Below are 47,023 nucleotides of genomic sequence, written 5' to 3'. Positions count from 1 at the left end.
GTTGCGGGGGACGCCGTAAACCCGTCCCTGGGGGCTTGGCCGCGGCATCCATGCCGCGGACACCCCCGCAACCGGACCCACCCCGCCTTCGACAGTTTCCCGCGATCTGTCGGACGGGCATGGATGCCCTTGGTGGGTGTCGACCTTGGTCGACACGTTCGGCACGGAGTCGGATCCCGTTGCGACGCAACGGGCTCTGACCCCAATGGCGACGCCATTTAACCGGCGTCGGTTTTCTGGCCTAGGGCTGCAGGGTCCAACGGCCGGAATTCTGACGCTGGCGCGGTGCGATGGGGCCGTCGTGCTGGGTGTAGATGAAACGGCCCTGGTGGTCGCTCAGGCAGGTCAGCAGCAGGGTGTAGTGGGTGGGGCCGGCCGGGTGGGCTTCGGTCATCTGTATTTCCGCGGTGTGCAGGGCCAGGCGCTGGTAGTGGTAGCTGCCGCCGATGCGGAGGTCGGTGCCGAGGATGTCCAGCACGTACTGGCTGCCGGCAAAGCTGACCTGCACCATGCGTCCGGCATTGGGGTTGTCCGGTGCGTAAAGCGGGTCGCTGAGGTTGGTGAACTGGCGCTGGTCCAGCGTGGTGGGCAGGCTGCAGTTGGCGGCGGTGGCCAAGGCCGGGCAGAGCAGGGCGGCGAGCAGGGTGAGGCGATGCATGGCAGGACCTCCTTGGGATGTCCTTGCAATGCACCGCACTGCGGCCCTGCTGTCTTTAGGAAAACGTGCAAATGCAGTGGGGTGGGATCCCTTTCCTGTGGAAAGGGATCCGACCCCGAGTACTGGAAACACGAACGCCCGGGCAAGCCCAGGCGTTCGTGCCCCCTTCATGCTGGTGACGCGCTTCAGCTGGCCAGTTCGGCCTGTTCACGCTCGATGCCGTACTTGCGCAGCTTTTCCACCAGGGTGGTGCGGCGCAGGCCGAGCAGCTGGGCGGCGTGGGCGACCACGCCCTGGGTGCGTTCCAGTGCTTCGTTGATCAGGCCCAGTTCGATGTTGGCCATGTGGTTGCGCAGGTCCATGCCCTCGTCGGGCAGTGCGACCGGTGCAGCCGGGCGATTGACGGCGATGCCGTGCTCCAGCGCCGGTTGGTTGCCACTGCCCGGGGTGTGGAACGAGAAGCTGCGCAGGTCCAGGCGTTCTTCGCTGGCGATGGGCTGCGCCGGTGCCGGTGCGGCCGCTGCTGCCAGGACGGCATCGCCACGGTAGCGCGCCGGCAGATCCTGCACGCGTACCGAGCCACCCGGATGCAGCACGGCGAGGCGCTCGACCAGGTTGGTCAGCTCACGCACGTTGCCCGGCCACTCGTAGCCGGCCAGTGCCTGCAGCGCTTCGGCGGTAAAGCGCACTTCGCCGCGGCCGGTGCGGGCCAGCTGCGTGGCGATGGTCTCCACCAGCGCCGGCAGGTCTTCGCGGCGTTCGCGCAGGGCTGGCACATCGATCGGGAACACGTTGAGGCGGTAGAACAGATCCTCGCGGAACTTGCCTTCGGCGATACGGGTTTCCAGGTCGCGGTGGGTCGCAGCGATCACCCGCACATTGCAGCGGATGGTCTGGTTGCCACCCACGCGCTCGAAGCTGCGCTCCTGCAGCACGCGCAGCAGCTTGACCTGCATCGGCAGGCTCATGTCGCCGATTTCGTCGAGCAGCAGAGTGCCGCCCTCGGCCATTTCAAAACGGCCCTTGCGTGCGGTCAGTGCACCGGTGAAGGCGCCCTTTTCGTGACCGAACAGCTCGCTTTCCAGCAGGTCCGGTGGAATGGCACCGCAGTTGATCGCCACGAACGGGCCATCGCGGCGCGGCGAGCGCTGGTGGATCGAGCGCGATACAACTTCCTTGCCGGTACCCGACTCGCCCAGCACCAGCACGGTGGTGTCGAAGGCGGCTACCTGTTCGATCATGGTGCGCAGTTCGGTAACCGCCGGGCCATGGCCGGTCGGGCCCTGTTCCTGCACGGCACCGGCCTGGTGCTCGGCATCCAGGCGCTTGAGGCTGGCGCGACGCAGCAGGGCTTCCATCTGCGTATGCCGCAGCGGGGTTTCCAGCGGCCAGATGTTGGCTTCATGCAAGCCGTGCTGCTGCGCGAACGCGGTGGCTTCGCCATCTGCCAGCAGCACCGGCGGTGGCAGGCTGCTGCCGCCGAGCCAGTTGTACAGCGCGGTGCTGGCGGCGCTGTCGTCCAGGCTGCCGACGATCACTGCCATCCAGTCGTTCTGGCGCTGGCGGCCCAGGTCGAAGTCGGCCGCGTCGGAGACCCAGCGCGGGTTGAAGTCCATGAATTCGAGCAGGGCAACGGTGCGCTCTGCGCGCACGGCGTCGTTGTCCAGCACCAGGATGCGCGATTCGCTCACGACTGATCCTCCCTGAGGCCTTCCAGGATCGGCATGACTTCCTGGATGTAGGACAGCTTGCTGACGAAGTTGTCGGCGCCGGCGCGCAGCGCGTGTTCGCGGTGCTCGACGTCGTCGAAGTGGCTGGCGATCACGATGTACGGGGCATCGTCCTGCGACTTGATCAGGCGGGTGGCCTGCAGGCCGCCCATCTCCGGCATTGCCAGATCCATCAACACCACCTGCGGGCGCAGTGTTTCCGAACGCTCGATCGCTTCCAGGCCGTTGCCGGCACTGCCGACGATCTGCAGCCAGTCGATCTTGCGGAAATGACGCATCGCCGCGTTGATGAAGCCCTCGTGGTCATCGACCAGCAGGACCGTGAGCTTGTTCATGTCCAACATCCTTTTCAGCCCACCCGGGCCAGCTGCGGTTGCCTGGCGCTGAGCCGGCGCCGTTCACGGGCCGGGGCGATATCCAGTTGTTCTCGGTATTTTGCGACGGTTCGGCGGGCAATGTTGACCCCCTGGCGTGACAGCAGGCCGGCAATGGCCTCGTCGGCCAGCGGCCGGCCGGCCGGTTCGGCGTCGATCAGACGGCGGACCATGGCCTTCACTGCCTGGCCGGAGACGCTGGCGCCCTCAAGGCGCACGGCGAAGAAGTGCTTCAGTTCGAAGGTACCGCGCGGGGTCTGCAGGAACTTGCCGGTGGTGATGCGCGAGACCGTGGACTCGTGCATGCCGATCTCTTCGGCCACTTCCTTCAGGGTCAGCGGTGCCATGGCTTCGTCGCCACGCACCAGGAATGCGGCCTGGCGTTCGACGATCACCCGTGCGGTGCGCAGCAGGGTGTCATAGCGCATCGACAGGCCGCGGCTGAACCAGCGCGCCTCCTGCAGCATTTCGCGCAGCGCCGGGGCGGCATCGCTGGTCTCGGCCAGGGCCTGCTCGTACTGGCTGTTGATCGAGACGCGGCGGCTGGTGGCCGGGTTCAGCGCGACTTTCCACTGGCCATCGGCGTGCCAGGCGACGACGTCCGGCACCACCACGGCGTTGCGCTCCGGCAGCAGGCTGTCGCCTGGGCGCGGCTGCAGCGACAGGATCAGGCGCACCGCTTCGCGCACGTCTTCGATTTCTGCGTCGTGCTGGCGGGCGAGGGCGGGGTAGTCGTGCGCAGCCAGTGCATCAAGCGCGCCCTCGAGAATGCGTGCTGCCAGGTGGCGTGCAGGTACCACGCCGTGCAGGCTGCGCAGCTGTGCCTGCAGGCCTTCGCGCAGGTCCTGTGCGGCCATGCCGGCGGGCTCGCCGTGCAGCAGCTGCTGGCGAATGGTTTCCACGCCGTTGGCGGCGATGTCGAACTGGGCGCTGGCCAGCAGCTGCAGCTGGGCCAGCGGCGCCTGCAGGTAGCCGGCCTCGTCGCAATGGTCCAACCAGAACGCAGCTACCGCGAGCTCACGGTCGTCCATGTCCAGCGACAGCCTCTGCAGCACCCGCAGCTGCGGGTCGCTGGATTCGCCTGCAGCGATGCGTGCCATGCGGTCATCGTCGCCATCCTGCCAGCTGCTGCCGGCCACATCCCACATCGAGGATTCGGGCAGCTCGTCGAAGGCAGCCGTTTCCAGGGTGGTGGCGCCGGCATCGGTGGATTCGGCAGTGGGGGCTTCAGCTTCTTCGATTTCCAGCAGCGGGTTGGAATCCAGAAGCCGCTGGATTTCCTGCTCCAGGTGCAGGCCGTCGAGCTGCAGCAGCCGGATCGACTGCAGCAACTGCGGGGTGAGGTGAAGTTGTTGGCCCAGCTGGGTCGAGAGTGCAGCCTTCATCGTGGTTCCCCGGCACCGCTCCCCGGCGCCTTGTGGAACGCATCTTGCTTTTGATCCGGCGGGGGCGGAATCAGGGGGTTCCTGAGGGCCTTCGTGAATGTCCTGACAGGATGTAGGGGTATTCCCTACATTGGCGCGGAATGTTGACGATGAATGCCGCCAAGTTGTTGATTCGTCGTGGGTGACGAAGAGTGGCAGCTGACCTGCGTGTACGAAATCCTGTCAGGGCGTGTCGGGGTGACGGGAATTCGTCGTTGGTGCGGGGTCCGGCGGGAGTCGAATCCCTTTCCCGCGGAAAGGAATCTGACCCCATTCGCGGGCGATCATTCCAGCTCGTGCTGGTGGCGCGCGGCGAGCAGCAGCAGGTCGTTGGCGCGGCGGCAGCCCAGCGACTCCATCATGCGTGCGCGGTGGGTTTCCACCGTTTTGACGCTGATGCCGAGGTCAGCGGCGATTTCCTTGTTGCTCTCGCCCTTGCCGATGCGGCGCAGGATCTCGCGTTGGCGCGGTGACAATGCGGCAATGCCGGTGGGCTTCTCGCGGCCGAGCATCGGCGCCAGCATCTTGGCCGAGATCTGCGGGCTCAGGAATACCTGGCCGGCGTGCGCGGCACGCAGCGCCAACTCAAGCTCCTGTGGCGCCGCATCCTTGACCACGAAACCGACCGCGCCGCGATCGAGCGCATCGCGTACGTGTGCCGCATCGTCGTGCATGGTCATCATCACCACCCGGGTGCCGGGGGCGCGCAGGCGGATGTCACTGAGGGCTTCCAGGCCGGTGCGGCCGGGTAGCGAAAGGTCCATCAGGACCACGTCAGGGGAGTGCTGCAGGGCCAGCTGCAACGCCTGCTCGGCATTGCTGGCCTCAGCAACCAGCTGCACGTCGGCAAACCCCTGCAACAGCCGCGCCAGGCCGGCGCGGACAAGGGTGTGATCGTCGACGATGAGAACTCGCACAGGCACGTTGGAGGTCCGTGAGGGGAGTCCACCTTAACTTAGCTGAACGGGCACGCCAAGGGCCGCCCGTACTGCTTCATGGTGACAGCTTTCAGCGTGCGCGACGCGCTTCGGCCACCTGGCGACGATGCAGGCGGAACAGATGCCGTTCCATCGCCATTTCCAGGCCGTCACCGAGGCGCTGGAAGCGCAGCCAGAGGTAGTGACCACCGCCACCATCGGCGGCTTCGGCAATCACTTCCACCGGCAGATCGATGTGGTCGGGCAGCCAGTCGCTGGGCTGCAGGCGTACCACCCCGGCCTGGCCGGGACTGGCGCCGCTGCGCGGACCCAGTTGCAGTCGGATGCCGCGGCGTGACCAGCGCACCGGACGCAGGGTCAATTCCTGCCCCTGCTGGCGTACCAGGCGGCCAAGCAGCACCATCGCCAGGTCCAGCTTGGCCTCCAGCCGCTGCAGCTGCAGGCTGGCTTCACTGCGTTCTTCGTGTTCGTCGACCCGGCTGTCCTCAACCAGCGCCAGGCTGCGCAGCAGTCCTTCGGCACTGCTGGTACGGCCGGCGGCGCTGCCGGCCTGGAACTCGGCTGGCAAGGCCAGCTCGCAGCTGAGCGTTTCGTCGAACAGCTCGCTTTCGGCGGGGTGGTGCAGCGACGTGGTCGGCAGTTGGGTCATGCCAGCGATTCTGCCTGCAGGTAGGCATGCGCGGCGCGAAGGGAGCGCTGGCCGTCGTTCATCAGTGCGGCTACTGCGTCGCGGCGTTGGCGCAGCAGGCCGAGCAGGCTCTGCTGGCGTTCGAACAATGCGGTCAGCGGTGCGTGGTCGGCGGCGGTCAGCGGCTGGCTGAGCAGCGCATGCAACGTGCTGTCGTGACCGTCGAGCAGGCTGTCGGCCTGGTCGAGAGACTCTTCGCCCAGGGCCTTCTCGAAGGCGTCCAGCTGGGCGTGCAGTTCGTGCAGGCTCATGGTGCCACCGCTGCGGAGCGGCGCTGTTCCTGCGGGATCGCATTCCAGGCGCTGTCGATCTCGCCCAGCAGCTGCAGGGATTCGTCCAGTGCGGCACGGTCATTGTGCAGATTGGCCTCGGTCAGGCGCTGCAGCACATAGTCATACAGCGCCGACAGATTTCCGGCGATCTCGCCGCCGGCCTCATGGTCCAGCGAGCCGTTGAGGTGGCCGACGATCGCGCAGACCTCGCCGATCGCCTTGCCCTTGCCGGCCTGGTCGCCACGCTCGAGACTGGCGATGGCACGTCGCACGCGCTCCAGTGCACCTGCCAGCAGCATCGCCACGAGTTTGTGCGGATCGGCGTCGGCAACCGCACTGGTCACTCCCACCTGGCGGTACTGTTCGGCATATTGACGGCTGGAACCGTACATTCGTGATTCTCCTTGCGCGGGATGCCGCCGGGTGATCGTGGGGATCGGTACCGGCGGTGCGGCGATGATGACTGTTGCGTCCGTTATCGGTGCGTTGCGCGCCAAACTTGAGCGTTGCGCGCAGTGCCTCAGCGATTGAGCTGTGACAACTGCTGCGACAGGGCGCTGCTGCTCTGCTGCAATTTGCCCATAAGGCTATCGAGTGCCAGGAACTGCTTCTTGTAACGTTCCTCGACGTTCTTCATCCGCGTGTCCAGGTCCTTGCGGCGCTTGTCGATGTTGTCCAGCGTATTGTTCAGGCCCTTGGTGCGGGCAACGAAAGCGCCTTCCTTGCCAGTGGTCGTGCTGACGTAGCCGTCAACCATGGTGTAGAGCTTGCCGGCGCCGCCTGTATCCCCAGTGATCGCCGAGCGGATCTTCTCCGGTTGGCTGGCAAGCGCCGCGGCGAACTTCGTTGCATCCAGCACCAGGCTGCCGTCGGCGTTGGGATAACCACGGGTCTGCAGGCCCAGCGTTTTCGGGTCCAATCCATCGGCGGAAAGCTCCTTCAGCACACCCGACATCATGGAGCGCAGCTGGCTGGTGGCACCACGCATCTGCGCGTCGCCGGTCAGCGTGGCGGCTTCCTTGGTCTTGGCGTCGTACTTGGTTTCCGTGTTGATCGCCGCGATCGCCGCGTTGTAGGCGGTCACGAACTCCTGCATCACCTTGGTCGCGGCGGTAGTGTCGGTACTGATCACGACAGTACTCTTTCCGGTCACCTTCAGGTTCAGGGTCAGGCCCGGTACCGCATCGGCCACCGTATTGCTGGCGCTGACGACCGTCACGCCATCGATGGTGAGTTCGGCGTCGGCGGCTGCGGTGTTCTGCTTCAGGCTGCCGACCAGCGCGCCCAGTTTCGGGTCGCTGCCGCCGTACTCCAGTTTGATTGCGCTGGCCGCACCGGTCTTTTCCTGTGCGATCGACAGGTACTGGTTGTCGCCGGAGCTGATCAGCGTGGCCTGCACGCCTTCCTTGCGGCCAGCAGCGTCGATCTTGTTGCGGACAGTGGTCAGGGTGTCACCGGCCTCCACTTCGACCTTCATGGTCTTGGCCTTCTCGCCGACGCCAACGGTCAGCGTCAAGGTTCCGGCACCAAAGGTATCGGTCTTGGGTACCGAGGTGTCGGCAATCAGCTTGTGGGCCGTGGCGAGGGATTTGACCTCCACCTGGTGTGTGCCGTTGGAAGCTGCTGCCTTGGTCGTGCCCAGGTCGTACAGCGCCACCGATGCCGTCAACACATCGTCGGTGTTGCCTGGCTGTGCCTTGCCGGTGGCGCTCACAGTACGGGTGTCGAAGGCCGTGGTGGCTTTCAGTGCAGTCAGGGCAGTCTTCAGCTTGTCGAAGGCCGAGGTGACGGTGCCGATAGACGACAACTGCATCTTGGTCTTGGACTGCTGCAGGTTCAGCGCATTGTCGGAGGGCTTGCGGTCGGCCGCGACCAGCTTGTTGACGATGTCCGAGATGTTCAGTCCCGAGCCAATGCCACCGTATCCAAAGTCTGCCACGTCGTTTCTCCTGGTATTCGGGCCTGCCCGTTTTGCGGTGGCCCGTCGTCAACGAAAATAGCGGCCTGCGCCGCTGGGTCTTGAGGACTTCGTTGATGCATGCGCTGTGCCAGAGCGCAGGGTGCGGTTTTGGCACGCCGGTTGCAGGAGGGTTGGGGCAGGGGGCGGGGAAGTTCACCGCGGGCTGCCGGGAGTCTGCAAAAAGCCCTCCCCCAATGCAGGGGAGGGATCAGGCTACTGACAATCGGGGGGAGACGAAGCCGCCCGGTACGTACAGTCAAGGGTACAGCGCTGAAAGAGAGGTCCGCAGGAGCGGGCGATGCCAAGCCGGTTCGGGAGTGTTCCCGGGCCGGGCATGGCCCGCGCCTTCGTGCATCGTGGCTTCCGGGTTGCCGCTACCGTCGGTTCGACCCGACGGTAGCGGCGCCTTCTTGGCGTGGATCAGCGCAGCAGGCTGAGCACGCCCTGCGGCACCTGGTTGGCCTGGGCCAGCATGGCCGTACCGGCCTGCTGCAGGATCTGGGTGCGGGTCAGTTCGGCGGTTTCCTTGGCGAAGTCGGTGTCCTTGATGCGGCTACGCGACGCGGACATGTTCTCCGAGGACGACTGCAGGTTGGCCACGACCGAGGTGAAGCGGTTCTGGATCGCACCGAGGTCGGCGCGGGTGCTGTTGATCGAGCCCAGTGCCTTGTCGACGATTTCCAGTGCCTGCTGGGCACCCTTGAACGAGGTGACATCCAGGCCCTTGACGACGCTGGTGGCACCATCGGCCGCGTTGGTGGTGGCAGCAGTGAGGCCGCTGCCGGCCACGGTGCCACCGACGACCAGGTCCTTCTCGGCCTTGACCGAGCTGAGCACGACCTTGCTCTTGTCGGTCGCGTCGACGGAGGCGGTCACCCCGGATTCGCCCAGCTTGGCGTTGATCGCGGTGACCAGCGACTGGGCGATGTCACCGCCCTTGGCGGTAGCCTCGTAGGAAACCTTGTCGATGGCGATGCCGTTGATGGTCAGGCCGTCGATGGCACCGGCAGCAGTAGCATCTGCGATGGCACCACCGGTAACGTCGGCAGCGAACTTCACGTTGCCCAGCGAACCGGACTTGGCGTCGATGACCTTGTCGATGGCAATCGCCTGACCGGCATTGGCGCCGACCTGGAACAGCTGGCTGGTGAACGAGCCGTCCAGCAGCTTGGTGCCGTTGAAGTCCGACTGCTTGGCAACTCGGTCGATTTCGCCGACCAGCTGGGTCACTTCGGCCTGCAGCGCCTTGCGGTCGCTGGAGGAGTTGGTGGCGTTGGACGACTGCACCGACAGCTCACGGATGCGCTGCAGGTTGTTGCCGATTTCGGTCAGAGAACCTTCGGCGACCTGGGCCAGCGAGATGCCGTCGTTGGCATTGCGGATGGCGACGTCGGTACCGCGGATCTGGGTGCCGAAGCGCTCGGAGATCGCCAGGCCGGCGGCGTCGTCCTTGGCGCTGTTGATGCGCGAACCGGAAGACAGGCGCTGGATGGTGGTGGCCAGCGAGTTGCCACTGGTGCTCAGGTTGCGCTGAGCATTCAGGGACATGGTGTTGGTGTTGATGACTTGTGCCATGGTGCTTTCCTTTGGCGAAGGTGGAACGTATTTCAGGAGCCGGGCGGCAGCTCAGCCGCCGCCCGGTGGTCGATCAGGTGGCGGATCAGCGCAGCAGGCTGAGCACGCCCTGCGGCACCTGGTTTGCCTGGGCCAGCATGGCCGTACCGGCCTGCTGCAGGATCTGGGTGCGGGTCAGTTCGGCGGTTTCCTTGGCGAAGTCGGTGTCCTTGATGCGGCTACGCGACGCGGACATGTTCTCCGAGGACGACTGCAGGTTGGCCACGACCGAGGTGAAGCGGTTCTGGATCGCACCGAGGTCGGCGCGGGTGCTGTTGATCGAGCCCAGTGCCTTGTCGACGATTTCCAGTGCCTGCTGGGCACCCTTGAAGCTGCTGACGTCCAGGTTCTTGGCGAAGCTGGCGTTGGCCGTTGCCGCAGCGGTGGTGCTGGCGATGCCGGTCATGCCGATTTCGGTGGCCGGAGCCGGGGTGCCTGGGGTGCCGCCGCCGCCGGTGATGGTGCCGGCCGCATCCAGGGTGAAGTCCTTGTCGGCCTTCAGCGATGCCAGGGTGATCTTGCCGGTGGCATCGACGCTGGCGCTCAGGCCGGTTTCACCGATCTGCTTGTTGATGCCATTGGCGACCGCGGTGGCGACGTCCGAAGCGGTCGCGCCGGCCTTCCAGCTGATGTCGTCAATGGTCACGCCATTGAGCTTCATGCCCGAAACCTTGCCATCGCTGGTCGCGGCGGCGGCGGCGGTGGTTGCAGCGACGTCGGCAGTGAACTTGACGTTGCCCAGCGAGCCGGACTTGGCGTCGATGACCTTGTCGATGGCAATCGCCTGACCGGCGTTGGCGCCGACCTGGAACAGCTGGCTGGTGAACGAGCCGTCCAGCAGCTTGGTGCCGTTGAAGTCCGACTGCTTGGCAACGCGGTCGATTTCGCCGACCAGCTGGGTTACTTCGGCCTGCAGTGCCTTGCGGTCGCTGGTCGAGTTGGTGGCGTTGGACGACTGCACCGCCAGTTCACGGATACGCTGCAGGTTGTTGCCGATTTCGGTCAGTGAACCTTCAGCGACCTGGGCCAGCGAGATGCCGTCGTTGGCATTGCGGATGGCGACGTCGGTACCGCGGATCTGCGTGCCGAAGCGCTCGGAGATCGCCAGGCCGGCGGCGTCGTCCTTGGCGCTGTTGATGCGCGAACCGGAGGACAGGCGCTGGATGGTGGTGGCCAGCGAGCTGCCGCTGGTGCTCAGGTTACGCTGAGCATTCAACGACATCGTGTTGGTGTTGATGACTTGTGCCATGAGGAGAGGTCCTTGAGCGGTTGCACGTGAGTTGGGTTAGACGCCCCCGACGTGCTTCGGGGACGACTCATGTCAGCGCTGCAACAGGCTGAGCACGTTCTGCGGTACCTGGTTTGCCTGGGCCAGCATGGCCGTACCGGCCTGCTGCAGGATCTGGGTGCGGGTCAGTTCGGCGGTTTCCTTGGCGAAGTCGGTATCGCGGATGCGGCTGCGCGAGGCCGACAGGTTCTCCGAGGAGGTCTGCAGGTTGGCTACCACCGAGGTGAAGCGGTTCTGGATCGCACCGAGGTCGGCGCGGACGCTGTTGACTGATTCCAGGGCCTTGTCGACGATCGACAGCGCCTTCTGCGCGCCTTCAGCCGTGGTGACGTTCAGGTCCTTGACGAAGCTGGCCGACGCACCGGTCAGGGCGCCACCATTGGTGCTGGTCTCGGTCAGGCCCAGGCCGGCGATGGTCGCTGCAGTGGCGCCGGCCGGCGGGGTTGCGGCGCTGACACCCAGGCTGAAGGTCTGGCCTTCCTTGACCGAAGCCAGGCTGATCACACCGGCATTGACCGAAGCCATGACGCCGGTCTCGCCCAGCTTGTTGTTGATCGCAGCGGAGGTGGCCGAGGTGATCGATTCCCCCGCCTTCACAGTGAAGTCGCTGACGGTGACCGTGGTGGCGGTGCCACCCGGCGGGGTCACCGAGATCTGCAGACCCGAGTAGGTGGTGTCGGCGGTGGCCTTGTCGGCGGCTGCCAGGCTGGTGCCGGCATAGCCGTTGGCGAAGGTGGCTGCGCCCAGCGAATCGGCCTTGGCGTTGACCACGCTGTTGATGGCGATGGCCTGGCCGGCATTGGCGCCCACCTGGAACAGCTGGCTGGTGAAGCTGCCGTCCAGCAGCTTGGTGCCGTTGAAGTCGGCCTGCTTGGCGACGCGGTCGATCTCGCCGACCAGCTGGGTCACTTCGGCCTGCAGGGCCTTGCGGTCACTGGCCGAGTTGGTGGCATTGGAGGCCTGCACGCCCAGTTCGCGGATGCGCTGCAGGTTGTTGCCGACTTCGTTCAGCGAGCCTTCGGCGACCTGGGCGAGCGAGATGCCGTCGTTGGCGTTACGGATGGCCACGTCCAGACCACGGATCTGGGTGGTGAAGCGCTCGCTGATGGCCAGGCCGGCCGCGTCGTCCTTCGCGCTGTTGATGCGCAGGCCGGACGAGAGGCGCTGGATGCTGGTAGCGAGCGAGCTGCCGCTGGTGCTCAGGTTGCGCTGAGCGTTGAGCGACATCGTATTGGTGTTGATTACCTGTGCCATGGGGTCGTCTCCTCTTATATGGAACCCGTTGGTGAATGAAACGAAGCGCCGCCTGTTTTTTTGTGTGGCTGTGTGCTTCGCTGTTGCCAAATGAATAACGGCGCTTTGTCAACAACCTTTAGCCGTGAATTCCGATGAGGCTGGATTTCGTTGCCGGAGGCCGTTTTCCCGGGTTTTTCGAGCCCCGGAGGAGGCGGCTGGGCAAGCCCAGCCAGCGCTGATGAAGGTATCGGCGGGGCAGCGGCGGGCTTGATGGGCAATCACGGAAAATCCGCCGGGCCACGCCCGGCGAGCGCAGCGGGCCATGGCCGCAGAAACGAAAAAGGCCGCGATGCAGGGCATCGCGGCCTTTCAGGACTGAGGTGGGAGAGCTGTCAGCCGATCTTGTTGAACAACGACATCGACTGCATCTGCGAGAAGATCGTCTGTGCCGCCTGCAGGGCAGTGCTCTGCAGCTGGTACTGGCTCAGCGCATCGGCATAGTCCAGGTCGCGCATCTGCGACAGCGTGGTCTTCAGGGTCACACTGTTGGCTTCACGCATGTCGGCGGCATTGTCCAGCGCCTTCAGCTGGGCACCACCGGCCGCACGCGAGTCGATCATCCGTTCCGACGCGCGTGCCACGTCGCGCAGCGCATTCTGCAGCGCGTTCTGCTGTGCGCTCATCTTCGCAGTGGTACCGGTATCGGCATCCAGCGCGGCGATCAGCTTGTCCATGGTGTCGAAGATGTCGCGGCTGCTCGCGGGATTCACGTTGAAGCTGTCGCCGGCAGCGGGGGCGCCGGTGATCTGCAGGCGCACGCCGTTCACTTCGAGATTGTCACCGGCCTTGTAGGTGCCGGTACCGGTCACATTGCCGGCGCCATCCAGCACTTCGTACTGGTTGGCGGCGGTGAAGCGGACACTGAAGGACTGCCCGTTCCAGTTGTCGCTGCCGTCGCGGGTGATGTTGGTCAATACCCCGTTGCCGGTATTGCCCGCCGCTGCACCGCCATCGACCTGGCCATCACCGGTTGGGATGCGCATGAAGATCTCGCTGCCGGGCAGGGAATCACGCACATAGGTATCCGGGCCGACTTCGACCTGGCGCTGGGTCTGGTCACCACGGTAGACCACCTTGCCATTGATCTTGGCGAATGGCGGGTCGCCGTCATTGGTGCCGCCGAACACGTAGCGACCGGTACCGTCGTCGGCGTTGGCCAGTGACAGCAGGCCGTCGCGGATCTGGTTCAGTTCGGTGATCAGCGTCTTTTTGTCGGCCGCGCTCAAGGCGGGGTTGCTGGCCTGGATGGTCAGGTCATTGACCCGGCCCATCAGATCGTTGACCTGTGCCAGGGTGTTTTCCTGGACGCCCAGACGGTTCTGCACGTTGCCGGCATTGAGCTTCATCCGGTCCAGTGCGGCCAGGCTGCGGTCCAGGCCGACCGCAGTGCCGGCGCCGACCGGATCGTCCTTGGCGCTGACGATCTTGCTGCCGGTGGCGATCTGCTGCTCCAGGTGGCTGAGCTTGGCCTGCTTGGCCATCATCAGCGACACGGACTGGTTGAACATCATGCTGGTGGAGATGCGGCTGCTCATCGGCGGACGGCTCCCAGGATGGTCTGGAACATGCTGTCGGCGGTGGAGATCAACTGCGAGGCGGCCTGGTAGGCCTGCTGCAGGCGCAACATGTCGGCCGCTTCTTCATCCAGATTGACGCCGGATACCTCGTCGCGCGCTTCCTGCGCCTTGTCATTGATCACCAGCTGGGCATCCAGCGAGTACTCCGCCGAACGGGCCGCGGCGCCCACCTGGGTGGTCAGGCCACCCAGCGCGCCGTTCAGCGTCACCGTGCCGGCGTTGAACGCCTTGGCGCTCTCCACCTTGGCCAGCTTGGAGGCGTTGCTGTTGTCCGACGATCCGGCAGGGGTCGGGGTGATGTTGAAGGTGTCGCCGACCTTGGGTGCGCCGTCCAGTACGAAGCTCCAGCCGTTGGCACTGATGGTCTGGCCTGGGGTGTAGGTCTGTGGCGGGCCGCCATCGATGGTGTAGGTGGTGGCCGAGGTGAACACGATCGCCGCCGGATTGCGCAGGTTGGCGTTGCTCGAATCGGTGACGGTGACGCCGCTCAGCTTGCCGGTGCCGTTGTTGGCGGTGGCTGCTGCGCCCTTGACTGCCGCAGCGGCAGCGATGCGCGAAGGATCGGTGATGGCGATTTCCATGCTGCCGGCCACGCCGGCGGTCGGCTGCAGCAGGAAGCGGTCATTGGCGGCCGGAGTGCCGCCGACAACCATTTTGACGCCGTTGATCACCAGCGGATCGGCGGCGGTGCCGGTGCCGGTCAGCGGAACATTGGCGCCGGTGTCGGCACGGCTGGCCTTCCAGTTGCTGCCATCGAACTGCAGCACCACGTTCTGCGCGTCCAGCTTGCCCAGGTCGCCATAGGTGGCGGTGAGGCTGCCGGTGCCGGTGTTGCCGTTGTTGGCGGTGACGCGCGGGTTGCCGATGTTGAAGAAATCACCGCCGAGCTTGCCGTACAGGTCCACGCCCTGGTGGTGGGCCTGGTTGAAGCTCTCGGCCAGGCCCACGGCCAGCTTGCCCAGTTCGGCCTGGGCCGGGGTCAGCACGGTGTCGCGGAACTCCAGCAGGCCGCCGATCTGGCCACCGACCGCCTTCGGGTCGAGCCGGATCGTATTGCCCTGGGTTTCCAGCGCCAGCTGCAGCCGTTCCGGCTGGTACGGGTCGGCCACGGTAGTGACCTTCGTCGCCGTGGTGCCCACCACCAGCGCGTTGCCGCCGGCGGTGTAGACATTCATGATGCCGCCGTCCTGGATCACCGCCGTGCCGCCGGTGTAACCAATCAGTTGGGTGATCAGCTGGTCGCGGCGGTCGAGCAGGTCGGGGGCGGCGTTGGCGATGTTGGTGCCGATGGCACCATTGATCTGTGCGATCTCCTGCGCCAGGCGATTGACCTCGGTGGCACCGGCCAGCAGGCCGTTGTTGACCTCGCCGTTGAGGTTGTTGAGGTGCGTGTTGAGCTGCACGAAACGGTTCGCCAGGGCCTTGCCGCCATCAAGCATGTTCTGGCGGTCTGCGGTACCGGCGGCATTGGAGGACAGGCCGCTGACCGAGTCGAAGAAGTTCGACCACACACCGGAGACGTTGGTGGCCGGATCGGAGAACAGCGCATTGACCCGGTCGGCCATGCCCGAGAGCTGCTTCAGGCGCGCCAGTTCGCCACTGCTGTCGAGCAGGCGCGCTATCGCCAGCTGGTCGGCCGTGCGGCGGATGTCGGTGATGCGGGTGCCGTTGCCGACCGTGCCGTAACCGTAGTTCTGCGGATCGGCGGTGGCGAAGTTGACCTTCTGCCGGCTGTAGCCGGGCGTGTTGAGGTTGGCCACGTTGTGGCTGGTGGTCGCCAACGCACGCTGGAAGGCGAGCAGGGCACCGGTACCGGTGGAAAGTACGCTGGACATGGGGTTCCTCAACGACGAGTGATACCCAGCGCCGCGGTTGCGGTGCTGGCGAAGGTCTGGCCAAGGCGCGTGCCGGCATCAGCCACGGCGCTTACCGCGCGCTCGATGGTCGGGCCGCCGGCGATCGCGGCGATCTTGGCCGCGTAACGCGGATCGGTGGCATAGCCGGCGCGCTGCAGCCCGCGGGCGAAGCCCTGCACATCGGTGCCGGCCTGCAGGGCCTGCTGGTAGCGCGGGCTGGTTTTCAGGAGGTGCACATAGTCGGCGAAGCTCTCGGCCGGCGAGCTGTAGGCACGGAAGCTGGCGGTCTCGTTGCGGCGCACGCCATCGACATATTCGTGGGTGCCGGCCACGGCGCGCTGGCCGTTCCAGCCGTTGGCCTTGATGCCGAACAGATTGTGCGAGGTGCTGCCGTCGGCATGCTTGATGTGGCGCTTGCCCCAGCCGGTTTCCAGTGCGGCCTGGGCCACCAGGGCGCGGGCATCCACGCCCAGTTCCTTGGCCGCGCTCTGCGCGTGCTGCCAGATGCTGGCGACGAAGCCCTCCGGCGTGTGCTCGCCGAGCTGGGCCACGGCGGTACGTGTGGCCATCGCATCGGCTGGGCTGATCGCGGTGCCGCGGTTGCTGGCGGTGGCCGCCCACTGGTCGCTGCTGGCCGCCCAGTCATCGCCCTGCAGGCTGCCGATATACGGATCATCGGTGCCCAACGAGCGGTGCATGCTGCTGCTTTCACGGCCAGCGATCAGGTCCAGCGCCTGTTCCATCGGCGCAACCGCGGCCTGGGCGCCGTGCTGGGCACCGGCAGCCATCTGCTGCAGCAGGCGTACGGCCTGCCCGCCGTCTTCCAGCGGCAGCGACGGTGCTGGCTTGGCCGGTGCATTGAGCTGGTAGGCACGACTGGCCTTGGCCGCATCCACGCGAGTATCCAGTGCCGGGCCGTCGGCGGCCTGCCCGGACAGCTGCCGGCTGATCATGCCCGACAGGCCCAGGCCCTTGCCGCGGGTCATCGCCTCGGCGATCTTCTGGTCATACATGTCGCGGAACATCTTGTTTTCGCCGGGGAACAGCGAATCGCCAAAGCTGGCGTCACGCATGCTCTTGACCAGCATCTGCGCGAACTGGCCTTCCAGCTGGCGCGCGACCTTGTCGATCTTGGCCGGATCGTTCTGTTGCGCCGGGTGCAGATCGAATGCGGGAGTGATGCGCATATCAGATCACCTCGAGCTCGGCACTCAATGCGCCGGCCTGCTTCAGGGCTTCCAGGATCGCGATGAGATCGCCCGGTGCCGCACCGACCGCGTTCACCGCATGCACGATCTCGTCCAGGGTGGTGCCGCCGCTGAACTTGAACATGCGGCTGCCGTCGTTGGTGGCGGTGATGGTCGACTGCGGGCTGGCCACGGTGCGGCCGCCGGACAACGCATTGGGCTGGCTGACGTTGGTGTTCTCCTGGATCGTCACCGTCAGCGAACCGTGCGAGATCGCTGCCGGGCCGACCTTCACCTGCTGGCCGATGACCACGGTGCCGGTACGCGAATTGACCACCACCTTGGCGGGGGCGCTGCCCGGCGTCAGTTCCAGGTTCTCGATGCGGGCCAGCAGGCCGATGCGCGCGCCCGGGTCAGTAGGTGCGGTGACCGCGACGGTCACGCCATCGACTGCGCGTGCCGCGCCTTCGCCGAACGCGTTGTTGAGCGCGGCGACCATGCGCGAGACCGTAGTGAAATCGTTGTTGTGCAGGTTCAGGGTGATGTCGCCGCCATTGGCCAGCGGATCGGGCAGGGCGCGTTCAACGGTGGCGCCATTGGGAATGCGGCCGACGCTCGGCACGTTCACCGAGACGCGGGAGCCGTCCTTGCCCTGTGCGCCGAAGCCGCCGACGATCAGGTTGCCCTGGGCGATGGCGTAGATCTGGCCATCGGCGCCGCGCAACGGCGCCATCAGCAGCGAGCCGCCGCGCAGCGACACCGCGTTGCCGATCGAGGACACGGTGATGTCGATCGGCTGGCCCGGCTTGGCGAACGGCGGCAGTTCGGCATGGATCGCCACGGCGGCCACGTTCTTCAGCTGCGGGTTGACATTGGCCGGCACGTTGACACCCAGCTCGCCGAGCAGGTTCTTCAGGCTCTGCACGGTGAAGGGCGCCTGGCTGGTGCGGTCGCCGCTGCCATCCAGGCCGACCACCAGGCCGTAGCCGACCAGCGCATTGCCGCGCACGCCGCCGACCTGGGCCAGGTCCTTGATGCGCTCGGCACTGGCGGGGGCTGCCACGATCAGCAGCATCAGCGCGACGATCGACGCCGCGCGGCGTTGCCAGGAAGAAGAGAAGAAGGAATTCATGGCCATACTCAGAACGGCGTCAGGCCGGAGTTGAAGAAGCGGCTCAGCCAGCCCATCGCGTTGGACTGCGCAACCGGGCCGCGACCGCCGTAGACGATGCGGGCTTCGGCCACGCGGCTGGAAGGAATGGTGTTGTCCTGGCTGATGTCGCCGGGACGGACGATGCCCTGCACCTGCACCAGTTCATCGCCCTGGTTCAGGCGCAGGTTCTTCTGTCCCTGCACCACCAGGTTGCCGTTGGGCAGGCGCTGGATCACGGTGACCGTGACGTTGCCCTGCAGGCGGTTGCTCTGCGCGCTGTTGCCCTTGCCGGTGAAGTCACGTGCACCCTTGGCCGAGGCGCTCAGAATGTCCTTGCCGCCCAGGGTGACCGGTGCGCCGAAGATGGACGGCGTGCCCAGGCTCAGGTTCGATTCCTTGTTGGTGGCGGTGTTGGCACTGGTCTGCGCGGTGGTGTTTTCCAGCAGGCTGATCGTCAGCAGGTCACCTACGTCGCGTGCGCGACGGTCCGAGTACAGCTGCAGGGTCGGGCCAGCGGCGTAGATCGCGCCAGCGGTCGGCTGGGCCTGCGGCGGCATGATCGGCTGGATCGGCGCCATCGTCGGGTAGGGGCGCACGTCACCCGCGATCACGCAGCCACCGAGCAGGGCGGCCACGGCGCAGGCGAGGGCGGTACGGGCGAAGTTGGAAAGGGGCGACATGGCGGTTTCCCGGTTGGGCCGGTCAGAGCTTGTTGTTGAGATAGCCGAGCATCGAATCGGTGGTGGAGATCGCCTTGGCGTTCATTTCGTAGGCGCGCTGGGTTTCGATCATCGACACCAGCTCTTCCACCACATTGACGTTGCTGCCTTCCAGCGCACCCTGCACCACGGTGCCCAGGCCATTGAGGCCGGGATTGCCGTTCTGTGCCGGGCCGGACGCGGTGGTCTCCAGGAACAGGTTCTCGCCGCGGGCCTGCAGGCCGGCCGGATTGACGAAGTCGGTCAGGGTCAGCGCGCCCACTTCCACCGAAGCGGCACCGTCGGCCATCTTCACGCTGATGGTGCCGTCGGTACCGATGGTGACCGACTGCGCGCCTTCGGGAATCTGGATGCCCGGCTGCACCGGATAGCCGCTGTTGGTGACCAGCTCGCTGTCCTGGTTGATCTTGAACGAGCCATCACGGGTGTAGGCCGAGCTGCCATCGGGCATCTGTACTTCGAAGAATCCGCGGCCGTTGACCATCACGTCCAGGGCGCGGCCGGTCTGCTGTTGGCCACCCTGTTCGAAGTTCTTGGCGGTGGCGACCACGCGCACGCCGGTGCCGAGCTGCAGGCCGGTCGGCAGCTGGGTCTGCGCCGAGGAGGAACCGCCGGGCTGGCGCACCTGCTGGTACAGCAGATCTTCGAAGCTGGCACGGTCCTGCTTGAAGCCGGTGGTGTTGGTGTTGGCGAGGTTGTTGGAAACCACCGACATGCGCATCTGCTGCGCATCCAGTCCGGTTTTTGCGATCCACAATGCCTGGTTCATCTTCGCTGTCCTGTCTGGTGAAGCCGGCCGCGTGGTGCGGCCCTTGGTATCGGGTGTGCAAGCGGTGTGCCAGCGCCGGCATCAACCGGCGCCGGAATCCCGTCAGCTGCCCAGGCGCAGCAGGCTGTTGGCGCTGCGTGCGTTTTCGTCGCCGTGCTTGATCACCTGCACCTGCATTTCGTACTGGCGCTGCAGCTGGATCATCTGCACCAGTGCACCGGCAGCATCGACGTTGCTGCCTTCCAGCTGGCCGCTGTGCACCGCCGTGCCCTGTGCCGGGGCGAACGGCTGCAGCGGGTCGGTGTTGCGGAACAGGCCATCCAGGCCGCGTTCGAGGCGCTCATCCGGAGCCTGCACCACTTTGATGCGACCGATCTGCGCCATGGTCTGCGGGCCTTCGCCCTGCGGAATGATCGAGATCGTGCCGTCGGCACCGATCTCCATCGCCTGGTAGGGCGGTATGGCGATCGGATTGTTGTTGTCGTCCAGCACCGGGCGGCCGCTGGAGGTCACCAGCTGCCCGTTGGGTGTCACCGACAGCGCCGCGCCGCGCGTGTACGCTTCGCTGCCATCGCTGGACTGCACGGCCAGCCAGGTGCCGGTCTGCAGGGACAGATCCAGCGGCTTGCCGGTGATGTGCTGCGAGCCGGGCGTACGGTTGAACCCGGCGTCGACATGCAGCGCATCCACCCGCGAGGCAAAGCCCGGGCCACGGATCGGGAAGGCTTCGGTATTGGCCAGCGCTTCCTTGAAGCCAGGGGTATCCGAGTTGGCGAGATTGTGGCTGAGCGTACCCTGCGCCTGCAGGGAGGCGCGGGCACCGGTCATCGCCACGTAAAGGGCTTTATCCATGCGGGGAGTTCCGTGGCAGGGTCAGCGCGTCATCAACGGATGTTGATGACGGTCTGGGTGATCTGGTCCTGGGTGGTGATCATCTGCGCGTTGGCCTGGAAGTTGCGCTGCGCGGTGATCATGTTGACCAGCTGCTCGGTGAGGTCGACGGTGGACGCTTCCAGCGAGCCGGCCTGGATCTTGCCGAGGTTGGAGGTGTCCGGCATGCCGGTGCGCGGCGTGCCCGAGCTGAAGGTATCCACCCACAGGTTGTTGCCCTTCGATTCCAGGCCCTGCGGATTGTTGAAGGTGGTCAGTGCAACCTGGCCCAGCGGCTTGTCGGCACCGTTGGAGTAGCGGGCGTAGACCACGCCGGTTTCCGATACGGTGATCTCGTTGAGCTTGCCGGCGGCGTAGCCGTCCTGCTGGGTGTTGCGCAGCGCGAACTTCTCGCCGTACTGGGTCGAACCACTGACATCGAGCGTCATGTTCAGCACACCGGCGCCGGTGGTCGGGGTGAAGGTGCCGAGGCTGACCTTGCCGTTGGCAGGTGCAGTCAGCTTGCCGCTGTTGTCAAAGGTGACCGGGGTCGGCGCGCCGGCCGGTTGGCCATCGACGTAGTTGCGCACCGTCCATTCGTTGGGGTTGGCGCCCTTCACGAAGTAGGACACCTGGATGTGGCTCACGCCCAGCGAGTCGTACACGGTGATGCCACCGCTGGAGTGGTTGTAGCTGTTGGAATCGGTCGGGTCGAAGGTGGTGACCGTCGGCTGCTTGGCGTTGGCCGGCAGGGTGAAGCCGACCTTGACCTCGCTGGTCTGCTTCGGCGCGCTGTCGGTGGTCAGCAGCTGCAGGTCGACCATGCGGCCGGCGTCGAAGTTGGTGCCGTCGGCGTTCGGCGCAAACACCTGCAGGCGTGCGCCCTGCGGGTTGATCACATAGCCGGACGGATCGGTCTGGAAGTTGCCGGCGCGCGAGTACACGCGGGTGCCGTTCATGTTCATGGTGAAGAAGCCCTCACCGGAAATGGCCATGTCCAGGCTGCGCCCGGTCTGTTCGTTGTGGCCCTGCTTGAACTGCTGGGCGACGTTGGAGACGCGCACACCGGAGCCGACCGCGTTCTTCGACAGGCCGTAGCCGGTGGCCGAGAACAGGTCGGCGAATTCCGCGCGCGATTCCTTGAAGCCGGTGGTGTTGACGTTGGCGACGTTGTTGGCGGTGACGCTCAGGTCGGAGTTGGCGGCATTGATGCCGGACAGCGAGACATTGAAGCCCATGGGATGCTCCTGGTAAGTACGGGGTGTGTGGCTCAGCTGACGCGGAGCACGTAGTCGATCGGGGCCGTGCCCAGGCCCTTGAGGTTCAGGTACAGGCCGTCGGAACCGACGGTCACGCTCTCCACCGGCGCCTGCACGAAGGTGGACAGCTTGGTGCTCTTGCCGGCGGTGTCGACGTGGTTGGCGACGATGGAATATTTGCCCGGCTCCATGCGCTTGCCGTTGGCATCCTTGCCATCCCACTTGAAGGCGGTTTCGCCGGCGGCCTTGGCTTCCACGCTCAGCGAAGTGACCTTGGCGCCATTGGCGTCGGTGATGTCCACGGTGACGATGCCGGCCGCCGGTGCTGCAACGGTGCCTTCCACCGTGCCTTCCTTTTCCAGCACCAGTTTTTCCGAAGGCACCAGCACCTGGTGGCCGACCAGCGCGGCGCCACGCAGCACCTGGTCGCTGGCCATCGATTCCTGGAAGCCCTTGACCGTCTTGTTCAGATCGGTGATGCCCTGTACGGTCGACATCTGCGCCATCTGCGCGACCATCTGCGTGTTGTCCATCGGCTTCAGCGGATCCTGGTGCTGCAGCTGCTCGGTCATCAGGCGCAGGAAATCGGCCTGGTCCAGCGTGTTCTTCTTTTTCGTGGCGTTGCTGTTGGGGGCATTCAGGCCGAGCGCGGAGTAGACGTCCTGGTTGGTCTGGTTGTTGACGGCGGTGGTCATGGCGGTATCCGGTGCTGCGGGCCTCAGCGGCCCATGGTCAGGGTGGCCAGGGCCAGTTCCTTGGCGGTGGTCAACATCTCCACGCCGGCCTGGTAATTGCGCGAGGTCGAGATCAGGTTGACCATCTGTGCCACCGGATCGACGTCGGGCTGGTAGATGTAGCCATCGCCGTCGGCCAGCGGATGGCCCGGCTCATAGCGCTTGATCGGCGCCGCCTCGCTCTGGGTGATTTCCTTGACCTTCACCGACGTGATGTTCGGATCGTTCTTGCTGGTCACGGCCTGGAAGATCGGCTCCAGCGGCTTGTACACGGCGTCGGCGGAACCGGCCACGGTGTCGGCGTTGGAGAGGTTGGAGGCGATGGTGCTCATGCGCACCGACTGCGCCTGCAGCGCGGAGCCGGCGATGTCGAAGATCGGCAGGTTGCTCATCGCTTATTGCCCCGTGATCGCGGTCAGCATGGAACGCACCTTGCTCTCGACGAAGCTGAGCGAAGCGCGGTACTCGAGTGCGGCACGGCCATAGGCGGCACGCTCGGCATCGGGATCGACGGTGTTGCCGTCCAGGCTGGGCTGCACGCCTTCGCGCGCGATCTGGAACGGGTTCAGGCCACTACTGATCTCGTAGTGCTGCTCGTTGGTGGTGGTCATCAGGCCGTTGGCATCCTGCCCCTGGGCATGACGCAGGGCGGCATCGAAGTTCAGGTCCTGGGCCTTGTAGCCGGGAGTGTCGGCATTGCCGAGGTTGCTGGCGATCAGCTTCATCCGCTGTTCGCGCAACGGCATGGCCTGGGCGTGGACGCCCAGGTAGTCGGTAATCAGGTTGCGCACGGTGCACTCCCACGGGAACGTTGCCCGGGAAGCTGCAAGCGGTGTGCCAAAACCTGAGGGGTAGTGCCGGGCGCTGGCCGGCAACCTCAGGCACAACGGGTTGCCGGCCAGCGGCCGGCACTACCGTATCGAGGCGGCCCTACGCCGCCATCGCCACCTTGCGCAGGCGATCCAGCACGAAGTCGGCGAGCTCGTGCGGGGAGTACTTGGCGACGAAGGCATTGGCGCCGACGCGCTCGACCATCGCATTGTTGAATACGCCCGACAGCGAGGTGTGCAGCAGCACGTACAGGCCGGCCAGGCCCGGGTGGCGCCGGATTTCCGTCGTCAGCGTGTAGCCGTCCATGGCCGGCATCTCGATGTCCGAGATGACCATGGCGTAGCGCTCGGCAGGGTTCTCGCCCGAGGCGTGGATCTGAAGCAGGTGGTCGAGCGCCTGCTTGCCATCGGAGAGCAGGGTGGCGCCCACCCCCAGCTGGTCCAGTACGCTGCGGATCTGCTGGCGGGCCACGCGCGAGTCGTCCACCACCAGTACCTGCAGCTGCGGGCCATCGGACGGCATCGCCATCGCCGGGTCGAGCACGGCTTCACCACGCACCTGGGCGATGTCGGCCAGCACGCTTTCGACGTCGATCACCTGGATCAGCTCGCCCTGGAAGCGGGTCACCGCGGTCAGGTAGCTGGATTCGGCGCCCAGTTCCGGCGGCGGGTGGATGTCTTCCACCGCGATGTTGACGATGCGCTCCACGCCGCTGACCAGGAAGCCCTGGATCGAGCGGTTGAATTCGGTGACGACCAGGTAGCCGGGCGCGGTATCGGCATCCGGCTCGCGCTCGGGGTGGCCGATCGCCAGGCCCAGGTCCAGCACCGGCACCGAGCGGCCGCGCACGTCAGCCACGCCAGCGAACTGGCCGGGCAGGCCTGGCACCTGGAACAGTTCCGGACGGCGCAGGACTTCCTGCACCTTGAAGACATTGACGCCAAAAAGCTGACGTCCGCCGAGGCGGAACAGCAGCAGCGCCAGGCGATTGTGGCCGGCCAGTCGGGTCCGCTGGTCGATCCGGTTGAGCAGGTCATGGGACATGGCTGCTGTATCGGCGTGGTGGCTGCAGAACTTGAGGGCGCTCTGCCGACCGCGCGCTCCGCACCGTTCTTGTAGAGTCGACTGTTGGTCGACTGCTCTTTGAGCCGATCGCGGGAAACCCCGCGCTTCGCGCGAAAGTCGACCAACAGTCGACTCTACCCATCCGGCCCCATTCCCATCCAGGTCCCGATCAACACGCCCCGCCGCTCTGGCACACCCCTTGCACGCACCTGGGCCAGGTCTTACCGATAAGGAGGCGCCATGCGCCGGCTCACATCTCTATTGGCCATCGCGCTGGCGCTGGCCCCGCCGTTGGCGGCCGCTGCCGACTGGCAGCCGGTGGCCAGTATCCGTGCGGCAGCGTTGTCGACGCTGGCGGCCGGCAGCGAGGGTGAGGCCCAGGTGGCCGATGCGCTGCGCTTGCCCAGGTGTGGTGGCGCGCTGCAGGTGCAGCCGACCGCCAACACCACGGTCGAGGTCAGCTGCCCCGACGCCGGAGGCTGGCGCCTGTTCGTACCGGTGAAGGTGCGGCGCAACCAGACTGTGCTGGTGCTCAACCGTGGAATCGGCACTGGAGAAACCCTCACTGCCGCCGATATCACCACTGCCCAGCGTGATGCCGCCCGGATTGCCGGTGCGGTGCTGGCCGATCCCAATGCGGCGATCGGCCGCATTGCCCGTCGTCCGTTGCAGGCCGGGGCCTTGCTGTCGAACAACGATCTGGTGGTGCAGCGTCTCATCAAGCGTGGAGACAATGTGGCCCTGGTTTCGCGTCGCGGCTCGGTCGAGGTCCGCATTGCCGGCCGCGCGATGGGTGATGCCGGTGAGAACGAACGGGTTTCGGTAGAGAACCTGTCCTCGCGGCGGATCGTGCAGGGCACGGTCGATGCCGCAGGTGACGTAATCGTGGCGCGTTGAATTACTGCAGAATATCCCTAAAGATCACGGCCCTGCGGCCGTTATCCCTTGTGTACGGCAACTCCAGGACACCCCATGAGCCAGAAAATCGACGGCAACCTGCAGGTCCCCCAGGCACTGCGCAGCGTGACGACCCCGGCCAACAAGCCCGGCGTCAGCAGCGATGCGCCGACCCGCCCGGTCGAGGCGGCCGACAGCCTGCGCCTGACCGGCGAGGCCACCAATCTGCAGGCCATCGAGCGTGAGCTGACCACCGCACCGGCGATCGACGCCCAGCGCGTGGCGGCCGTGCGCGAATCGCTGCAGAACGGCACCTACAAGATCAATCCGGACGCGATTGCTTCGCGCATGCTCGAGCTGGACCAGCAGCTGCACGGATGACCGCGGCGATGAGCGAGCCGCTGCAGCGCCTTGCCCAGGCCCTGGACGTTGAACGCCAGGCGCTGGTCGAGCACGACGTGCACGCCCTGATCCGGGCTACCGGTGCCAAGCTGGAAGCGCTGCGTGCGCTGGAAGGTGCGCCGCCGGTCGGCGAGGGCGAACAGCTGCAGGAACTGGCCGAGCGCAACCGCGCCAACGGCGTACTGCTGTCGCGGCGACGCCGCGAGGTCAACTGGGCACTGCGCCAGCTGGGCCGCACCGAGGACGCCTCGGCCTACGATGCCAAGGGCCAGTCGCATACGGTCACTGCGCGCCGCCCACTCGCCGTCGCCTGACGCGACGGCGGTCGCACAACCCATTCAGGCGGGCTGAAGCCCGCTGCATGACCGCGTATATTGGGCGCCTGTTCGAACGTCCCGAGTCGCCGTGTCCGCTGCCAACGCCCTGGTTACCGCCCCCCTTCCGCCGCAGCCGGTGCTGCAGGCATTGCTTGAGCGCCTGCGCGAAGGCCTGCTGCTGTTCACCGAAGACGGGCAGGTGGCCCTGGCCAACCCGGCCGCCCAGAACCTGCTCGCCAGTGGTGAGGATGGCGCCTTGCCGCCGCCGCAGCGCCTGCGCGAACTGCTGCCGCCCGATGCGCTGGAGCAGGCGCGCCAGCACGGCCATTGGAATGGCAGCCTGCCGCTGGGCGAGGGCGTGGTCATTGCCCACCTCTACTATCACGGCCCAGTCGGCCAGGGGCATTTCCTGGCCCTGTTCCGCCACATTGAAGGGCAGGAAGACTACGAGCGCGAGCTGCAGCAGCGGCATGCCGAGCTGCGCCAGGCCTATCTGCGCCTGAACGGCACCCAGGAAAAACTGCTTCAGTCGGAGAAGATGGCCTCGATCGGCCAGCTCGCCGCCGGCGTTGCACACGAGATCAACAACCCGATCGGTTACGTGCACTCCAACCTGGGCAGCCTGCAGGAGTACCTGCGCAGCCTGTTCACCGTCATCGAAGCCTATGAGCGCGCGTTGCGTGCGCCGGACCCGAAGGCGCTGATCCCCGAAATCGACGACATCCGTGACCGCCTGGACATCGATTTCATCAGCCGCGACCTGCCGCAGCTGATGGCCGAATCACGCGAGGGCATCGAGCGGGTTACCCGCATCGTGCGCGACCTGAAGGACTTCTCGTACTCCGGCCGCGATGAATCGTGGAAGCTGGTCGACCTGCATTCCGGCCTGGAATCGACCATCAACATCATCTGGAACGAACTCAAGTACAAGGTGCACCTGGTGCGCGAGTTCGGCCAGCTGCCGCTGGTGGAGTGCCTGCCGTCGGAGTTGAACCAGGTCTACATGAACCTGCTGCTCAACGCAGGCCATGCCATTGCCGAGCGCGGCACCATCACCGTGCGCACCGGCGTCGATGGCGATCACGTGTGGGTCGAGTTCGAGGACACCGGTGGCGGCATCTCGCCGGAACTGCGCCAGCGCATCTTCGATCCGTTCTTCACCACCAAACCCGTGGGCAGCGGTACCGGCCTGGGCCTGTCGATTTCCTACAGCATCATCAACAAGCACCACGGACGCATCGACCTGGACAGTACCCCGGGCGTGGGTTCGCGTTTCCGCGTGGTGCTGCCGATCAAGCAGCCGCGCTGACCGCTTATGGTAGTGCCGGCCGCTGGCCGGCAACCTCATTGAACCCGACATCCAGAGCAGCCGGCCAGCGGCCGGCTCTACCAGAGGGGATTGTTACCGCAACGGGCGATCCTCGCCACCATCGGCCGGTTCGGCCGGCACCGGCCCGGCATTGCTGCGGCGCTGCTCCTCGTAGGTGCGGAACGCCTGGTGGATGTGCTTGCGCAGCTCGTCGTCGTTCCACGGCTTGGTCAGGAACCGGTAGATCGCGCCGCGGTTGATCGCATCGGTCACGGTGTTCAGATCGGTGTAGCCGGACAGCACCAGGCGGATCGTGTCCGGGTACAGCATCTTCACCCGGCCGAGGAACTCGGTTCCACTCATGTCGCTCATGCGCTGGTCGGACAGGATCACCTGCACGTCGTTGATCGCCAGCAGGTCGAAGGCATCGCGCACGTTGCCGGCCGCCAGGATGCGGTAACCATCACGACGGAACAGGCGCACCAGCGAGCGCAGCACGTTTTCTTCGTCGTCCAGCAGCAACAGCGTGCGGTCTGGCCGCGTTTCGGCGAACGCTTCCGGGCGCAGGTAGCGACGGCGCAGGGTCATGCCAGCGGCATCGGCCGACATCGGCTCGCCGAACAGATAGCCCTGGAACACATCGCAATCGTTGCGCCGCAGGAAGCCCAGCTGTGCCTGCGACTCCACGCCATTGGCAATCACCGTCATGCCCAGCTGGTGGCCCATCGCGATGATCGCGCGGGCGATGGCGGCCTCGCGGTTGCCGGCCGGTGCGCTCTTGATGAAGCTGCGATCGATCTTCAGCTTGTCCACCGGGTAGCGCACCAGCGCGCTCAGGCTGGAGTCGCCGGTGCCGAAGTTGTCCAGGCTCAGGCTGATGCCTTCGTTGCGCAGGTTGGCCAGCGTCTCGTGGACGAAGTTGACGTTGTTGGTCAGTGCGCTCTCGTTGATTTCCAGCGTCAGCATCTGCGCCGGTACGCCCGAGGCCTGGATCACCCCCATCACTTCGGCAAAGAAGTTGGGCCGCAGCAGCTGCAGGGTCGATACGTTCACCGCGATGGTGAAGTCGTCGAAGCCCTGGTCGCGCCACAGACGCGCCTGCTTCAGCGCACCCTCCAGTACCCAGGTGCCGATCTGCACGATGATGCCCAGCCGCTCAGCGGTGCGCATGAAGCGTTCCGGCACCAGCATGCCCAGCGTCGGCGACTGCCAGCGCAGCAGCGCTTCCATGCCCACCACGTGGCCGTCGCGTGCACTGACCAGCGGCTGGTAGCGCAGCTTCAGCTCGCCGTTGGGAATGGCATCGACGATCTGCCGCGCGATGATGCTTTCACTGTGCGCGCTCGGCGGCGTGTCCACGGCGTGGATGCGCACGGCGTTGCCGCCTTCGCGGGCAGCCTGGTACAGGGCGTCCTCGGCGTGGTCGAGCAGGCGCGAGGTGCTGCTGGCATGTTCCGGGCACAGGCTCACCCCCAGCTTGCCGGTCATGAACAGCGTGTACGGCAGTACCGACAGCGGAAGCTCCATCTGCTGGCGGATTTCCTCGGCGAAGTCCTCCGGCAGCGGGACCTCGGTGGTGCGCGGAACGGCGATCAGGAACTCGTCGCTGCCGTGGCGCCACAGCTTGCCGCGACCGCGCAGGTAGGACTGCAGCCGTTGTGCCACCAGCACCAGTGCTTGGTCACCCACCTCGGCGCTCATGTTCTCGTTGACCGATGCGAAGTGGTCGATGTCCACGTGCATCAACATCAGCGGGGTACCGCCGGAGGCCGCTTCGGCGACCATCACCTGCAGTTCGGGGTTGCCGGCGCCGAGGCGGTCGGGGGCATCATCGATGCTGACCGGCGGCTGGTTGGGATTCCACATAGGCTCAGTATTCCGGTGACTCGATGGTGGCCGTGCTGGCCGCCTGGTAGGGGAGGTGGACGTCGATCAGGGTGCCTTCACCGTGCGCGGACTCGATCCGCACATGCCCGCCGACGCTCTGTGCGCGTTCGCGCATCACGATCAGGCCGAGCCCGCGCGGACCGTCCGGGTCGAAACCCTCGCCATCATCGCGGATCTGCAGGCGCAGGCTACGCTGGCCGACGTCGCGCAGCTGCAGCAGGACCTGGCTGGCGCGGGCATGGCGCAGCGCATTGGTCAGGCTTTCCTGGGCGATGCGGAAGCAGGCCTGCTCGATGCTGTTGTCGGGACGCTGTGGCAGGGGCTCGATCTCGGCCAGCAGTTCCACCGGCGAGGAGCGGAACAGTACCCGTGCCTGCCAGCTCAGTGCGGCCTCCAGGCCCAGTGCGTCCAGCTGTGGCGGCCGCAGCAGGGTGGAAATGTCGCGCAGCTTGGACACGGTGGTGTCGGCGAGGCTGACGATCTGCGCCAGGTCCTCGGCGCGGCGCTGCGGATCATGCTCGTCCTGCGCAGCATGGGCGGACAGCTTGATCGCGGTGATGGCCTGGCCGATGTCATCGTGCAGGTCGCGCGAGATCGCACGGCGCTCATCCTCCTGCAGGGAGAACAGGCGCCCGGCCATCGCCTGCAGCTCGCGGTTGCTGGTTTCCAGCGCGGCGCGGGTGCGCTCCGAATCGCTCAGGTCGCGCACGATCAGCAGCTTGCAGTCGCGGCCGCCATAGCGCACTTCGCCCACCGCCAATCCGGCATGGAAGCGGCGGCCGTCCGCGCGCTGCATTGCCACCACGCTGCTGTGGCCAGGGCCCAGGTGAGGCTGGCCGGCACGCAGCTGGGCGCGCACGCGCACCAGATCGGTGGCGGCAACCAGCGCCGACAGCGGCTCGCCGAGCAGGGTGTGGCTGCCATAACCGAACAGGCCTGCTGCCCAGGCATTGGCATACAGCACATGCTCGTCGGAAAGGATCACCACGCCATCGGGCAGTACCCGCACCAGCTCGCGGAACTGCTCTTCGCGCTCACGCAGCAGGCGGCGTGACTGTTCGCGCTCGGTTACGTCCTGCAGGGTGCCGAGCACACGGTTGCGGCCGGCTTCATCAGTGCCACTGGCGGCGCGCAGGTGCACCATCAGTGCATGACCGTCCATCGCCAGCAGTGGCAGCAGCACGTCCACCTGTACCGGCTCGCCTGAGCACAGCTCGGCCAGCAGCTGCTCGGTCTGTGACGCGGTGGCCGGGTCGGCCGGCACCAGCAGTTCATCGAAACGGTGCCAGCGACGGGCTTCGGGCGGGCGTCGGCCGAGCAGGCGATAGACCTGGTTGGAATAGCGGCCCTGTCCGCTGGACGGATCCAGCTCCCAGGCACCGATGCGGGCCAGCTCATGCGCTTCCTCGACCCGTGCCAGCGCCTGGTCGCGGCGCAGCTGCGCCAGGTCCTCGGCGGTGCGATCGATGGCGATCAACAGGCGGGCATTGTGTCCATCGTAGCTGATCGAATTCGAGCGCAGTTCCATCTGCCGCAGGCTGCCGTCGCGCAGCTGCAGCTGCGTACGCAGGATGCACAGCTCCTCGGGCGCCTCGCGGATCGCCTCCAGCTTGGTCTGCAGCGCCTGGTCCTGGCCCGGTGGCCACAGCGCATCGATGGTCTGCTCCAGCAGTTCATCACGTTCCCAGCCGAAGGTGCTGCAGGCGGCCGGGTTGGCATCGAGGATTGCCAGCGTATCCAGGTCGTAGACCAGGATCGGGCCGGGATTGCCTTCGAACATCTGCCGCAGGCGCAGTTCGGAAGCCTGTTGGCGGGCATGGGTATGCAGCACGTGCTCGGCCAGCGGGCGCAGCAGCAGGTACAGCAGGCCCGCGCTGGCCAGGGCGAAGAACGAACCCTTCAGCCCTTGCCACAATGCTGCCTGGTGCGGGTCGGGCACCAGTGCCTGTACCGCGCTGTCGGTGGCGATCATCCATGCCAGCGCCATCGCAAGGTAGCTCAGAACCACGCGCCGGCGGTCGCGGCTCAACGCCTGCGCCATCCGCGGGTCGGGAACAGGGGCGTTGCCGGTCGGTTCTGCGGGCATGGACGGGGTGGGTGAAAAGGGGCGCCGGTCATCTTACCGCGCAGGTGTGCCCTGGCCACTCAATTATCCGGCGCAGGCGCCGTTAACCACTGCGTGCCCCGCTGACGGGCGTGTCATCCGGAGCAAGATCGCGTGGACCAAGGGATCATCGCCAGCCTGCTGCAGCACCCGCTTGCGTCGGCGCTGGTCATTGTCGACCGCACGGGCCGCCCGCTGGCGGCCAATCCGGCTGCGCGCGAGCATGGCCTGCCGGCGACCGTGGCTGCGTACGCACCGATGCTGGAAGATCTGCGCCTGTTGGCGGCCGATGGCGGCATCGTGGCCTGCACGCTGCCTGGCGGCCCGCGTGGTCACTACGATGGCCACCTGCGCGCCGTGCACGATGGCGCAGGCAACCTGCTGGCCTTCACGCTGAGCATTCCGGAGCCGGTGCCGGTCGATGGTGGCGGGCGCTGGGAACTGGCCTTGGACAGTGCCGGCCACAGCTTGTGGGACTGGGACATTCCCAGCGACCGCGTAGTCCGCACGCCGGCGCTGAGTGATGAAACCGCCACTGAAATACTGACCCGCGTACACAGCGAAGACATCGGCCAGGTACGTGTCGCGCTGGACCAGCACCTGCGCGGCCTGAGCGAGCAGTACAGCGCCCAGTTCCGGTTCCGCCAGGCCGATGGCCAATGGCGCTGGGTACTTGATCGCGGTCGTGTGGTCGCGCGCACCGCCGACGGCCAGCCACTGCGGATGGTCGGCACCCATACCGATATCGAGCAGCAGAAGCAGCTGGAAGGCCTGCTGCAGGAGCAGCAGCTGCACCTGAGCGAGGCCCAGCGCATCGCCAGCATGGGGAGCTGGTCGTTCGACCCCAGCAGCGGCGCGTTCTGGTGGTCGCCGGAGCTGCGTTCACTGCTGGCACTGGAGCAGGGCAGCGTGCCCGGCCAGCGGCGCTGGTTGAAACAGCTGCATCCACGCTCGCGCGGTGCGCTGCGCGCCGCCTGGCGGCGTGTATGGCGCGATGGCCGCGCAGCCAACATCGAGCTGGAACTGACCCGGGGCAACGAGCCCTCGCAGCACCTGCGGCTGTGGATGCAGCCGCTGCTGGACACCGATGGCCAGCCCAAGCGCCTGCTGGGCCAGGTGCAGAACATCACCGAGCAGCACCAGACCGACGCGCTGATCCGCTGGCGTACCGAACTGCTCAACCGTGTCTCCGCACTGGGCCGCATCGGTGGTTGCGAGATCGAGGTGCAGACCCGGCACATGCAGTGGACCGAGGAGTGCTACCGCATCCACGGACTGCGCAAGGAACCGATCACGCTGGACCAGGCACTGGCGCTGTACACCGAAGATTCGCGCAGCGCCTTCGAGACTGCACTGGTCCGGATTGCCGGCGGCGGTCTCCCCGAACAGCTGGATCTGTGCTTCTACCGCCAGTCCGGTTTGCGCGTGTGGGTGCAGGTGCTGATCGAGCTGGATCGCCGCGATGGCCTGCCGCCGCGCTTCGTGGTCCTGTTCCGTGACATCACCCGCGAGCGCGAAGCCAACGAGCGCATCGAGCTGCTGGCCCACTACGATCTGCTGACCGGTCTGCCCAATCGCGTGCTGCTGGGCGAGCAGACCGCTGAAGCCATCGAGGAAGCGCGCGACCGCGGCACCTCGCTGGCGATGCTGTTCATCGATCTGGACGGCTTCAAGACCATCAACGACAGCTTTGGCCACGCCACCGGCGATGCACTGCTGAAGGCGGCGGCCACGCGACTTCACCAGAATCTGCGCAACAACGATCTGTTCGGCCGCTTCAGTGGCGACGAGTTCATCGTGGTGCTGCGCGACCTGGCCGAGCCGGAAGACGCCGGACACGTGGCACGCAAGTTGATCGCTTCGCTGGCCGAGCCGCTTCGCCGTGGCGAGACCACGCTGAAAGTGGGTGCCAGCGTCGGTATCGCCATGCTCGGTGAGGCACAGACCGATTTCGATTCGCTGCTGCGCGCGGCTGATGCTGCGATGTATGCGGCCAAGGAAGCAGGGCGGAATACCTACCAGTACTACAGCCAGGACGCGCTGGCGCGTATCCAGCGTCGGCTCGAGCTCGAGCACGCGCTGCATGGCGCGATCGAACGCGAAGAGTTCAGCCTGGCCTACCAGCCGCTGCTGCATGCGCATCATGGCGAACCGCCGGCGATCGAGGCACTGTTGCGCTGGCATCGGCCCGGCATCGGCTACTGCAGCCCGGCCGAATTCATTCCGATTGCAGAGAAGTGCGGCGAGATCGTGCGCATCGGCGACTGGGTGCTGAACGAAGCCTGCCGGCAGGCAATCGCCTGGGACCGGGCTGGCCTGTGTTTTGACCGCATCGCAGTCAATGTGTCGGCAGTGCAGCTGCGTGATCGCGGTTTTGCTGAGCGGGTGATCGAGATCTGCCACGCCCACGGCTGGCCGCCGCAGCGGCTGGAGCTCGAGCTGACCGAGTCGGCGTTGATCCGTGACACCGACATTCTGCGCCACTGCTTCGACGTGCTGGAACGGCACGGCGTGCCACTGGCAGTGGATGACTTTGGTACCGGCTTCTCCAATCTGAACTACCTCAACCGTTTCCCGGTGGGGCGCCTGAAGATCGACCGCAGTTTCGTGCAGGGCATGCTGCATGATTCGGGTACGGCCGAAGTGACCCAGGCCATCGTGCACCTGGGCCACGCGTTGGGCATGAAGGTGGTGGCCGAAGGCGTGGAAACACACCAGGAAGAAGACATGCTGCGCCGCCAGGGCTGCGACGAGATCCAGGGCTACCTGTACTCGCGCCCGCTCAGCCCGCGCGATCTGGCGCAGTGGTTGCGCCAGCAGCACCTCGCGCCAGGCCGCACCGATGCCGCCAGCGAGGTCGTGCTGGCACGCTGAGGGTAGCGCCGGGCCATGCCCGGCGGGATCGCTGCACGCCGACGCACCGCTCTGGTAGGTGTCGACCTTGGTCGACACGAATGCCCGAGCTCGCGCTCATCCACGCACAGCGTGGATCTACTGCAGTGTGGTAACCATTCGCTGCGGAAATTCGGAGCGAAGCCGTGCGCGTACTGCTTCGACCACGTGTGCATAGCATCGGCGCTGGATGAAATAACCCATGTAGAACAGCAGCAGGGCCACCAGCATCGGCGACGCAGCCGGGCGGACGAGGATGATCGGCACCAGCATCACTGTCAGGCCCAGCGCGAACCAGCTGCACCGCCCGACCACCCGCACCTCCCTGCGTCGTGCGTCGATCATCACCCGCCCGCGCATCAGCGGAAAGTAGCGGCCGCCAAAGCTCGGCGCGAAGCTCTCGCGAAAGGCGATACTGCCGTCCGGCAGCGCGCGGAACACCAGGCGAAGCCAGGTATCGGCCGGCAGATCATGCTCCAACCCGGCCAGCGAAAGCTGCGCCAGCTCTGCCGGCGTAGCGGCGATGCGCTGATTGAACAGTACGATGCCGGTGCGGAAGAAGAACGGCGCCCACAGCACAAGCAGCAGGACTTCGATCAGCAGAAATGCGATCAGGGCGATGGCCATCGGTCTTCCATGGACGGGATCGGTGGATCATGAAATGCCAGTCGGGGGCCATGCAGTCGATTCTTGGGGTGATTCACTTGTTCAGTGAATCGCCAGAGACTCAAAGGGTCGATCTATGAACTCTCGGCAGTAGCATCCTTCTCGTGCTCCGAATGAGGGGCGGTCGCAGGAAATGCCTCATAGGTGCGATGCAAGCAGTGATTGCTTGCGCTTGCGCCCTGAGCGCCCATGGGTTCGATTCCTCGGTCTTTGAGCGAGTTGACCAAGTCCGCGAGCAGTGCATCCCGATGCAGAACAAAGTTCGATGCGAAGCAGCGCCAGAAGCTCCATCCAGCTCGCTCCAGGACGCGTTGGCGGCGCATATCCTGTTCCCACTGATCGGGGCCATGGTAGCGATCCCCATCGCACTCGATAGCCAATCGGGCATCCTTGTCGCCCTCGACTACCATGTCGATACGGTAGCTTCCAACCTTGACCTGTGGCTGCACGCGGTAGCCGCGCGAGACCAGCTCATCGAACATCTCACGTTCGAATGGTGACTCGCAGAGCATGCGCAGATCTGCCACCGCAGCTTCGTCCTGTGAGTAAGGCGATTGGAAGTGCTGGAGCAAACCCGCCCGAAGCTTGTCTGCTGGGCTTAGCTCCTCCGCTCTGATGCTGCGGACCAGATACATCCGGTCGCGCGCGCGTGATGCTGCAACATTGTAACGCTGGCGGAACATCTCTTGAGAAGATGCCTGGGCACGGCCCGATACGATCATGGAAAGGAACATGATGTCGCGCTCCTTTCCCTGGAAGGTGCGTGCATCACCGAAGGCAATCTGGTGACGCTGAATCACCTCTTCCCCCAGTGTTCGTGAAATCTTGTCCCACACGAGCTGAGCCTGCTCACTTCCGACCAGGGACACAATGCCGATGCTACGGTGGCGCATCTGTGGATCTGAAACGATGCGTTGAATTTCCTCGAGGATGAAGCGCGCTTCGCCCTCGTTCGTCTTCCCATTACCGCGTTGGCCATCCAGTACGTGGACATCGATCAATGGTGGATCAAGTCGCTCGGAAGCGCGTGGCATGCGCAGTGGACGGAGTTGATGGTTGTAAAACTCTCGTTTGGAGTACTCGATGATGGGTCCAACACAGCGAAAATGCTCGCGAAGCATGATCTGCCCCTGCGCAAAGACTACCTTGAAGAGGTCATAGACCGACTTGTCCGGCGACATCTGTGGGCGATACAGGCCAACTTGATTTCCAAGAAATTGACCCATCAGGCTGCGGATCTTCTCCTCCTCCAAGCCGACACCTTCCGGCGAAACCTGCTGGTCGTCCCCTACGATCAGTACCTTCTTTGCGCGTAGCAAGGCAGGCAATGCCGTTAGATCAGACTGCGATGCCTCGTCGATGATAACCAGATCGAACTCGCCAAGTGAAACGGGCAGAGATTCGCTCACGCGGTAGTGCGGCATGATCCAGCAGGGAATAGCGGGACTGGCCTGTTCCGCAGCATCTCTTGCATCCCGGCGGAATCGCGGAGCTCGTACGCCGGTTCCTTTGCCAATGCGGGAAACAGCTACGCGATATGCCTCGAGTGCGGAACGTACTGCCGGGGTCGCCTTCTCAGTCATCTGCAACCAGGTTCGGGTGGTCACTGCTTGCTGGTACAGGGAGGATAGGTCTGATTCCAGTTCGTTGCGCTGACGCGACAAACGGGTCAGCTCCTCACGACCGTCCATCGATTCGACAAGTGTCAGTAGGCGACGATGTCTCCAACGATCTTTCCAGTTATCAGGCAGTAGCTTGTCTAGAGCTGCGGACGCGGCCTCTGAACGAAGTGATTGTGCCCACTTGGGGGCTCCGGACTTTTCGATCAAGTTGGTGACGTCTCGAACGATCTGCAGCTGCGGCCGCATCGAATGCTGACGTCTGAGCTCGAGCATCAGTTCGCTCCACTCGGCCATGAGCGAGCTATCGGAAGTTTCCGTGTCGCCCAATGCGCGATTCAGAAACGTCTTGATGGATTCGGCAAGGGTTCCCTTCGCGTCGACCATCGCTCTCTGGAAGGAGGATTTGATTTCCCAAGTCGCCTCGAGTCGAATGCGCGTGAGATTGTGATCCAGAATTTCCAGGGCTTGGTCAAGCTGCTGCACGGAATAGGGTGTGTTCGTCCCTTCTTTCCATGTGGGAAGGAGCGCTGACAGCATTGCCAGAATCGCCTTCTCTTCTCGGAGGACAATCTGAAGATTGTTCAGAAGGGCAAGATGACCGGGCCCCCGCTCCACGAGCGCCGACGCTGAATCGAGACTCGGGAGGGACATCTCCGGGGACAGGGCATTCCATCGGACAACAACTTCGTTGCAGTTTTGCTGGAAGCGCCGGTACTCGAGTACGTGCGCCCAGTCTTCGGCTGACGCCGGTGGTGACGCGAGTACGCGCACTTGATCGAGTTGCTTCTTCTCTCGGGTCTTGCCAAAGAACCCCGCCATGCCGAACGGCTTTCGACCTTGTGAGAGGTTGTCCAAGGCGTCGGTCATGGCAGGGTCGTCGCTCATCCCGTCCGGTAGCGTTACCGGTCGGGATAGGAAACGGGAGCGGTACGCCAGTAGTTCTCCGATCTCATTTCGCAGCTCTGCAAGCAGCTTGCTAACCGCGTCCTGCGGCCCAGCAAGGCGGATTCGTTGCTCCAGAGCAGGCAGCCACACGGGCCCAGACTCGTCGAGGCTTGTTCGAACGCGCCTCAATGCGCCTATGCGGGCGTGAGATTGAATGGCCTCTTCGATGGTCGCTTGCTGCATGTCCCGCAGTGCAGGCAGCCTGGCAGCCGCGATTTGCTCGTTGATTTCAGCAAGCCTGCCAAGGTCCAGGTGTGCCTGCCGAAGCTTGGCAGCTTCCGGGAAGCCGTCCACGGAAGGGAGGCGATGATTCAGTAGCGCAAGGTCTTCGCCAAGCGCCATTCTGGCGCTGCGGAGTGATGAGATGTCAGTATTGTCGAACTGGGGCGAATGGACTTCTGCCACCGTCAGCACATCGCGAATGAGCTCGACGTCCTCAGTGTTCGTTGCAACTTCCTTGGCGATGTCCAGCGGCTGGAGGGCAACGCCATCTACAACCACCGGTTCCAGGTTCATTCGCGCCCAATGCGCGATTCGGGCTTCGGTTGACGCAACCTGTCCATGTAGGGTGTCGATGCGTTGTTCAAACTGGCGTACCTGCTCGCGCATGTCACTTTTGCTCAGTCTCGTGATTTCTCCAGCGATATGACGGATTGCATGTTCGAACTGTTTCATGCCGTCGGCTTCGCTGCTCAGCAGGCTGATGGCAAGCGGACGGATATCCTCGGGCAGCTTTTCCTGCAGCACAGCCAGTGCTGGGTCTTTCATCGACGTGACCAGAACCCGCTTGCCTAGGGCAAGGTAATGCGAAATCACATTCGCAATGGTGTGGGTTTTGCCAGTCCCCGGTGGCCCTTGGACGACGACGCCGTCCTGATGATCGAGCATGTGGACAATCTGCACTTGCTCATCGTTGTAGGGCATCGGGAAGAACAAGTCTTTTGCCTTCGCCGCTGTGCCGGCCTTCCTGTCGATGTGCGACAGGCCGCGATAGTTCATGGGCGGAGGTTCATGCAGGTGCTGCGAGGGATCGTTCAAGAGTGCCCACGTCGCCCGTGACAGCCCCTCCAGATTCACGCCAGAGTCAATAAGGTTCTCAAAGCGCTCAAGATCCTGAATGAAAAGACTGGATGTTCGAGGGCGTGCGAAGAGTACCCAAGTATCGGTCACCTTCAGGTGCTCGCCTGCCTTGGGCAGTTGTCGGTCATGGGGCATCGTCTGGGAGGCCCAGTATGTTCCCTTGCTGTCCAGCAACGATGCGGAGACCTTCAAAACTGGTTCGAAAGTGCTTGGTGTGAATGGACTGACGTGCCATTCCGTCCGGGCGAAATGCTCCTTGCCCGCACGGGCAACTTCGGCCACGCCGGGATTGTCAAGCGCGGTATACACGTCCAGCTCCAGCCGTGGGTCTGGCGAGCGCGGTCGGACCTCGATGGCGTGAGTGCGCTCATCAATGGAGAGCTCCACCAGCTTGGTGATCAGAGGGTACGTCAGCTTCCCGTCGGACAGGTCCCATACTGCGATACCTACGCCCATCACCATTTCCAGGGGAGAGTCGACCACGTTGCCCCGCAGCATCTGATAGCTGGAAAAAAGCTCGGCGTACTTGGCAATCGTCTTGCGAACTTCCCTTTCTTTGACAGCCCACGGCTGCCATAACTGAAGGACGTAGACCTTCAATTCCTCTTGCAACTGAACCATCAGGGACAGTGCGTCGATCGGTATAGGGCTTTCGGGATCAGTGCCTTCTACAAGAGGGGGCGGTTCAGCTCCCAGGAGGCTCAGCTCATCACGAGTAGCATGGCTGACCAACCCAGGTTCCCGATTCGGCTGGTTGGATTGGGCAATCAGTGCGGAGAGCAATCGAGTTGACGGTGGTGGCGGTGCGCTTTCCTGCAGTCGATCCACGCGCAGCCAAACATCATCGTCGTCAGTTCCTGCATCGAAGTGGACGCCAGGCAGCCCCTGCAGCTCGTATTCATGCGCCTTGAAGTTATTGTGCTGTTCAACTTGCCGGGAAGGTCGCCCGCGAAGACTCGCCGTCTGCCTTACGTACTCCAGCAGTCCTTTTAGGCGCTCAAGAATGTGAGGTTCGGTCATTTTGTGTCGAGTCTGTTCGGTGGACGAATGCAGGCCCTGTGCCTGCGGAGTTTCGGTCGGCGCGTCGCGCTCTGGCGACGCCGAAGGGTCGCCACCCTCCGGGCCGAAAGGGTCAAGAGTGCGACGCGGAGACTTAAGTAGATTATTGATTCTGCTTCGGAGTTGCACAGCTCGGGGCATCTCCCGATGTGCGAGTTCGGCTGCAAGGCCTTCCAGCATGCGCCGGTCCTGCTTGCTGGCCGCAGTCTGGAACAGAAGCTCCAATTCCTGCGTGCTGACATTGAAGAATGGCCGTGTGCTCATGACCCGGTTGCAGCTCCTTGTGCGAGACCCCCACATTCCGGTGGCGGATTCAATCGATCAAGGACGATTCTAGCGCGGTTGAGTCGTCGCAGTCGGCGGGCCGAGGCGCCCGTCAAGGATGTTTCAACGCCTCGCCGTCCAGCCCGAGATCCCAGGCCAATCCCAGCAGTTCGTCGTCCGCGCGGGACGGGGCAGGCCGCGCATCCGCCAGCTGCTGCAGTTCGCGGATCTCCTCGCGGGCCACCTCTTCCAGCTGTTGCAGCTGCTCACGTGTGCTCGCGTTGCGCGGGCGGTCGTTGTTGGCAAGGGAGGGCAGGGCGCGGATAGCGGTCATGGTGCGCGTACAGGATGCATCCAACGGCGGATTACAGGCAAAGGCCCCGGACGAACCGGGGCCTTGCGGGCTGCCGGCAGCGGCAGCGGACATCAGGATCAGAACAGCTCGACGGTGCCAGCGCCCATGCTCTGCTGGGCGACCGGCTTGTGCGGCGGGCGTTCCCATTCGCTGCGCAGTTCACGCAGGCGGCTGCCGGTGCGCTGCAGGGCGGTGGCGATCTCTTCGTCGAACACGCCGCCATTGCGGTGCAGCAGTTCCTGCAGGGCCACTGCTTCGCGGTTGATCGCGGTCAGGCGGTCCAGGTGGGTGTGCACGCCGCCCAGCGCCTGGGTAGCGATGTCTTCGAACTGCAGGGCGCGCACGGCTTCAGCCACACTGCCATCGATCGAACGGGCGCAGTCGGAGACTTCGCGCATGCCATCGCCCAGCGACGCATTGATCTGCGCCACGTTATCGAGCATCGCCGCCGCTTCCTGGCGCGCTTCACGGGAGCGGTCCATGTCACGCGAGGCCATGTGCGAGACCGTCTCGCGGACCTTGGCGATGGCGTCCTTGGAGCTGTGCGCCAGCTTGCGGATCTGCTCGTTGAACGTGGTCGAGCGCTCGGACAGGTTGCGTACTTCGTCGGCCACCACGGCGAAACCACGACCGGCTTCACCGGCACGCGCGGCTTCGATGGCGGCGTTGAGCGCAAGGAGGTTGGTCTGGTCGGCAATCGACTTGACGTCTTCCAGCAGCGCGAAGATGCCATCCAGGTGCTGCGCCATCTGATCGATGTGCTGCACGGTGGTACTGCTCTGGCCGCTTACCTGTTCCAGCGCTTCCACCAGCTGTTCCATGCGGTTGCTGGCGTGCTGGGCAAAACGGGCAACGTCGAGGCCGGCATTGCCTTCATCACCGGCGCGGTCGACGATGCGCGACAGGGCCTGGCTCTGCTGGCGCGACTTGCGGTTCATCGCATCGAAGCTGCCGCCCAGGCTGGAAACCGCCTGGCGGATCAGGTCACGGGCGCGTTCCACTTCGCCACGTGAACCGTCGATCTCGTTGCCAACGAAGTTGCGCAGCTCGGTCAACAGCTGGTCCTGCTCGCGCAGGACACGGGCGTGTTCCGGGGAACGGTGCGCCTGGGCGCGGGTGGTCCACCACGCAAAGCCGAGCCAGCTCAGCGTCATCGTGGTCAGGATCGCCCAGCGCAGGGCGGCCGGCCATTCGAAACCGATGGCGAAGGGGAGCAGCAGGGTCAGAGCCAGGGGGGCGGCCAGACGGATGAAAATGCGTGAGTACATGGACGTTCTCGGGAGGTGCACGGAGGATGTATCGGCCGTACCCCCTTTCTCTTTAACGTCGATATGCCTCGAAGTGCATTCTGAATGCGCCGGTTTTCCGGCGCTGCCGGGGCGTTCAGGGTCAGAGCCCTTTCCGTGCCGGAAAGGGATCCGCCCCCATTGCTCAGGCCAGCTGGCGGTCCACGGCCTCGATCATCGCCTTGCGGCTGAACAGGAAGTCCCAGTAGCTGCCGCCCAGCTGCCGCCAGAGCACCGCAGAGCGCACGGCGGCCAGCAGCAGGGCGCGGATCTCGGCGACCACGCCGGCCTGGCCCAGGTAGTGCGGATTGCCCTGGACCATCACCCGCGGCTTGAGGTGGCTGATGGTGTCGGCATACAAGCCGCCCAGGTTGGCCAGCACGTCCGGATGCGCGCTGTCGCCCAGTTCGGCCGCCTGGCGCTGGGCGCGCTCGATCCCCGAAGCGACCTTGTTCACGGTCTCGCCTTCCTGCACGAAGCGGCGCTCCAGCTGCAGCACCGACAAGGCCAGCTTGGGCAGGATCGGGTCCTGGCCCTGGCTGCGGAAGTAGTTGTGCAGCAGGCGCAGGCCGGCCTTCAGTGCATGACGGTCACCGAACACCTCCTGCGGCGAGGACGCATCGACGCGGAACACGCTCTCCACGGCGGTGCGAACGGCGGCGGCGTCGGAATGGCCGGTATCGGCGATACGGCGTACCTGCTGCAGGGCCTGGGCAATGCCGGCCAAAGCCAGAACGCGGTCGTCGACAGTGAAACTCATGCAGCGATTACCTCAAAAGGAGAAGGGGTGGTGCGCAGGCGCTGCTCAAGCGGCGCATCGGTGGCGGCGATCACTGCGCCACCCAGGCACACGTCGCCGTCATACAGCACCAGCGACTGGCCAGGGGTGACGGCGCGCTGCGGGCGGGCGAAGGTGACCAGCACGCTGCCATCGTCCAGCACCTCGACCGTACACGGCTCGTCGGGCTGGCGGTAGCGGGTCTGCGCGGTGCACTCGAAGCGCCGTGCCGGCGGTGCGCCGGCAATCCAGTGCGCGGCCTCCGAGCGCAGGCGGTTGGACAGCATCCACTTGCTGTCGCGGTCCTGGTCGACGTACAGCACGTTGCTGGCAACATCCTTGCCAACCACGTACCACGGCGCCGCAGGGCGGCCACGCACGCCGCCGATGTTCAGGCCCTCGCGCTGGCCCAGGGTGAAATAGAAGACGCCTGGGTGCTCGGCGATCACACTGCCGTCGGCCGGGTCCAGGATCTGCCCGGGCTTGGCCGGCAGGTAGCGCCCGAGGAACTCGCGGAAGTCGCGCTCGCCGATGAAGCAGATGCCGGTGGAGTCCTTCTTGGCGTGGGTCGGCAGGCTGACGTCACGTGCGATCCGGCGCAGGTCGGTCTTTTCCAGGTCGCCAATCGGGAACAGGGTGGCCGCCAGCTGCTGCTGGCCCAGCTGGTGCAGGAAGTAGCTCTGGTCCTTGGAGCGGTCGGCGCCACGCAGCAGCAGCCACTGGTGGCCGCGCTGGGTCACCCGCGCGTAGTGGCCAGTGGCGATGCGCTCGGCGCCCAGCTCGCGGGCGGCATCCAGGAAGTGCTTGAATTTCACCTCGCGGTTGCACAGCACGTCCGGGTTCGGGGTGCGACCGGCGGCATACTCGGCCAGGAAGTGCTCGAACACGCCCTGCCAGTACTCGTTGGAGAAATCGCGGAAGTGAAATGGGATGCCGAGCAGGCCGCAGACGGCCACCGCATCACGGCGGTCGTCCTCGGCGCGGCAATCGCCGCTGCCGTCGTCGGCCCAGTTCTGCATGAACAGGCCGGCCACCGCCTCACCCTGCTGCACCAGCCGCCAGGCAGCCACCGAGGAATCGACGCCACCGGAGACGCCGACCATTACGCGCGGAGTGCTCATGCGACCTCCCTGACCAACGAAAGCGGATGGCGCTGGCCGCCCAGGTAGTCGGCCACCACCTGCCAGACCAGCGGGCTGCGCAGGCGCTCGCCGGCGGCCTGCAGCTCGCCCGGGCTCAGCCACAGCGCGCGGTCGATGCCGGTGTCCAGTGGCTGCGCCGGGTCGTGCGAGATCGGGCGCGCCGCATAGCAGAAGCGCAGGAAGGTGGTGCCGTCGCCTGCGGTCCACTGGTAGCAGCCGATGAAGTGGGTCAGCTGTACGGTCCAGCCGGTTTCCTCGCGGGTCTCGCGCAGTGCCGCCTCGGCCAGGCTTTCGCCCGGCTCGAGGTGGCCGGCCGGCTGGTTCAGCACCGCGCGGCCGTCGATGGTTTCTTCAACCAGCAGCACGCGGCCGCCGTCGACCACCACGGTGGCGACGGTGGCGTGCGGTGCCCAGCGCGGGTCCGGCGTAGCGTTCAACTCAGAACTCGTCCTTCTTGGTCAGTTCCAGCTCCATCGCATCGGCGGTGCGGATGGCCGCATCGATGGCGTCGCTGAGCTGGTCGGCAGTGGCATCGGCGTCGATCTTGACCACGAACATGGCGGTGGTGTCCTGCTTCACCCAGCCACCCATCTTGGCGTCCTGCGAGTCTTCCAGCAGACGGTTGGCCACGGCCACCGGGAACTGCTTGGTCTTGGCGCTGTAGGCCGGCGACCAGATCTCGCGGATGTTGTGGGTGCCGAAGTCCTCCACCGACGAACGCACGTAGACCATCTGGGTACGATCGCCTTCGACGTCGAACACCATGCGGTAGTCGCCGTCTTCGTCGACCTCATAGGTGTAACCCAGCTTGTCCAGGTTGCGGGCCACGGCCTTGTCGCCCTCCGGCGCGGCGGCGGCAGAGCCGGCGGCAGCCAGGGCGATCAGCAGGGCGGGGAGAAGGGTCCTTTTCATGAAGATCCTGTGAAGCAGTATTGAGAGAGGATGCAATTGTGACGGCGGCCGTGCGTGCCGTCCAATCTGCGGCGGGCCGACGCAGGCCCGCTCGAGCCTCTATAATGAGCAGATGCCCCGCGAGTCTTCCCCCGATTCCCATCACGAGCACGGCGTTGCCGTGGAACCCGCGCGCCCGGAAGTGGCGCCGCCGCCGTTCTACCAGGTGATGCTGCTCAATGACGACTACACCCCGATGGATTTCGTGGTGGACGTGCTGCAGCAGTTCTTCACCATGGACCTGGACAAGGCCACGCAGGTGATGCTGCACGTCCATACCCGCGGCCGCGGCGTGTGCGGGGTGTTCACCCGCGAAGTGGCCGAGACCAAGGTCGCCCAGGTCAACGAGTACTCGCGCATGAACCAGCACCCGCTGCTGTGCACGATGGAAAAGGCCTGACCGGCTGCCGATTTTCGTCCGGGCACATCGATTCCGGACCCGGTGTGCCCACCAAGGTGGGCACCTACCAGGCGCGGAGGTCACCCCTCCGCCAGCGCCTGCAACGCCATCCTTGCCACCACTTCGTCGATATCGGCGGGGTCGCCGTCATCGCGGAACCACACCGCTGACAGCCCTGCGCTGGATGCGATCCAGCGCAGCAGCCTGCGCCGCTCGATCCCTGTCAGCGCGGTGACCTGTTCCAGCCGCGCCGCAAACCGCTCTGGCTGTGTCGCAACGTGGATGCCCGGCCCGCACAGGTCCGGATTGCTGAACAACGTCGTGTAATCGAACGCACGGTCGCCGATCAATCGCTTCGGATCGATCGCCAACCAACCGCGCGCACCGAAATCGAGCACGTTGTCGTGGTGCAGGTCGCCGTGCAGTGGCCGGATCTCCTGCTCCTCCTGCAACAATGCCGCCGCCAGTGATCTGCACTGTTCCAGCAGTGGTGGCAGCATCGCCCTTGGCTGCAACAGGTCCGCGAACCATGTACGCAGGCAGACCAGTTCCGCTGGCGGTGCGCTCCGTGGCCGGTGCAGCCGTTGCAGGACCTGGCACAGGATGGTGGTGCAGGCGTCATCGTCGCCGTCGATCGAGCGTTGCCGCAACGAGTTGCCGCGGGCGCGCTCGATCAGGATTGCCGGGCCCTCGTGGGCCAGCAGCCGGGCGGCGCCGTCGCCGTTCCACCAGCGCAGCAGGCGATGGCTGTTCTGCTCCTCGGCTTCGCTGCTGACCTTGAGCATCGCTGGCTCGCCGGCGGTGGTCAGTACCGGCCAGAGCTGGGCATGGGGCGTCTGGATGGCCGCGCCATCACGCCGCAATCGCCAGCGGCTCAGGTAGGGTTCGCTCATGCTGGGTGGGCTGTCCTGGAGTGAATGAAGATCAAGCGATCCGTACTGCTAACGCCATCTGAACGCAGCAATCCGCTAGGGTGATGGAAATCGCGTAGTCAGGCCGCATATTGTCCCTATCTGCCGCCGGAGTAATCCATGTTCAGCAAAGACCTCGAACACACCATCGGCCAGTGCTACAAGCGCGCCCGTGAGGCCCGGCATGAGTTCATGACGGTCGAACACCTGCTGTTGGCACTGCTCGACAACCCGTCCGCCCAGGCCGTGCTGAAGGCCTGTGGTGCCGACGCCGAACGCCTGCGCCAGGAGCTGGAGCAGGCCATCGAGGCCTCCGTGTCCCGCCTGGCCGAAGATGACGGCCGCGATACCCAGCCGACCCTGGGCTTCCAGCGCGTGCTGCAGAGGGCCGTGTACCACGTGCAGTCTTCGGGCAAGAAGGAGGTCACCGGCGCGAACGTGCTGGTCGCCATCTTCGGCGAAAAGGACTCCCACGCCGTCTATTACCTCAACCAGCAGGACGTTACCCGACTGGATGTGGTCAATTATTTGTCCCACGGCATCGCCAAGCTGGGCGAGGAGGGCGAGCAGCCGTCCTCTTCCTCGGAGGGCGAAAGCCGCATCGAAGGCGGGGAGGGCGAGCCGAAGGGCGATGCCCTGACCGAGTTCGCCAGCAACCTCAACGAACAGGCCCGCGCCGGTCGCATCGACCCGCTGGTCGGTCGTGCCGATGAGATCGAACGCACCATCCAGGTGCTGTGCCGCCGTCGCAAGAACAACCCGCTGTACGTGGGTGAGGCCGGCGTGGGCAAGACCGCCATCGCCGAGGGGCTGGCACGCCGCATCATCGAAGGTTCGGTGCCGGAGGTACTGTCGGACGCGGTGATCTACTCGCTCGACCTCGGTGCGCTGGTGGCCGGGACCAAGTACCGCGGTGATTTCGAGAAGCGCCTGAAGAGCGTGCTGACCGCGCTGAAGAAGGTGCCCAACGCGGTGCTGTTCATCGACGAGATCCACACCATCATCGGTGCCGGCTCGGCCTCGGGCGGCACCATGGATGCCTCCAACCTGATCAAGCCGGCACTGGCTTCAGGTGAGCTGCGCTGCATCGGCTCGACCACCTTCCAGGAGTACCGCGGCATCTTCGAGAAGGACCGGGCGCTGGCGCGCCGCTTCCAGAAGATCGACATCGTCGAGCCGACCGTCGGCGAGACCTACGAGATCCTGCAGGGCCTCAAGTCCAAGTACGAACTGCACCACGGCGTGACCTATTCCGACGAGGCGCTGCAGGCGGCGGTGGACCTGTCGGTCAAGCACATCGGCGACCGCCTGCTGCCGGACAAGGCCATCGACGTGATCGACGAGGCCGGTGCCCGCCAGCGCCTGCTGCCGGAAGGCCAGCGCAAGGAGCTGATCGACGTCGAGGAAGTGGAGGCCATCGTCGCCAAGATGGCGCGCATCCCGGCCAAGCAGGTCAGCGCCACGGACAAGGATGTGCTGCAGCACCTGGAGCGC

General features: G+C 65.3%; 42 protein-coding genes (1 of these 42 only partly in view). 7 read left to right on the top strand and 35 right to left on the bottom strand.

Going from position 1 to position 47,023, the window contains the following annotated elements; translation table 11 throughout:
- Positions 1-241: 241 nt before the first annotated feature.
- From AC07M7_RS12235 to AC07M7_RS12120, 24 genes are all read right to left on the bottom strand, one after another.
- Positions 242-658, bottom strand: coding sequence for a hypothetical protein (locus AC07M7_RS12235; protein ID WP_495207493.1), 417 nt, complete (start codon positions 656-658; stop codon positions 242-244).
- A 185-nt stretch (positions 659-843) separates the two neighbouring features.
- Positions 844-2,349, bottom strand: a complete 1,506-nt coding sequence (locus AC07M7_RS12230) for a sigma-54 dependent transcriptional regulator (protein WP_253079816.1) — start codon at positions 2,347-2,349, stop codon at positions 844-846.
- The gene (locus AC07M7_RS12225) at positions 2,346-2,723 is read right to left on the bottom strand and encodes a response regulator (RefSeq protein ID WP_012510975.1); all 378 of its coding nucleotides are present in this window, start codon (positions 2,721-2,723) and stop codon (positions 2,346-2,348) included. The genes AC07M7_RS12230 and AC07M7_RS12225 overlap by 4 nt, the downstream gene beginning before the upstream one ends.
- A gap of 14 nt (positions 2,724-2,737) precedes the next feature.
- The gene (rpoN, locus tag AC07M7_RS12220; protein WP_136638986.1) at positions 2,738-4,147 is read right to left on the bottom strand and encodes an RNA polymerase factor sigma-54; all 1,410 of its coding nucleotides are present in this window, start codon (positions 4,145-4,147) and stop codon (positions 2,738-2,740) included.
- Between the two features lie 323 nt (positions 4,148-4,470).
- Complete coding sequence (locus AC07M7_RS12215; protein WP_107379556.1) at positions 4,471-5,103, bottom strand: response regulator; 633 nt, start codon at positions 5,101-5,103, stop codon at positions 4,471-4,473.
- 91 nt (positions 5,104-5,194) lie between these two features.
- Positions 5,195-5,773 carry a PilZ domain-containing protein gene (locus tag AC07M7_RS12210; RefSeq protein ID WP_006365893.1) on the bottom strand — a complete coding sequence of 193 codons (579 nt, stop codon included), beginning with the start codon at positions 5,771-5,773 and terminating at the stop codon, positions 5,195-5,197.
- Positions 5,770-6,063, bottom strand: a complete 294-nt coding sequence (locus AC07M7_RS12205) for a hypothetical protein (RefSeq protein ID WP_107379557.1) — start codon at positions 6,061-6,063, stop codon at positions 5,770-5,772. The genes AC07M7_RS12210 and AC07M7_RS12205 overlap by 4 nt, the downstream gene beginning before the upstream one ends.
- On the bottom strand, positions 6,060-6,476 hold the full coding sequence (gene fliS, locus AC07M7_RS12200; protein ID WP_107379558.1) for a flagellar export chaperone FliS: 417 nt from the start codon (positions 6,474-6,476) through the stop codon (positions 6,060-6,062). The genes AC07M7_RS12205 and fliS overlap by 4 nt, the downstream gene beginning before the upstream one ends.
- A gap of 128 nt (positions 6,477-6,604) precedes the next feature.
- Positions 6,605-8,023, bottom strand: a complete 1,419-nt coding sequence (gene fliD / locus AC07M7_RS12195) for a flagellar filament capping protein FliD (RefSeq protein WP_495207492.1) — start codon at positions 8,021-8,023, stop codon at positions 6,605-6,607.
- A 441-nt stretch (positions 8,024-8,464) separates the two neighbouring features.
- Positions 8,465-9,619: a flagellin gene (locus tag AC07M7_RS12190; RefSeq protein WP_447781419.1), complete on the bottom strand. Its 1,155-nt coding sequence runs from the start codon at positions 9,617-9,619 to the stop codon at positions 8,465-8,467.
- Positions 9,620-9,704: 85 nt separating this feature from the next.
- Entirely contained in the window at positions 9,705-10,907 is a 1,203-nt protein-coding gene (locus AC07M7_RS12185) for a flagellin (protein ID WP_447781421.1), read from the bottom strand.
- A 72-nt stretch (positions 10,908-10,979) separates the two neighbouring features.
- Entirely contained in the window at positions 10,980-12,200 is a 1,221-nt protein-coding gene (locus AC07M7_RS12180; protein ID WP_495207491.1) for a flagellin, read from the bottom strand.
- Positions 12,201-12,574: 374 nt separating this feature from the next.
- On the bottom strand, positions 12,575-13,777 hold the full coding sequence (gene flgL / locus AC07M7_RS12175) for a flagellar hook-associated protein FlgL (RefSeq protein WP_495207490.1): 1,203 nt from the start codon (positions 13,775-13,777) through the stop codon (positions 12,575-12,577).
- Complete coding sequence (gene flgK / locus AC07M7_RS12170) at positions 13,774-15,654, bottom strand: flagellar hook-associated protein FlgK (RefSeq protein ID WP_495207489.1); 1,881 nt, start codon at positions 15,652-15,654, stop codon at positions 13,774-13,776. The genes flgL and flgK overlap by 4 nt, the downstream gene beginning before the upstream one ends.
- An 8-nt stretch (positions 15,655-15,662) precedes the next feature.
- Complete coding sequence (flgJ, locus tag AC07M7_RS12165) at positions 15,663-16,862, bottom strand: flagellar assembly peptidoglycan hydrolase FlgJ (protein WP_495207488.1); 1,200 nt, start codon at positions 16,860-16,862, stop codon at positions 15,663-15,665.
- A gap of 1 nt (position 16,863) precedes the next feature.
- On the bottom strand, positions 16,864-18,000 hold the full coding sequence (locus AC07M7_RS12160) for a flagellar basal body P-ring protein FlgI (protein ID WP_006366094.1): 1,137 nt from the start codon (positions 17,998-18,000) through the stop codon (positions 16,864-16,866).
- 2 nt (positions 18,001-18,002) lie between these two features.
- Positions 18,003-18,695, bottom strand: a complete 693-nt coding sequence (gene flgH, locus AC07M7_RS12155; protein WP_012510987.1) for a flagellar basal body L-ring protein FlgH — start codon at positions 18,693-18,695, stop codon at positions 18,003-18,005.
- Between the two features lie 22 nt (positions 18,696-18,717).
- Complete coding sequence (flgG, locus tag AC07M7_RS12150) at positions 18,718-19,503, bottom strand: flagellar basal-body rod protein FlgG (protein ID WP_005409571.1); 786 nt, start codon at positions 19,501-19,503, stop codon at positions 18,718-18,720.
- A 102-nt stretch (positions 19,504-19,605) separates the two neighbouring features.
- Positions 19,606-20,355 (bottom strand): flagellar basal body rod protein FlgF, encoded by a 750-nt coding sequence (locus AC07M7_RS12145; RefSeq protein ID WP_136638990.1) that lies wholly within the window; start codon positions 20,353-20,355, stop codon positions 19,606-19,608.
- 32 nt (positions 20,356-20,387) lie between these two features.
- Positions 20,388-21,611 carry a flagellar hook protein FlgE gene (gene flgE / locus AC07M7_RS12140; RefSeq protein WP_006366152.1) on the bottom strand — a complete coding sequence of 408 codons (1,224 nt, stop codon included), beginning with the start codon at positions 21,609-21,611 and terminating at the stop codon, positions 20,388-20,390.
- Positions 21,612-21,643: 32 nt separating this feature from the next.
- A complete protein-coding gene (locus AC07M7_RS12135) occupies positions 21,644-22,327 on the bottom strand; it encodes a flagellar hook assembly protein FlgD (RefSeq protein ID WP_006366154.1) in 684 nt (227 codons plus the stop codon).
- A 23-nt stretch (positions 22,328-22,350) separates the two neighbouring features.
- Positions 22,351-22,758 (bottom strand): flagellar basal body rod protein FlgC, encoded by a 408-nt coding sequence (gene flgC / locus AC07M7_RS12130; protein ID WP_010485892.1) that lies wholly within the window; start codon positions 22,756-22,758, stop codon positions 22,351-22,353.
- A 3-nt stretch (positions 22,759-22,761) separates the two neighbouring features.
- Positions 22,762-23,157 carry a flagellar basal body rod protein FlgB gene (gene flgB, locus AC07M7_RS12125; RefSeq protein WP_495207487.1) on the bottom strand — a complete coding sequence of 132 codons (396 nt, stop codon included), beginning with the start codon at positions 23,155-23,157 and terminating at the stop codon, positions 22,762-22,764.
- 139 nt (positions 23,158-23,296) lie between these two features.
- Positions 23,297-24,241 carry a chemotaxis protein gene (locus AC07M7_RS12120; RefSeq protein ID WP_428709865.1) on the bottom strand — a complete coding sequence of 315 codons (945 nt, stop codon included), beginning with the start codon at positions 24,239-24,241 and terminating at the stop codon, positions 23,297-23,299.
- 261 nt (positions 24,242-24,502) lie between these two features.
- On the opposite strand from AC07M7_RS12120, the gene flgA reads away from it, so the two are divergent.
- The 4 genes from flgA to AC07M7_RS12100 all read left to right on the top strand — a co-directional run bounded on the left by flgA (position 24,503) and on the right by AC07M7_RS12100 (position 27,187).
- Positions 24,503-25,159: a flagellar basal body P-ring formation chaperone FlgA gene (gene flgA / locus AC07M7_RS12115; protein WP_046982898.1), complete on the top strand. Its 657-nt coding sequence runs from the start codon at positions 24,503-24,505 to the stop codon at positions 25,157-25,159.
- A gap of 75 nt (positions 25,160-25,234) precedes the next feature.
- Positions 25,235-25,540, top strand: coding sequence for a flagellar biosynthesis anti-sigma factor FlgM (gene flgM, locus AC07M7_RS12110; protein ID WP_006366323.1), 306 nt, complete (start codon positions 25,235-25,237; stop codon positions 25,538-25,540).
- On the top strand, positions 25,537-25,875 hold the full coding sequence (locus AC07M7_RS12105) for a flagellar protein FlgN (protein WP_006366325.1): 339 nt from the start codon (positions 25,537-25,539) through the stop codon (positions 25,873-25,875). Before flgM ends, AC07M7_RS12105 begins: the two co-directional genes overlap by 4 nt.
- A 91-nt stretch (positions 25,876-25,966) precedes the next feature.
- The gene (locus AC07M7_RS12100; RefSeq protein ID WP_046982899.1) at positions 25,967-27,187 is read left to right on the top strand and encodes an ATP-binding protein; all 1,221 of its coding nucleotides are present in this window, start codon (positions 25,967-25,969) and stop codon (positions 27,185-27,187) included.
- Positions 27,188-27,280: 93 nt separating this feature from the next.
- Here the strand turns inward: AC07M7_RS12100 and AC07M7_RS12095 are convergent, their stop codons facing one another.
- Both AC07M7_RS12095 and AC07M7_RS12090 read right to left on the bottom strand, forming a co-directional pair.
- Positions 27,281-29,053, bottom strand: a complete 1,773-nt coding sequence (locus AC07M7_RS12095; RefSeq protein ID WP_495207486.1) for an EAL domain-containing protein — start codon at positions 29,051-29,053, stop codon at positions 27,281-27,283.
- A gap of 4 nt (positions 29,054-29,057) precedes the next feature.
- Positions 29,058-31,160, bottom strand: coding sequence for a sensor histidine kinase (locus AC07M7_RS12090; protein WP_495207485.1), 2,103 nt, complete (start codon positions 31,158-31,160; stop codon positions 29,058-29,060).
- Between the two features lie 132 nt (positions 31,161-31,292).
- Between AC07M7_RS12090 and AC07M7_RS12085 the strand changes: the two genes are divergently transcribed.
- Positions 31,293-34,052, top strand: coding sequence for a bifunctional diguanylate cyclase/phosphodiesterase (locus tag AC07M7_RS12085; protein ID WP_253078858.1), 2,760 nt, complete (start codon positions 31,293-31,295; stop codon positions 34,050-34,052).
- Between the two features lie 117 nt (positions 34,053-34,169).
- Here the strand turns inward: AC07M7_RS12085 and AC07M7_RS12080 are convergent, their stop codons facing one another.
- The 8 genes from AC07M7_RS12080 to AC07M7_RS12045 form a co-directional block, all read right to left on the bottom strand.
- Positions 34,170-34,697, bottom strand: coding sequence for a hypothetical protein (locus AC07M7_RS12080; RefSeq protein WP_495207484.1), 528 nt, complete (start codon positions 34,695-34,697; stop codon positions 34,170-34,172).
- 113 nt (positions 34,698-34,810) lie between these two features.
- Positions 34,811-39,706: a PDDEXK-like endonuclease domain-containing protein gene (locus AC07M7_RS12075; protein WP_495207483.1), complete on the bottom strand. Its 4,896-nt coding sequence runs from the start codon at positions 39,704-39,706 to the stop codon at positions 34,811-34,813.
- 112 nt (positions 39,707-39,818) lie between these two features.
- The gene (locus tag AC07M7_RS12070) at positions 39,819-40,040 is read right to left on the bottom strand and encodes a hypothetical protein (RefSeq protein WP_495207482.1); all 222 of its coding nucleotides are present in this window, start codon (positions 40,038-40,040) and stop codon (positions 39,819-39,821) included.
- 98 nt (positions 40,041-40,138) lie between these two features.
- Positions 40,139-41,329 (bottom strand): methyl-accepting chemotaxis protein, encoded by a 1,191-nt coding sequence (locus tag AC07M7_RS12065; RefSeq protein WP_121503221.1) that lies wholly within the window; start codon positions 41,327-41,329, stop codon positions 40,139-40,141.
- 163 nt (positions 41,330-41,492) lie between these two features.
- A complete protein-coding gene (gene hflD, locus AC07M7_RS12060; RefSeq protein WP_046982906.1) occupies positions 41,493-42,107 on the bottom strand; it encodes a high frequency lysogenization protein HflD in 615 nt (204 codons plus the stop codon).
- Positions 42,104-43,246: a tRNA 2-thiouridine(34) synthase MnmA gene (gene mnmA / locus AC07M7_RS12055; protein ID WP_046982907.1), complete on the bottom strand. Its 1,143-nt coding sequence runs from the start codon at positions 43,244-43,246 to the stop codon at positions 42,104-42,106. Before mnmA ends, hflD begins: the two co-directional genes overlap by 4 nt.
- Positions 43,243-43,704, bottom strand: coding sequence for an NUDIX hydrolase (locus AC07M7_RS12050; RefSeq protein WP_495207481.1), 462 nt, complete (start codon positions 43,702-43,704; stop codon positions 43,243-43,245). Before AC07M7_RS12050 ends, mnmA begins: the two co-directional genes overlap by 4 nt.
- A 1-nt stretch (position 43,705) precedes the next feature.
- Positions 43,706-44,179 carry a hypothetical protein gene (locus AC07M7_RS12045; protein ID WP_136638996.1) on the bottom strand — a complete coding sequence of 158 codons (474 nt, stop codon included), beginning with the start codon at positions 44,177-44,179 and terminating at the stop codon, positions 43,706-43,708.
- Between the two features lie 112 nt (positions 44,180-44,291).
- On the opposite strand from AC07M7_RS12045, the gene clpS reads away from it, so the two are divergent.
- A complete protein-coding gene (gene clpS, locus AC07M7_RS12040) occupies positions 44,292-44,618 on the top strand; it encodes an ATP-dependent Clp protease adapter ClpS (RefSeq protein WP_006366596.1) in 327 nt (108 codons plus the stop codon).
- A gap of 80 nt (positions 44,619-44,698) precedes the next feature.
- Here clpS and AC07M7_RS12035 read toward each other — a convergent pair whose 3' ends face one another.
- Positions 44,699-45,511 carry an APH(6) family putative aminoglycoside O-phosphotransferase gene (locus AC07M7_RS12035; RefSeq protein WP_495207480.1) on the bottom strand — a complete coding sequence of 271 codons (813 nt, stop codon included), beginning with the start codon at positions 45,509-45,511 and terminating at the stop codon, positions 44,699-44,701.
- 138 nt (positions 45,512-45,649) lie between these two features.
- Here AC07M7_RS12035 and clpA point away from each other — a divergent pair, with 138 nt between their 5' ends.
- Positions 45,650-47,023: the 5' portion of an ATP-dependent Clp protease ATP-binding subunit ClpA gene (clpA, locus tag AC07M7_RS12030; RefSeq protein WP_046982911.1), read on the top strand. The gene runs 912 nt beyond the window's last position; the window shows 1,374 of its 2,286 coding nt (coding positions 1-1,374); it begins with the start codon at positions 45,650-45,652; the stop codon falls past the right edge of the window.

The sequence above is a fragment of the Stenotrophomonas sp. GW821-FHT09E08 genome, from assembly GCF_059416125.1.
This window is presented reverse-complemented; position numbering and strand designations above follow the sequence as displayed.

Coding starts and splice junctions, on each gene's coding strand:
- AC07M7_RS12235 (WP_495207493.1), bottom strand. CDS start 658: ATGCATCGCCTCACCCTGCTCGCCGCCCTGCTCTGCCCGGCCTTGGCC.
- AC07M7_RS12225 (WP_012510975.1), bottom strand. CDS start 2,723: ATGAACAAGCTCACGGTCCTGCTGGTCGATGACCACGAGGGCTTCATC.
- rpoN (WP_136638986.1), bottom strand. CDS start 4,147: ATGAAGGCTGCACTCTCGACCCAGCTGGGCCAACAACTTCACCTCACC.
- AC07M7_RS12210 (WP_006365893.1), bottom strand. CDS start 5,773: ATGACCCAACTGCCGACCACGTCGCTGCACCACCCCGCCGAAAGCGAG.
- AC07M7_RS12205 (WP_107379557.1), bottom strand. CDS start 6,063: ATGAGCCTGCACGAACTGCACGCCCAGCTGGACGCCTTCGAGAAGGCC.
- fliS (WP_107379558.1), bottom strand. CDS start 6,476: ATGTACGGTTCCAGCCGTCAATATGCCGAACAGTACCGCCAGGTGGGA.
- AC07M7_RS12190 (WP_447781419.1), bottom strand. CDS start 9,619: ATGGCACAAGTCATCAACACCAACACCATGTCCCTGAATGCTCAGCGC.
- AC07M7_RS12185 (WP_447781421.1), bottom strand. CDS start 10,907: ATGGCACAAGTCATCAACACCAACACGATGTCGTTGAATGCTCAGCGT.
- AC07M7_RS12180 (WP_495207491.1), bottom strand. CDS start 12,200: ATGGCACAGGTAATCAACACCAATACGATGTCGCTCAACGCTCAGCGC.
- flgL (WP_495207490.1), bottom strand. CDS start 13,777: ATGAGCAGCCGCATCTCCACCAGCATGATGTTCAACCAGTCCGTGTCG.
- flgK (WP_495207489.1), bottom strand. CDS start 15,654: ATGTCCAGCGTACTTTCCACCGGTACCGGTGCCCTGCTCGCCTTCCAG.
- flgJ (WP_495207488.1), bottom strand. CDS start 16,862: ATGCGCATCACTCCCGCATTCGATCTGCACCCGGCGCAACAGAACGAT.
- AC07M7_RS12160 (WP_006366094.1), bottom strand. CDS start 18,000: ATGGCCATGAATTCCTTCTTCTCTTCTTCCTGGCAACGCCGCGCGGCG.
- flgH (WP_012510987.1), bottom strand. CDS start 18,695: ATGTCGCCCCTTTCCAACTTCGCCCGTACCGCCCTCGCCTGCGCCGTG.
- flgG (WP_005409571.1), bottom strand. CDS start 19,503: ATGAACCAGGCATTGTGGATCGCAAAAACCGGACTGGATGCGCAGCAG.
- AC07M7_RS12145 (WP_136638990.1), bottom strand. CDS start 20,355: ATGGATAAAGCCCTTTACGTGGCGATGACCGGTGCCCGCGCCTCCCTG.
- flgE (WP_006366152.1), bottom strand. CDS start 21,611: ATGGGCTTCAATGTCTCGCTGTCCGGCATCAATGCCGCCAACTCCGAC.
- AC07M7_RS12135 (WP_006366154.1), bottom strand. CDS start 22,327: ATGACCACCGCCGTCAACAACCAGACCAACCAGGACGTCTACTCCGCG.
- flgC (WP_010485892.1), bottom strand. CDS start 22,758: ATGAGCAACCTGCCGATCTTCGACATCGCCGGCTCCGCGCTGCAGGCG.
- AC07M7_RS12120 (WP_428709865.1), bottom strand. CDS start 24,241: ATGTCCCATGACCTGCTCAACCGGATCGACCAGCGGACCCGACTGGCC.
- flgA (WP_046982898.1), top strand. CDS start 24,503: ATGCGCCGGCTCACATCTCTATTGGCCATCGCGCTGGCGCTGGCCCCG.
- flgM (WP_006366323.1), top strand. CDS start 25,235: ATGAGCCAGAAAATCGACGGCAACCTGCAGGTCCCCCAGGCACTGCGC.
- AC07M7_RS12105 (WP_006366325.1), top strand. CDS start 25,537: ATGACCGCGGCGATGAGCGAGCCGCTGCAGCGCCTTGCCCAGGCCCTG.
- AC07M7_RS12095 (WP_495207486.1), bottom strand. CDS start 29,053: ATGTGGAATCCCAACCAGCCGCCGGTCAGCATCGATGATGCCCCCGAC.
- AC07M7_RS12090 (WP_495207485.1), bottom strand. CDS start 31,160: ATGCCCGCAGAACCGACCGGCAACGCCCCTGTTCCCGACCCGCGGATG.
- AC07M7_RS12080 (WP_495207484.1), bottom strand. CDS start 34,697: ATGGCCATCGCCCTGATCGCATTTCTGCTGATCGAAGTCCTGCTGCTT.
- AC07M7_RS12075 (WP_495207483.1), bottom strand. CDS start 39,706: ATGAGCACACGGCCATTCTTCAATGTCAGCACGCAGGAATTGGAGCTT.
- AC07M7_RS12070 (WP_495207482.1), bottom strand. CDS start 40,040: ATGACCGCTATCCGCGCCCTGCCCTCCCTTGCCAACAACGACCGCCCG.
- AC07M7_RS12065 (WP_121503221.1), bottom strand. CDS start 41,329: ATGTACTCACGCATTTTCATCCGTCTGGCCGCCCCCCTGGCTCTGACC.
- hflD (WP_046982906.1), bottom strand. CDS start 42,107: ATGAGTTTCACTGTCGACGACCGCGTTCTGGCTTTGGCCGGCATTGCC.
- mnmA (WP_046982907.1), bottom strand. CDS start 43,246: ATGAGCACTCCGCGCGTAATGGTCGGCGTCTCCGGTGGCGTCGATTCC.
- AC07M7_RS12045 (WP_136638996.1), bottom strand. CDS start 44,179: ATGAAAAGGACCCTTCTCCCCGCCCTGCTGATCGCCCTGGCTGCCGCC.
- clpS (WP_006366596.1), top strand. CDS start 44,292: ATGCCCCGCGAGTCTTCCCCCGATTCCCATCACGAGCACGGCGTTGCC.
- AC07M7_RS12035 (WP_495207480.1), bottom strand. CDS start 45,511: ATGAGCGAACCCTACCTGAGCCGCTGGCGATTGCGGCGTGATGGCGCG.